We start from the raw sequence: 56103 nt of genomic DNA, 5'->3' as shown, positions 1-56103 counted from the left end.
ACGTCGTTGCTTCCCCGGCCGAAGTAGTCATGCAGGGTCTTGTACTCCTGGAAGAGTTCGTCGTACGCTGCCACGTTTTCCGGGATGGGGGTGTACACCTCGCCCGGCTCCGCTCCCATGGCGGCGGCGGCCGCCCGGATGTCAGCGTACTTCCCGGCGGCGACGGCGGCGTGGATGGCGGACCCGAGCGCCGGGCCCTGCTCCGAGCCGATGGTGGACAGCTGCAGCCCGGTGGCGTCCGCGTAGATCTGCATCAGGAGCTTGTTCTTGAGCAGCCCGCCGGCAACGATGAATTCCTTCACCGGGACGCCGGCGTTCCGGAAAGCGTCCACGATGGTGCGGGTACCGAAGGCGGTGGCTTCGAGCAGGGCGCGGTAGTTATCTTCGGGCTTGGTGGCGAGGGTCTGGCCCACCACAATGCCGGAGAGCTCATGGTCCACCAGGACGGAGCGGTTGCCGGAGTGCCAGTCCAGGGCGATCAGGCCGTGCTCCCCGATGGCCTGGGATGAGGCGAGCTCGGTGAGGTATTCGTGGATCCCCAGGCCCGCGGCCTCGGCGGCCTGGTGGTACGCGGGCGGCACGCCGTACTTGGTGAACCAGCCGAAGATATCGCCGACGCCGGACTGGCCGGCCTCGTAGCCCCAGAGGCCCTCCACGATGCCGCCGTCCACCACGCCGCACATGCCCGGGACTTCGTGGAGCTCGGTGCCGTTCATGACGTGGCAGGTGGAGGTGCCCATGATCGCCACCAGCTGGCCGGGGTCCACCGCCCTTGCTGCCGGGGCAGTGACGTGTGCATCCACGTTGCCCACTGCAACGGCGATCCCTTCCGGCAACCCCGTCCACGCGGCCGCTTCGGCCGTGAGGTATCCGGCGGCGTCGCCCAGCCGGCCGATGGTGTGCTCGAGCTTGCTGCTGACGAAGTCCTTGAACTGCGGGTTCAGGGCGGCCAGGAAGTCCTCGGACGGGTAGCGCCCGTCCTGGTAGATCCCCTTGTAGCCGGCCGTGCAGGCGTTGCGGACATACCGGCCGCAGAGCTGCCATACGATCCAGTCGGCCGCTTCCACCCAGTGGTCCATCTCGGCGTACGCTTCGGGGTCCTCCTCCAGCAGCTGCAGGCCCTTGGCGAACTCCCATTCAGAGGAAATCAGCCCACCGTACCGGGGCAGCCACTCCTCCCCGCGCTCGGCGGCCAGCTGGTTGATCCGGTCTGCCTGCGGCTGCGCCGCATGGTGGCGCCAGAGCTTGACATAAGCGTGCGGCCGGTCCGCAAAGCCGGGCAGTTCGTTCAGCGGGGTACCGTCGGCCTTCACCGGCACCATGGTGCAGGCGGTAAAGTCCGTGGCAATTCCGACGACGGCGGCCGGGTCGATCCCCGCGTCCGCGACGGCGGCGGGAACGGCATTCCGCAGGACATCCCGGTAGTCGTTCGGCACCTGCAGCGCCCATTCGCCCGGAAGCCGGACGCTTGCCCCGCCCCCTGCCGCGTCCCGGGGCAGGGCATCGGTAACCACTGCATGCGGGTAGTCGAACACGCCGCTGCCGAGCTCCTTGCCGTCCCGCACCCGCACTACGACGGCACGGCCGGAAAGGGTCCCGTAGTCCACGCCGATGACAAAGACGTCCGAGCCGTCCACTGCGTTCATAAGAATGTTCCTCCAATAGCTGCCGCAACATCGCGGCCTGGTCTTAATTGTGAGCGCTAACAAGAACCAAGTCAACAGCTCGACAGCCATCTGCCGCAGTTTCCCTGCAGCCCATGGATGCGTGGGCTGCAGAATGGGTAGGACAGGAGGCAGGGACAGACCTCAACGGACAGGGGAACCACATGCACAACCCCCGGCACCCGGTGCCCACGGGGAGCGGCGCCCCGGTCTGGCTGGCAGGTCCCCTTGCAACCGGACCTGCCTGGGCCGCGCACGTGGCGTCGGGCGGCCAGTCCCCGGCGGTCCTGATCGTCCTGGCCCTGGCTGCGCTGCTCGGGATGGCCGCGTCCATGGTCGGGCCCCGGCAGCTCCCGGCCTGGGCAATCCTACTGGCGGCCGGACTTGCCCAGCAGCTCCTGCACCTGGCCTTCGCCGCCTTCTCGATCTCTTCCGGCGTCCCGCTGCCGGGGCACGGGCATGATGCGGGAGCTCCGCCGGCCGAACCCGGCTCCCAGGACGCTGCGGCCCCGCATTCGCTGCACCTGATGCTGTACGCGCACACGGCCGCCGCGCTGGTAACCATGGCCGTTGTCACGCAGTGGAGCAAGATGGGGAGGTTGAGCCTGCTCTTCCAGGAACGGCGGAAGGAACGCGCCGGAAAGGACTGAAAACCCCGGCGGCAGGGCCCGGTCAGGAGGCGGCAGCGCCCGTCAGGAGGAGAGCGTTCCCCTGACGATGCTGACGCTGGAGTGCGCGGGGTTGCCGTCAACGGGTTCGTCCGAGACGTCCACAATGGGATAGTCGGCGAGCTCCAGTCCCTCGGGCACCTGGAACGTCCCCGAGTCCGCGTTCATCACGCCCAGGCTCACCAGCCGCGAAAGATCGGGAGCGATCAGCCACACTTCCTGGTAGCCCTGCGCCTCGTCCTTGTCGAGGGTGACTTCCAGGGTTCGTGCCCCGCCCGCCGTTTCAACCACCCGCGCCGATCCTGTGGCTGAGTATTCTGCGAGCGGCGTCAGCTGGGCTTCCGCGAGCGGCTGTGGCTGCGCCGGGCGGTTGAGCGCCCAGATCCCGCCCACGGCAACCAGGACCGCTGCCGCGGCGGCGGCCATCCAGGTTCCGGTGCGCTGCCACCAGGCGGGGTTCTTTCGCGGGTAGATGCGGGCGTGGGGAGCGTCCGACGGCGGGACAGGGCCCTGCTGTCCAGCGTCCCGAACTGCACGTCGCGGGTCGGCATCCTGCCGGCCGGCACTTTGATCGGCCTCCCGAGGGGCGGCGGACTGCAGATCGCCGGCAACCGGCCGTTCCGCATGGGGCAGGGCGGCGTGCCGTTCGCTGTCACGCCGGGCGGCACTCAGCGGATCCTCCCGAACCGACGGTGACAGGCCAAGTTCGCGGTGAATGCCGGCCCATACCTGCGGACCGGGGACGGACAGGCTGCTGGTGTCCGGCGCAGTTTTCACGGCGTCCACGGTGCGGCGCAGCGCCGCATAGTCCGAGGCGCAGGAAGGGCAAACCCTCAGGTGCTCCCTGCTGGCCTCGTCCTCCCAGTCGCCATACAGGGCAAGGAGGCTCAACTCTTCCGGATCAAGGTGCGGCATGGTCAACCTCCAATCTTTTCCTCAGGTGCGTCAGGCTGCGGCGGATATGGCTCTTGACCGTACCAAGGGGCAGGTCCAGTTTCCGCGAAATCTGCTCGTGCGTCAGGTCTTCGTAAAAGGCGAGTTTCATGATGGAGCCCTGGGGTTCGCCCAACCTGTCCAGTTCCCCGTCCAGCAACAGCCGGTCCGCCAGCGCCTCGGCGGCCTCGGTTCCCGGACCTGCTTCATCGGCCATCCCGGCACCCACTGCCGCCACGGCCTTGCGCGCTTCCCGTGCGGACGCGGAGTGCATGTCCGAGATGACGTTCCGGGTGATGCCCACGATCCAGGCCGGGAGCCGTGCCACCTGCGGATTGAACGTGCCCCGGGAGCGCCAGACCCGGATGAAGACTTCCTGGGTTACGTCGTCGGCAGCCGCACGGTCCGCCAGCGAGCGCAGGGCCAGGGTGTGGACCAACGGCCCAAATTCACGGTAGGCGGTAGCCAGTGCCTGCTCATCCCCCGCGAGGAAGGAATCGGTCAGCCCGTCTTCCCATCCACGGGAAGGCTGCCCAGGAAGTGTCACGAGGGACTCCTTCCCGGCATCGGTGGCGAGAATCACGGCTGGCTCACCGCTCATTCAAGGACCGCGGTGACAATCACATTGTCGCTGTAGTCCATCCGCTCGTCCAGCCACCTCCCGCCGCAGGTCACCACTTTCAGTTCGTGCGGCCCGGACCTGCGGAACAGTGCCTCGCCGTCAAAGCTGTCCTTGGCCATCAATTCGACCTTGACCACCCGGTAGTTCAGGGCGGGAGCACCATCACGCCCCACGCGGATGGCTGTTCCTGCGGCCAGCGATTTCAGCTGCGAAAACGGTGCATTGTCCGACTTTGTGTCGATGTGGCCTGCGATCACGGCAGTGCCGGCCGTTGCTCCGGGGGCAGGGCCAAACCGGTACCAGGCGGCCTGGTCGAACGCGTCCGGGATCTCCATGGCACCTTCGTCCGACACTCCCCCGGGCACCACGGGGAAGTCGATCGACGTTCCGGCGACGGTAAGGGACGTTGGGACGGGCTCTTGTGGCGCCGCGGCCGGTGGTGTGGCGGGCCGGACCGGGACGACTGGCGCCGCCGCTTCCGGCGATACAGCGGGAGCGGTGGTGGCGGGAGGCGCAGGCGGGGAGGTTGTTCCGTCCACTGTGGGAGCCGGACTGGAGGTGGCCGCGGGGCTGGAAGCTGCGGCCGAAGGTTGCGGCGGGGTGGGACCGGCAGGGGCACAGGCGGGAAGAAGCAGCGCGGCCGCCGCGAGGAAGGCAGCACCCGCAAAATCGAAAGAACGACGGCGGGACTTTCCTGCCGTCGTCGTACCTCTGTTCATCTCGCTGGCCTTTCCCGCATCACCGGACGATTGCTGGTTCTCGATGGATGATGGCCGGCCGCCCGGATTGCCCCGGGCAGCCGGCCTGCTCCTGCAGTTCGTAAAAACTGCTGTTACTGCTTTTTCTTGTTACCGCTGCTTGCGCAGTCCGCCCAGTGCCCGGGCTGCACCCATGCCGCCGAACAGGAGGGCGATCGCGATGGCGCCGAAGCCGAGGGCGATGGCGGCCGGTTCTACCGCTGCCGTCTTGGCAGAGCCGTCAAGGGCGCCCGGTACTGAACCCGGAGCGGAGTGCAGGCCTTCGATGGTCTGGACCGCCAGCTGCAGGTTCTTGTCCGTCAGGCTGCCCCACGCGTAGACGATGGTGTGCGTACCCTCGGCAACGGTGACATCGGCCGGGCCGATCACCGGGGCCGTGGTGCCGGCGGCGGCAACTGCTGCCGGGATGGTTCCGGGATCCAGGGTGAGGGTCTGCTCGTTGGGGTTGGCCAGGTTGCTGATGACGGCGGTGCCGCCGGCCAGGACATCAACGGCGGGGGCAGCTGCGGTATGGCGGACGGTCAGCTTGCCCTTGCCCGCTTCGATCTGCGACACGTTATTGGTGAAGAGGTTGGCGGTGGGCTTTCCTGCGGCGTCCAGGTTGGCGACGGCGGTGTAGTTTCCGTTGGCGGCCAGGGTTACGCTGACGGGCCCGATGACGGCGGCGGAAGCGTCGGCGGCATCCGAGGCCGTGATGGCCAGGTCATAGGCTCCGGCCGGCAGGGCGAGCGGTCCGGCCAGGGTGCCCGGGGTGAAGTCGTCCAGGGTGCGTTCGCCGTTGACCCAGACGTCCACGGTCAGTCCGGGGACGCCATGCAGCACGGAGAGCTGGGCGTCTCCTTCGGCTGCCTGGGCGGGGCCGGCGAGAGCGATTGCAGCCGCAATTGCCGCTGCACCGGCACCTGCTGTGAAGATCGTGTTGCGCATGTCCTTCTCCTTGATCGGCCCGGCTGGCGGGCGTTTTTTGCTTACACCTCTACTACTGGCGCAGGCCCGGAGTTGGATGCAGATTCATGGAAAATTCTTTGCGCGGATTTTTGCGGTGCGCCGCTGCGGTCCCTTATCCGGCGGCGGCCGGCGGCGCGGTGCTGGCCCGGAGGACCAGTTCCGGGGTGACAACGGTGGAGCTGACGGCTGCCCCGGCTTCGATCTCCTTCAGCATGATGTCCATGCAGCGCCGGCCGAGCTCCTCGAAGTCCTGGCGGACGGTGGTGAGGGGCGGGGTGAAGTACCCCGATTCCGGCTGGTCATCGAAGCCCACGACGGAGACGTCGCCGGGCACCCGGACGCCCGCTTCGGCAAACGCCCGCAGCAGGCCCAGTGCCATCTGGTCATTACCCACGAAAACCGCCGTGGCGTTGCGCCGGGCCGCCAGCGTGCGGCCGATGTCGTAGCCGCTGCCGGCGCTCCAGTCGCCTTCCGCCAGGAGCCCGTCAGGGAGCCCGGCCTCCCCGAGGGCCTCCCGCCACCCTTCAGCGCGCTCGCCGGCGTCCGTCCAGTCCGGCGGCCCGGAGACGTGGCCGATCTGCCGGTGCCCCAGGCCGATGAGATGCTCGACGGCGAGCCTGGCGCCGTGGCGCTGGTCCACCATTGCCCCGCTGACGTTGCTGTTGCCGAGGGACCCCACCGCAACCACGGGAACTGAAAGCTCCATTTCGTCCAGGGCCAGCAGGGTGTCCGAGTGCGGCACCAGCACCACGATCCCGTCCACGGCCTGGTCCATAAAGTGGCTGACGGCGTCCGAAATTGCGTCGCGGCTGACTTCACGCAGCGCGGCGATGCTGACAAAGTAGCCGGCGTCGCGGGCGGCCTGCTCCACGCCCAGGAGCGTGTTGGCCGGGCCGTACTGGGCCAGCTCGCTGGCCAGCACACCGATGGTCTGCGAGCGCCGGGTTACAAGGCTGCGGGCAGCGGTGTTCCGCCGGTACCCCAGCTCCGCAATGGCCGCCTCCACCTTTTCGCGGGTGGCCTTGCTGACGTTGGGATGGTTGTTGACCACCCGGGAGACCGTCTGATGGGACACGCCGGCAACGTCCGCCACGTCTTCCAGACGCGGCATCCTGCCCTTGCTGCTTTTTGCCATGTGCCTATTGTGGGCGGGGAGGACGCCCACGGCACAACCGGGGGGCCGTCCCGGGCTTGTTCGCGGATCGGGACCTTGAAGGTTCTGAACCGCGAACAAGCCCGGGAGCAGCGGGCGGGCCTAGGCTCGGTGCATGACGGTGAACCTCTCCTATCCGTTCAGGGGCCGGTGGCTGGTGCAGAACTCCCCCGCGAACCGGGTGCCCAGCCACGGCACGCACCTGTTCGGCACGGCCTATTCCATAGACTTCACGCCGGTCGACGGCAGCGGACGCTCTGCGCCGTTCAGCCTGCTGTCGGCCTTCCGGCCCGAGCGGCCGGAGAAGTTCATCGGGTTCGGGCGGCCTGTGATCGCTCCGGTGGCAGGGACGGTGAGGACGGTCCATGACGGCGAAACGGATCACGGGAGCTTCCGTGGCTTTCCGTCGATCGGCTACGCAGCCACCCAGGCCGGCAGGGTGCGCAGAGGCTGGGTTGGCCTGGCGGGCAATCACGTGGTCCTCGAAAGCAACGGGGTGTTCATCGCCCTGTGCCACCTCAAGCGCGGGAGCATCTGCGTACAACCGGGCCAGGCGGTTGTACCCGGCGATCCGGTGGGGACCTGTGGCAACTCCGGCAACAGCACCGAGCCGCACCTTCACCTGCAGGCGATGGACTCCCCCGACCCGGCAGTGGCCGCCCCGGTTCCCATCATGTTCCCGGACGGGCTGCCGCCGAACGGCACAGTCATCCTGGCGTAGCAGCAGCGGGGTGACGCAACCAGCCCCGCGTTTAAGAAGATCCATGAATTTGCATCCACAGAGGACAGTCCGCCGGTAGTAGAGGTGTCAGCACAAACACAGCCCGTCCCCGGGCGTCCCTCTGAGGAGTTTGAAATGCGCAAAACACCCATCGCCGCCGGAGCACTGTCGCTCGCAGCCGCACTGACCTTCGCGGCTCCAGCCCAGGCCGGAGGCTGGCACCACCACGGTGAGGACCCAGCCAAGCTCTCGGTCCTGCACGGTGTACCCGGCCTGACCGTGGACGTATGGGTCAACGGCAACCTCACCCTGAACGACTTCAAACCCGGAAGCCTGGCCGGTCCCCTGGAACTTGCAGCCGGCGACTACAAAATCGCCATCACCGGCTCTGACGCCCGCAACGCGGACAATCCGGTGATCGGACCCGTTACCGTTGAACTCGACAACGGCGGAGATTACACTGCGGTGGCCCACCTCGACGCCGGCGGTGCCCCAACAGCCACACTCTTCACCAACGACACCAAGGCTCCCCGCAACGACAATAAAGGCAAGCTGACGGTCAGGCACGTAGCCGCAGCCCCCGCCGTCGACGTCCTGGCCCGTGGAACCGCAGTGATCGAAGGGCTCAGCAATCCTGACGAGGCGACCCTGAAGCTGAAGGCCGGCACCATCTCAGCCTCCGTTGCCGCCGCCGGGACAACCGCCCCCGTGATCGGGCCGGCCGACTTCACCGTCGAGGGCGGCAAAAACACGATCATTTATGCCTGGGGCAGCCTGGCTGACGGCACCTTGGCCGCTGCAGTACAGGTTGTTGACTCCGGGAAGAAGTGGCGCGGCGGCCACTGACATCCACTTGTAACGGCGTTCGCAGCAAACGACGGCGCCACCACATCGCATGTGCAGCGGGGTCACCTTACGGGTGGCTCCGCTGTCTTGTCTTGGCCAAACAGGGAGTGCGTGTTCACGGGCTCGGCATGGGCTGAGGGTCCCTTATGGGTGCCGTCGTCGCAGACGGTCCGCTGGAGCGATATTCCGAACGACCGCATTCTTGAGTTCAGCCAGAGTCAAGGATGCCAGGGGCGGCGCCTTGTTTCCGCCCAGGCGCTCGGAACCACCCGGTAGCGCACATGCGTCACCAGGCGGATGCCGCTTACTTCCGTCGGTTCAAGCGTGAGGTTTCCGACGCCGTCCAGCAGCCCCTCGCCGTGCCCGGAAAACCACAGCAGGCCAGAGGCTAAATGCCTCTGGCCTGCTTAAACGGTGGGCCCTGTGGGGCTCGAACCCACGACCCACGGATTAAAAGTCCGATGCTCTACCAACTGAGCTAAAGGCCCCTGCCGGCTGGTTGGAACACGCTGTGTCCGCCCGTCCGGCCCAATCCATTTCTGGACGTTAATACTCTAACCCATGGTTCCGGCGTCTCCGCACACAACCCGGGCGCCGCCGTCGGACATGGAAGAGGGCCCTCGGATGCTCGATTTCCATTGCGGCACAGGAGTAGCGTGGGGGCATGAGTGAGCAAGCAGGATCCAGTCCTTACGGCGGCGCGAACCGGCACCACAAGCCCAAACCCTTCGCTCCCATCGACTTCGAGCCGTTCGCGGGCGGCGCCGATCCCGCCCGCGTCTCTGAAGCCGCCCACCTTGCCGCCCAGGCGCTGGTCCGCCATGGCCGGGACAGCGACGATCCCGTGGTTACCGAGCGGCTGGTGAAGCTCGCCGACGAGCAGGGCCTTGAAGCCATCGCGGAGATGTGGGCCGAAAGTCCCGCCCGTTCACTTCCCGGTGCGCTGTGGCGGCTTTATGCCCTGCGTGCCGCCACCGTCCAGGACCCGCAGCGCATCTCCGTGTACTTCCGTGCGGGCAAGGACACCGCCCAGGTCTCCAACGTGGTGGCAGGTGCAGCCGAGCCTCCCGGTGCGGACGAGATGATCGCCATGGCCGATGCCATCCTGTCCGGGGCGTTCGACGGCGAGTTCGACGTCGCACTGGAACGTTCCGCCGCTTTCTGCCGCGTGGTAGCCCTGGGCCAGGCAACCATCGCCGATGGCGCCGAGCACGCCAACGAGGCGCACGCCAGCAGGCTGACCCGCAATTCGCACCAGCTGGTCAAAACAGCCGAAGACCTGGAACACGCCGCCAACGCATGGCGTCTGGGCGAACTGGACTGACCCGTCCCCCGCAGTGGCCCACCTGTCAAGATTGACTTGCGGGCGGCAACGTAGAAAACTGAAACCGGTGCCGAACCGCGAAACCCCCGGGCTTCAACACTCAGCCGCCTAGAGCGGCCTACCGCCGAGAGGCGTATCCGGTTCGGCACCATTTTTCTGCCCGTTTCCTGTCAGCCGTTTTTCCGCGGGCCCTTTTCAGCCGTGCAGTTACGGACCGGTAGAGTTAGCGTCAGTTGCCTGCCGGGGTCAAGTCACACGGCGGCAATCCCCGCCCTGTACTTTCCCCGGAGACCGGTAATTACTGTGAAGCTGCGCCTTTTTCCCCAGGAGCCCGCCGGGCTGAACCTCCTCTCTGAGATGGCACAGCAGATTGTGCTGGCCGGCGCCACCCTCGCGGAAATCCTGGGAGTCCCCGCGGCGGAACACGGCAAACTCGTTGAGGACATGCACAACCACGAGGCCAAGTCCGCGGAACTGCATTTCGCCCTCCTGACCCACATGCGCACCAGCTTCGTGAACCCGCTCCCCCGGGAGGACATGTACGCCCTCTCCCGCTACCTCAACGAAGCCATGGAGAAGTTGGACGCCGCCGCGGAGCTGGTGGCCCTGTACAAGCTGGAGCGGCTGCCCAAGCGGGCGGCGGACCAGCTGGAGATCATCAGCCGGCAGGCCGAACTGACCGTGGATGCCATGCGCCGGCTGAACAACCTCGATGACCTTGAGGATTACTGGATCGAAATCCTGCGCCTGGCCAAACGCGCCGAGCGGACGCACCGGGTGTGGGTGGCGGACATGATCAAGGACATGAAGTGGGCGCAGTACTCGCGCAACCGGGACATCGCCAACCAGCTGGTGGAGGTCACCAAGGACATGCGGCGGATCGCCACCCAGGTGGGCAGCATCATCGTCAAGGAATCCTAGGGTGACGCCAGTCATCTTCGGCGTGGTGGTCCTGCTGGCCGCCGGGTTTGCATTCCTGAACGGCTTCCGCGACGTCTCCACCTCGGTTGCGGTGGCCACCCGTACCCGTGCGCTGACTCCCAGCGTCGCGGTACTGCTGGCCGCCTTCTTCAACTTCATTGGTGCACTGCTGAGTGCCACCCTGGCCGTGGCCGTCAGCCAGCACTGGATCACCCTGCCGCCGGGGACGGACGGCCTCAGCATCGTGGTGGCCGGACTGGCGAGCGCCTTCGCTTGGGGGCTGCTGATGTGGTGGCGCGGCATTCCCGCATCCTCCACCCATGCGCTGGTGGGCGGCCTGGCCGGTGCCGGTCTGGCGAGCCTGGCGGTGGGCGGCACCGGAGTGGGCGGAGTGGATCAGTCGCTGCTGTTCCAGGTGGTCCTCCCGCTGGTCCTGTCCCCCCTGGTGGCCTACAGCGGAGCATTCATGCTGGTCTACCCCGCCACCTGGGCGGCGCGCCACACGCAGCCCAACGTGGTCAACCAGCGGTTCCGCCGCAGCCAGGCCATCGCGGCGGGGGCCGTCGCCTTCGGCCACGGCCTGCAGGACGGCCAGCGGGTCAGCGCGGTCCTGCTGCTTTCCCTGCTGGCCGCAGGCTATTCCGACGGCGGCACCATCCCCATGTGGGTGGCCCTGCTTTCCGCGGTGATGATTACGGCGGGGACGCTGTTCGGCGGCTGGCGGATATCCCACACCATCGGATACAAGATCACCCGCATCGATCCGCTGCGGGGCTCTGTGGCGCAAATCTTCAGCGCCGTAATACTGTTCCTGGGCGCCATCGGGCTGCACTGGCCGCTGTCCACCACGCATACGGTCACCTCGGCCGTCCTGGGTGCGGGCGAGAACCAGCACTTTTCGGTCACCAACCGGAAGCTGGTGATCCAGATCGTGGGCCTCTGGGTCCTGACACCGGCCGCCACGGCTGCCCTGGCCTTCGTCCTGGCACTGGCGCTTTCCCCGATCGGCGGCTGACCCCCAAAACCCTGTACAGCCGTACGCCGGTGACGTAGATTCGGATGAAGCCCCCTCCGCACTGTCGCCGGGGACTGCCGCCCGCCGCCGCGTGCAGGGCCACGGGCGTTAGCCGCTGCAGGATGCCGGCGGCCCGGATGCACATCGCGGAAATGAGCAGGCATCATGTCTACCTCGAATCCCCGGCACCCCCAGCCACGGCCGCTCCAATGCGGGACCTGCGGAACGGAACACCGGCTCACCATCCACGCCATCATGGCCTTGGGAGCCGTGGGCGGGGACCTGGTCACCGTCTCCTACACCTGCAATGACTGCAACCTGTTCCAGGAGCACCTTGCCTACGCCGCCGATGTTGCGGCGGCACTGCACCAGGTGCGCTGGATGGCGAAAGTGATCGTTTTCGGGGACGACTACATCCACTGCGGCTTTCCCATGGAGGAAGCCGAGTTCGAGATCGAACGGCTCTGCTACCGGAGCAGCACCAGCGGAAGCGGGCTCAGCGCCGTGTGCCTGCCCACCAGGGTGCTGCGCTGCCGCTGCGGGTTCCAGCTGGAAGTCCCGGAATAGCACGGCCGCCATAAGCACAAAAACGCCGCTGCCAACCCTCAGGCGGCAGCGGCGTTTCCAGCGGTGTTTATCCGAGGCGGATGTTTATCCGAAACGGCCGGAGACGTAGTCCTCAGTGGCCTTCTGGCTCGGGTTGCTGAAGATGGTGTGGGTATCCCCCACCTCGATCAGCTTGCCCGGCTTGCCGGTGCCGGCGATGTTGAAGAACGCGGTCCGGTCCGAAACGCGGGCAGCCTGCTGCATGTTGTGCGTCACGATCACCACGGTGTACTGGTCCTTGAGCTCGTTGATGAGGTCCTCAATGGCCAGGGTGGAGATGGGGTCCAGGGCGGAGCACGGCTCGTCCATGAGGATCACCTGCGGCTCCACCGCGATGGCGCGGGCGATGCAGAGGCGCTGCTGCTGGCCGCCGGACAGCCCCGAACCGGGCTTCTCCAGGCGGTCCTTGACCTCGTTCCACAGGTTGGCGCCCTTCAGCGAGCGTTCCACCAGGACATCCGCCTCGCCCTTGGAGATCTTCTTGTTGTTCAGCTTGACGCCGGCCAGCACGTTGTCCCGGATGGACATGGTGGGGAACGGGTTGGGGCGCTGGAACACCATGCCGATCTGCGAGCGCACGGTGACCGGGTCCACGCCGGGGCCGTACAGGTTGTCGCCGTCGAGCAGGACCTCGCCCTCCACCCGGGCGCCGGGAAGGACCTCGTGCATGCGGTTCAGGGTCCGCAGGAACGTGGACTTGCCGCAGCCGGACGGGCCGATGAAGGCGGTGACGGACTTGGCCTCGATGTTGATGGTGACGTCCTCCACGGCGAGGAAATCGCCGTAGTACACGTTCAGGTCCTTGACGTCGATGCGCTTAGACATGGTGTTCCTTCACTAACTGGGTATGAATTGAAGTCTAGGATCCGGCGGGGTGTACCGGAAGGGCGGTGCGGCGGTCAGCGGCCGGTCTTGGGGGCGAAGACCCTGGCGATCAGCCGGGCCCCCAGGTTGAGGATCATCACCAGGATGATCAGCACCAGGGCGGCGCCCCAGGCCCGCTGGGAGGACGGGTCCGGGTTGGCCGGCGAGGTGGGGTTCAGGATCTGGGTGTAGATGAACGTGGGGAGCGAGGCCATCCACCCGCCAAAGACGTTGGAGTTGATGCTGGTGGCAAAGCCCGCCGTGACCAGGATGGGAGCCGTCTCGCCGATGACCCGGGCGATGGCCAGGGTGACGCCGGATGCGATGCCGGAGATCGCCGTCGGGATGACCACCTTGACGATGGTGCGCCACTTGCGCACACCTAGGGCGTACGCAGCCTCGCGCAGCTCGTTGGGGACAATCTTCAGCATCTCCTCGCTGGACCTCACCACCACGGGGATCATCAGCACTGAGAGGGCGACGGCGGCCACGGCACCGGTCTTGGTGCCCGGGCCCACCACGGCGAAGAAGAAGGCCGCGGCGAACAGGCCGGCAACGATGGAGGGGATGCCGGTCATCACGTCCACGAAGAAGGTGATGGCCCGGGCAAGGCGGCCGTCGTTGCCGTACTCCACCAGGTAGATGGCCGTGAGCAGGCCCACCGGGACGGAGATGAGGGTGGCCAGCAGGGTGATCTGCACGGTGCCCAGGAGGGCGTGATAAATGCCGCCCAGCACAGGGGTACCGTTCTCCACTGCCCGGTTGTCGAACACGCCGGTGACGCCGTTCATGGAGGTGGTGAGGAACCCGGGGTTCAGGAGGCCTGGCACGCCGTTGACGAGGACGGTCCAGATGACCGAAATCAGCGGAAGCAGTGCCACCAGGAAGGATCCCACCACCAGGCAGGTGGCCAGTTTGTCCTTCGCCTTGCGGGAACCCTCAACCACGGCGCTCCAGGACACCAGGCCGACGGCGAACAGCAGTGCCGAGACGATCCCCCAGCCGAAGGCATTGAAGCCCACGAGCGCCAGGATGGCCGCGCCCACAATGAGCGAGGCGGCCAGGACCACGTAGGGGGCGTACTTGGGCAGCTGGCCCTTGGTGAGTGCCGAGCGCTTGCTGCGCACCGGGGTAAGCGTGGAGGTCATTTAGTTGGCTCCCGAGAATTCTTTGTGCCGGGTGATGATCCAGCGCGCGATCATGTTCACGGCCAGGGTGATGACGAACAGGACCAGGCCGGCGGCGATCAGCGTGCTGACCTTGAGACCGCTTGCCTCCGGGAAGTTCAGGGCGATTTCCGCGGCGATGGTCTGGTTGCCGGACTGGATCAGGCTGGCGGTCAGCGCGCCGGAGGAGAGCACCAGGGCCACGGCCATGGTCTCGCCGAGCGCACGGCCCAGGCCCAGCATGACGGCGCTGATGATCCCTGGCCGGGCGAAGGGCAGGACGGACATTTTGATCATTTCCCAGCGCGTGGCACCGAGGGCAAGCGCGGCTTCCTCGTGCAGTTTGGGGGTCTGCAGGAAGATCTCGCGGGACAGGGAGGTGATGATGGGCAGCACCATAACGGACAGGACGATGCCGGCCGTCAGGATGGTCTTGCCGGTGGCGGAGGCAGGTCCCTGGAAAATGGGCAGCCAGGCCATGTTCGCGGCGAGCCAGTTGTAGGCCGGGGAGATTTCCTTGGCCAGGAAAGCGGCACCCCAGGCGCCGTAGATCACGGACGGGATGGCGGCGAGCAGGTCCACCACGTAGCCCAGTCCTGCCGCCAGGCGGCGGGGGGCGAAGTGCGAGATGAACAGGGCCACACCAATGGAGATCGGCGTTGCGATCACCAGTGCGATGGCAGCTGCAATGAGCGTGCCGATCACGATGGGCCAGATGTAGGCGAAGAAGCCTTCCCCGCCCTGGATCTCGGCGGCCGGGGCTGTGAGCGCAGGGATTGCCTGGACCACCAGGAAGAGCGCGACGCCGAAGAGGACGGCGAGGATGAGGCAACCGGCGGCCAGTGCTGCGCCGGAAAATATCTTGTCCCCGGCGCGGGCGGCGCCCTGGTTACTGGTCAAGGGGGTGGCGGTCATTCGACGGCCCTTCGATCGTTTACTGACACTGGAAGATGTTGCGGTCAAACCGAAGTTCCCCGCACTGCCTTGTGGCAGGCGGGGAACCCGGGTTTGGTGCAGTGATTAGGACTTGACCTTGATGGAATCGATGGCCTTGGCGGCCTTCTCAGCCAGCTCGGAAGAGAGCGGAGCGGACTTGGCGGAATCCGCGGCGGCCTGCTGGCCTTCCTCGGAGACTACGTAGTTCTCGAAGGCCTTGACCAGGTCAACGGTTTCCTGGCTGTCGTAGGTGGAGCAGACGACGTGGAAGGACACCAGCACGATGGGGTAAGCGCCCTCGTTGGTGGTCTTGCGGTCCAGCTTGATGGACAGGTCGTTGGCGGAGCGGCCTTCAACCGGGGTGCCTGCGTCAACAGCCTTCGCTGCGGCTTCGGCGGAGATTTCGGTGAAGGATTCGCCGACCTTGATCTGCGCAACACCGAGGGTTCCGCCCACTGCGGAGTCGTCCGCGTAGGTGATGGCGCCGGGGGTGTCGGTGACGGTCTTGACCACGCCGGAGGTTCCCTTGGCGTTCTCGCCCTGCAGGGATGCAGGCCAAACGCCGGAGGCCTTGTCCGTCCAGACCTCGGGTGCAGCGGCAGCCAGGTAGTCGGTGAAGTTGGTGGTGGTGCCCGAGTCATCGGAGCGGTTCACCGGGGTGACCTTGAGGTCCGGCAGGTTCACGCCTTCGTTGAGGGCGGCGATGGCGGGATCGTTCCAGTTGGCGATCTCGCCGCGGAAGATCTTGGCAACGGTGGCGGCGTCAAGCTTCAGTTCGGTGATGCCGGGCAGGTTGAAGGCGACGGCGATCGGCGAGATGTAGACCGGGATGTTCAGTGCGCCGTCAGGACCGCAGACGGTCTGGGACGTGGCGTACTCGTCGTCCTTCAGGTAAGCGTCGGAGCCGCCGAACTGGGCGGATCCGTCCAGGAGGGCCTTGCGGCCTGCACCGGAACCGTCCGGGGAGTACTGCACAGTGGCGCCGGGGTTGGCGGCGGCGAACTCTGTCTTCCAGGCGTCCATTGCCGCGCCCTGCGCGGAGGAGCCGATGCCGGTGAGCGTGCCGGTGACCTTGGGGCCGCCAGCAGTCTGGGTGCCGCCGGGCGCGGTATTGGTGGCGTTGTCTGAACCGCAGGAGGTGAGCGCGAGTGCGCCGGCTGCGATAACAGCGATAGCCGCGTGGCGGCCGAAGCGGAGTGCCTTCACTAGATGTACCCCTTCCAGGGTTATTCAGGTGCGGGACAGGGACGGAGAACCCTGCAGCGCGATGCGTACGTTTTGTACCTTCATCGAAGTTAGGGGCCGCAGGTAAAGGGATGCCCTGCCCAAGGTGAACGGAACATTAACGACCGCGGGATATTGGCTTACAAATGCCGGGTCACCATTGCGCGGATCACATCTGCGGCCGTAGTGGGCCAGCCGCAAAATAAACGTCACAGGCAGCAAATAGACTGGACGGCATGGCTCCCGCAGCAGGACTTTCAGCAGGCAGGCGTTTCCTGCGCGGCCGTATCCGCACCGGACTGATCCGGAGCCGGAACTCGCTTGTTCCGGCCATCCAGATGACCGTGTGTGCGGTGGGTGCCTACGCCTTCGCCGAATACGTCTTGGGCCACTCGGGGCCGCTCTTCGCGGCCACCTCGTCGCTGATTGCGCTGGGGTTTTCCCGGGAACCGCGGCTGCGGCGCGTGGTGGAGGTGGGCCTGGGCTGCACCATCGGCATCGCGGTGGGTGACCTGCTCCTGCACTGGCTGGGCAGCGGAATCTGGCAGGCCGCCGTCGTCCTTCTGTTCTCCATCCTGCTGGCCCGCTTCCTGGACAGCGGCAACATCTTCACCACGCAGCTGGGCCTGCAGTCCCTGCTGGTGGTGCTGCTCCCGGCCCCCGCCGGCGGGCCCTTCACCCGGAGCATCGACGCCGTCATCGGCGGGCTGTTTGCCCTGCTGGTGACAATCCTGGTCCCCAAGGATCCCCGCAGGGAGCCCCGGAAGGACGTGCAGAAGCTCCTCCATGAGCTGGCGGAGGTGCTCCGTGAGTGCGCGGAGGCCTTGGCTGACAGCGATTCGACGCGGGCCTGGCATGCGCTGGTGCGGGGCAGGAACTGCCAGCCCCTGGTGGACGCGATGCGGCATTCGCTGCGGGCGTCGGGTGAGGTGGCCAGGCTCGCGCCCGCCTACCGCCGGCACCGTGAGGAACTGGACCAGCTGAAGCAGTCGCTCGATTTCATCGACCTGGCGCTCAGGAACAGCCGCGTTTTTGCTCGCCGCCTCACCAGCGCCATCAACCACGCCGCCCTCTCCGACGAAGCCACCGCGAACATTGCGGAGGTGCTGCAGGAGACCGCTGCCGCGATTGACGAATTGTCGCTGGGCCTCGCGGAAACGCACGACGGCGTCCGCCGCGCCCACCTGCGCACGGCCCGGCGGGACCTGAGTGAGATTGCGCTGCGGCTGCACCCGAGGCTGCTGGAGGTGCAGCGGTTGGAAGGCGAAACCGTGGTGATGCTGTACCGGCCGCTGATGGTGGACCTGCTGGAGGCCACCGGCATGGACGCCCGCGAGGCCCGCGACGTGCTGCCGGCGCTTTAGTTCCCGGCGGTTGGGGACGAATCTGCGGTCAAGCCCGCTGGAACCCCGTCGTTCGGGTAGCGAAGCCCCAGCTGTTGCCGTGCTTCGTCCAGCAGCTGCATCACCTGCACCGTTTCGGTCCACGGCATCAGCGGACTCTCCTGCAGGCCGGCGCGGATGCACCGGGCGGTTTCGCGCAGTTCGTGGATGAAGCCTTCGGTGTCCTCGGGGAATTCCTCGATCCTGGTGCGGCCATCGCGCCCGCAGATTTCCACGGTCCTTGGGTTGTAGAGCGGGGCTCCTGTCCTGATCCAGCCCGCCGTTCCACTGAGGGTGACCATGCCCGGACCGGCGGCCTGGATCGATGAGATCAGCTGGGCTGCGGCGCCCTCCGGGTACTCAAGGGAGAGGGTGGTCTGCACGTCCACGCCGTCCTGGTTCAGGTGCCCTTTGGCCTTGAGCGCGGCGGGAAATCCGAGGGCCGCCACCGCCCAGGTCAGCGGATACACCGCGAGATCCAGCAGCGCGCCGCCGCCGGCAGCCGGATCCCACAGCCTGTCCGTCGGATCGTAAACAGCGGGGAACCCGAGATCCGCCTGCACCCAGCGGACCGCCCCGATCTCACCCTCGCGGATAAGCTGCAGGACGCGGCGGGTTGCCGGCAGGAAGCGGGTCCAGACTGCCTCCATCAGGAACAGCCCGCGTTCGCCGGCCAGCCGGACCAGCTCCCGGGCCTCGCGGGCGTTGATGGTGAGCGGCTTTTCGCACAGCACATGCTTGCCGGCGTTGAGGGCTGCACGGGCAACCTCGAAGTGCTGGGCGTGCGGCGTGGCGATGTACACCACGTCCACCATGGGGTCGGCAAACAACTGCCGGTGGCCGGTTGCGGCCGGTGTGTCGTGGTAGCTCAGGGCAAAGCCGTGCTGCTCGGCGAAGGCGCGGGCGGAATCCTCGCTCCGGGAACTCACGGCATGCAGTTCCGCGTCCTCAAGGCAAGCAAGGTCTCGGGTGACCCGGTGGGCGATCCTTCCCGTGGCAACAACACCCCACCGCAGGACGCGCTTGGCGTTGCCGGCGGTGTTTTCTCCTGGCGCCCCCATCAGGCGGAGTCCCGGACCACGAGGGACGTGGGAATCTGCGTTACACGGTCGGCGTCTTTCCCCTCAATCAGGTTCACCAGGATCTCGGCCATTTTCTTTCCCATCTCAATAATCGGGTGATGGACCGTGGTCAGCTGGGGATTGACGGATGTGGCGAACGAATCGTCATCGAACCCCACCACCGCGACGTCGTCGGGAATCCGCAGCCCGCGTTCCTGCAGCACCGTGTAGGCACCTGCGGCCATCTGGTCATTGGCGACAAAGAGCCCGTCCACCGCCCGCCCGCTGCCCAGCAGCCGCCGCATCGCTTTCGCTCCTGATGCAAGGGTGAAATCCCCGTACTCCACCAGGGAGTCATCCAGTCCGGCCTCCGCCATGGCCTTTCTCCAGCCGCTGACGCGGTCGATGCCCGGCGGCATGTCCTGGGGCCCGGCGATGGTGGCAATGTTGGTCCGCCCACGCTTGACCAGCAGCCGGGTTGCTCCCGCGGCTGCGGCCTCGTTGTCCACGTCCACGTAGTAGCTGGCACTCTCGCCCAGCGGCCTGCCAGCGAAAACCATGGGGATGTAGTCACTCAGGTGCGTCCAGGACTTGTCCCCCGCATGGTGTGACACCACCAGGGCACCTGCCACATTGCCGCCCAGCAGGAACGCCCTGGTCTTTTCCGGCTTGGCTTCGGAGGCAATCACCATGTTCAGCGTGTAGTCCGTGTCCGCCAGGTACAGGGCCACGCCCTGCACCACGGACGCGAAGAACGGGTCCGCGAACACCTTGGACGTGGACTCCGGCACAATGAGCGTCACCGAATTGGGCCGCCTGCTGGCCAGGGAACGCGCCGCCCGGTTGGGCGTGTAGTTCACTGCGAGAATGGCCTGCCGCACCTTGGCCGCTATCTCTTCATCGACGCTCGGCACGTCATTAACCACCCGCGAGACAGTGGCGCGGGAGACGCCGGCCAGCGCTGCCACCATTTCAAGGGTGGGCGTTGGCCGGCTTCCGCTCGGGTCTGGCTTCACAATCTTCGCTCCGTGATCTAGCTGGCACAGTGATCTAGCTGGCACTGGGCCGGGGATTTCAGTTTAGGCGGGCAGGGATGCAGCGAGCCGGGAGGCGTTCCGCTTCGCGGCGGCAATCAGTTCCGCGTAGGCCTTGCCGCTGTCCTTGACCGTTCTTTCGAAAGTGCCGTAATCGACGCGGACAATACCGAAGCGCTTCCCGTAGCCCCACGACCATTCGAAGTTGTCCAGCAGTGACCAGACGAAGTAGCCGCGGACATCCGCGCCCTGGTCTATTGCTTCGCCGACGGCGGCCACGTGCTCCAGGATGAACCCGGTCCGTTCTTCATCGTGAACGACGCCGTCGGGGCTGACAGTGTCATCGTACGCGGCGCCGTTTTCGGTGATGTACAACGGCGGCAAGGACGGGTACTCCTCCCCCAGCCGCACCAGCAGGGTGCGCAGCCCGCCCGGGTTCACTTCCCAGCCCATTGCTGTCCGCGGCAGCCCGCGGCTGGGAAACGCGATGTCCTCGGAACCGATCCAGGGTGAGGCGGAGGGCCGTTCGGCGCCGCCGGAGTGGCCGTCGCTTCCGGCGTCGTCGGCGTGGCCGCTGATGAGGTCGTCGTGGTAGTGGTTCACTCCCAGGAAATCCAGCGGCGCACTGATGGTTTCCAGGTCCCCCGGAAGAATGACGTCCTGCAATCCGAATGGTGCCAGATCACGGAGGGTGTCTTCCGGGTAGCTTCCCCGCAGGAGGGGGTCAAGGAAGATCCTGTTCTGCAGCGAATCGAACCGGCGTGCGGCGTCGAGGTCCACCGGATCCGTGCTGTCCCGCGGGATGGAATTGCTCAGGTTGAGGGTGATCCCCAGCTGCTGGGCTCCCCGGCTGCGCAGCGCATTTACCGCCAGCCCGTGGGCCAGGTGCTGGTGGTGCACGGCGGCGATGGCCGCCGCCGGGTCCTGCCGGCCGGGAGCGTGGACGCCGGACCCGTAGCCCAGGAGTGAAGAGCAGAACGGCTCGTTGAACGTGGTCCAGTGGCGGACCCTGTCCCCCAGTGCCGAGTAGACGTCGTTTGCATACTCCACGAACCGGTAGGCGGTGTCCCTGTTGGCCCAGCCGCCCTTTTCTTCAAGCGCCTGGGGCAGGTCCCAGTGGTAAAGGGTAAGCCACGGCAGGATGTCCGCTTCGAGGAGCTCATCCACCAGCCGGGAGTAGAAATCCAGGCCCTCGTGGTTGACGGCCCTGTCCCCCGGCCGCACCCGGGCCCAGCTGGTGGAAAACCGGTAGGAGTCCAGTCCCAGCTCCTTCATCAGCCGGACGTCCTGGGGCATCCGGTGGTAGTGGTCCACTGCCTGCTCAAGGTTGTCGCCGTGTGCAATGGCGCCCGGAACCCTCGCAAAGTGGTCCCACACGGAATCTTCCTTGCCGCCTTCGCGGCCGGCGCCCTCGATCTGTGCGGCCGCCGTCGCCGATCCCCACAGGAAGCCCTCGGGCCATTGCCTTGCGTACGTTGGGTGCTGCATTAGCCCTTCACTGCTCCTTGCATGATTCCTGAGATGAGTTGTTTGCCGGCCAGTACAAAGAGCACCAGCAGCGGGAGGGTTGCCAGCACCGCTCCGGCGAGGACCACGGAGTAGTCCACGTAGCGGGCCGACTGCAGTTGGCTGAGCGCCGTCTGCAAGGTGGGGTTGCCGGCGTCGAGCACCAGCAGCGGCCAGAGGAAATCGGTCCAGGCCGTCATGAAAGTAAAGAGCCCCAGAATGGCCATGGCGGGCCGGGCGGCCGGGATGGCCACGTGCCGGAAAGTGGAAATCATGCTGGCGCCGTCCATCCTGGCGGACTCGATGAGTTCGTCCGGGATCACGTCCACCAGGTACTGCCGCATGAAGAAGACGCCGAACGCCGTGACCAGCGTGGGCACCACCACGGCGCCGATCTCGCCGGTCCATCCCAGGGTGCGCATCACCATGAAGAGCGGGATGATGCCCAGCTGGGTGGGGATGGCCATGGTGGCCACGACCATCAGCATGAGCCCGTTGCGGCCCTTGAAGCGCAGTTTGGCAAAGGCGTACCCGGCAAGGGTGGAGAACCCGACCACCGAGACGGTGATGATGCAGGAAATCAGGACGCTGTTGCCCAGCGCGAGCCAGAAGGGGATGGTGTCGAAGACCTCACCCACATTGGTCCAGAAGTTTCCGCCCGGCAGCAGGGGCGGCCAGGTTTCACCGAGGGCCTCGTTGGAACGGCTGCCGATCACCGCGGACCACCAGAGGGGGTAGGCCGAGGACAGCAGGAACGCCAGGAGCAGGCCGTAGGTCAGGAATCCGGGCTTTTCCCCGGAGCCGAAAATGCGTTTGCGGAGGGTGGAACGGGCAGGCGCGGGCGCGGGTCTGCCGGCGGTGCTGGATCCGGCGGGCGCTGTCCCCTCGATGGTGCTCATCGCTTGGTCCTTTCGGCACGTTTCCGGGCAGCCCTGGAGGGCTTGGCGGCGTCGGCGGTGGCGATGCGCCGGGAGATGAGGTAGTTGATGACGCCGAACAGCACGATGATCAGGAAAAGCAGCCAGGCGATGGTGGATGCCTTGCCGAAGTTCTGGCGCTGGAAGGCCATTTCCCAGAGGTACAGGACCGTGGTCTGGAACTGCCGCTGGGAGCCGCCGGCTGTGGCGGGATCGAACAGGCGCGGTTCGGTGAAGATCTGCAGGCCCCCGATGGTGGACGTGATGACCACAAAGACCATGGTGGGACGGATGCTGGGCAGGGTGATGCTGAAAAACCGGCGGACGGCTCCGGCGCCGTCCAGGGCGGCGGACTCGTAGAGGTCGCGGGGAACGGCCTGCATTGCGGCCAGCAGGATCAGGGCGTTGTAGCCGGTCCAGCGCCAGTTAACCATGGTGGCAATGGCGATGTGGCTGGGCAGCGTTTCGCTCTTCCACATCACGGGGTCCAGGCCGAAGTTGCCCAGCACGTTGTTGATCAGGCCGTACTGCTCGCCGAACATGTTGGTGAAGATCATGGCCACGGCCACGGGCGTCACGATGTATGGCAGGAGGACGCTCATCCGCCAGAACGTCCTGGCCCGGATGTTCTGGTCGAGCATGGCGGCCAGGAAGAGCGCGACGGCGAGCTGCGGGATGGCGGAGAGCAGGAAGATGCTCACGGTGTTGAACAGGGAGTTCCAGAAGAAGCGGTCCTGCAGGACCTCCGTAAAGTTTTGCAGGCCCACGAAATCGCCCTGGCCCTTGAGCAGGTGCCAGTCGAAGAGGCTCACCACGAAGGTGTAGATCAGGGGGAAGAGTCCCACCAGGGCGAAGAGGATGAAGAACGGGGCGATGTAGAGGTAGGGCGATGCTTTGACGTCGAAGACGTTGAGGCGCTGCCTGAAGGTGGGTTTCGGTTTGATGGCCGCGGGTTTCGCGGGGCGGTTCAGGGTGGTTGTCATGGGCTTTTGCCCTCCATCGGGGGGCCTCCCGTCGGGGAGGCCCCACAGCGGGTGGTGCTAGTTCTTTACGACCAGGTCGTTGAGGAGGGTCAGTGCTTCTGACCAGGCCTTGTCAGCGTCGGCGGTGCCGGCGTCGAGCATTTTCAGCGCGGGGCCGAACACGTTCTCCTGGATGACGGAATCATCGGGTCCCTTGAACTGGGCCACCACACCTTTGGCGCGGTTGGCAAGGATGACGCCGGTGGGGGCGTTGTTGAAGAGCACGTTGGGGGTGGCGTCCGCTACGAGCTTCTCCTGTGCCTTGAGGGTGCTGGGGAAGTTGTTGGCGGCGGCCGACTGCTTGACCTGCTGCTCTGGTGCGGTCAGCCAGGCGGCGAGCTTCGCAGCTTCTGCCGGATGTTCGGAGGTCTTGGGCACGGAGAGGAAAGCGCCGCCCCAGTTGGAGGCCCCGCCGGGGAAGACGTCGGCGAAGTCCCAGCCGCTGTCCGTGCCGCCGCCCGCTGATTCCAGCTGACCCTTGATGGTGCCGAGCATCCAGCCCGGGCAGACGAAGGTGGCAAAGGAGCCGTCAGTGAACGCCTTGCCGTTGCCCCAGTCCCATTGGGTCTGGTTGGCGGACAGTCCTGCGGCGGTACCGGCGGCCAGCAGCCCGAACTTGTCCTTCATCTCCGCGTTGCCGTCGACGTTAAGGTCGCCGTCCTTGGTGTAGTAGCCCTCTTCCATCTGGTTCACCATCGAGTTCCAGACGAAGCCGGACTGGTCGTACCAGGCCTTGCCGGTGGCCGCCTTGTACTGTTCGCCGAGCTTGAAGTAGGTCTCCCAGGTGGCGTCCTCGCCGCCGAAGAGCTTGGCGACGGATTCGCGGTCCTTGGGCAGGCCGGCAGCCTCAAACAGTTTCCCGTTGTAGCAAAGGCCCTGCGGTCCAATGTCTGTTCCGTACCCGATGACGCGGCCGTCCGGATCGGTGCCCTGCTTGAACTTCCAGTCCACCCAGTTGTCCTTGATGTCAGCTGCGCCGTGCTCGTTCAGGTCCACGAACTGGTCCGAGACTTTCATGATGGATCCCAGCCAGCCCTCCTCGATGGCGACGACGTCGCTCAGGCCGGAGCCGGCCGCGAGCTTGGTGAAGGCGTCGGTGCGGGCATTGGCTCCGCGGTCGATGTTGGTGGCCTTGATCTTGATTCCGGGGTTGGCCTGCTCGTATTCACCGTAAAGATCGTCGTAGCCGAACGTTCCGAAGGTGGTGACCGTGAGTTCCACGGGATTATCTGCGCTTGCTGCCTGTTCTGAACTGCCGCTGCAGCCGGTGGCCATCAGGGCCAGGGCTGCTGCGCCCGCGATGGCGGCCGCTGTATGTCGACGTGCGAATTTCAAGGTCACTCCTTTGTGGGGGAACTACCGGCGCTGAGAGAGCGCTCTCTGGCAAGTTCCTCAACTGTAAGCGTGGCGCAGATCACTGTCAAGAGAGCGCTCTCTGAACATCGCCGGAGCACCCCGGATCGGGAGTGGCCGGGCCTACAGCCGGGTGATTGAGCCTGTCGAAACGCCGGGCGCTGGATTGTCGGTGGCCGCCGCTAGGGTTGAACGCATGGCAACAAAGACTTCCCGGGCTTCCAAAGCGCCCGCCTACAAATGCGCCGAATGCGGCTGGACCACCGTCAAATGGGTGGGGCGCTGCGGCGAGTGCCAGGCGTGGGGCACCGTAGAGGAAACGGGCACGGCTGTTGCGCGTACGACGGCGGCCACAACGGTCCTTGAGCCGGCCCGCCGGATTGCCGAGGTTGACGCCACCACGGCGGCTTTCCTGCCCACGGGGGTGGATGAACTGGACCGTGTGCTCGGCGGCGGCCTGGTGCCGGGCGCGGTCATCCTGCTGGCGGGTGAGCCGGGTGTCGGCAAGTCCACCCTCCTGCTGGATGTCGCGGCGAAGTTCGCCCGGACGGCGCAGGACGTGCTGTACGTGACGGGCGAGGAATCCGCGGCGCAGGTGAAGCTGCGGGCGGAGCGGATCGACGCCGTCGCGGAATCCCTGTACCTCTCCGCCGAGACGGACCTGGGCCAGGCGCTGGGACAGGTGGAGAAGATCGAGCCGCGGCTCCTGATCGTGGACTCGGTCCAGACCCTGAGCAGCGCGGACGTGGACGGCAGTGCCGGCGGTGTCTCCCAGGTCCGCGAAGTGGCGGCCTCCATCATCGCCGCGGCAAAGCGCCGGAACATGACCACCCTGCTGGTGGGCCACGTGACCAAGGACGGGTCCATCGCCGGGCCCCGGCTGCTGGAGCACCTGGTGGATGTGGTGTGCCAGTTCGAAGGCGAACGGCACTCGCGGCTGCGGCTGCTCCGTGCGGTCAAGAACCGGTATGGACCCACCGACGACGTGGGCTGCTTCGACCTGAACGAAAACGGCATCGAAGGGCTCGCGGATCCCAGCGGACTGTTCGTCAGCCGCACCAAGGATCCGGTCTCCGGCACCTGCATCACCGTGACCATGGAAGGCCGCAGGCCGTTGCTCGCGGAGGTGCAGTCGCTGCTGGCCGAGAGCCCCAACTCGCAGCCGCGCCGTGCAACCAGCGGCCTGGACAGTTCCCGGGTCTCGATGCTCCTGGCGGTGCTGCAGCAGCGTGCCGGAACCCTGCTGCACAAGGACGATTCCTATGTGGCCACCGTGGGCGGCGTGAAGCTGAGTGAACCTGCCACGGACCTGGCGGTTGCCCTTGCCGTGGCTTCAGCCAAGGCGCGCAAACCCCTGCCCATCCGGCTGATTGCCTTCGGCGAGGTGGGGCTCGCGGGTGAGGTCCGGCCGGTGCCCGGCATCAACCAGCGCATCCAGGAAGCCCACCGGCTGGGGTTCACCCACGCAGTGGTCCCGGCAAGCCATGCCGGGCCGGGACCCATACCCGCCGGGTTCTCCGTGCGGGAAGTGGAGCACCTGACGGAGGCGCTGAGTTTGCTGATCGGGTAACTCCCGCCAATGATGGCGGGCACGTAACGCCTAAGGGTGCCGCGGAAGCTGGTCCGGATCGTCCCGGTGGGCGTTGAAGAGCCAGCCGGACACATCGCTGCGGAGCACCAGCAGCGGGCCGCCGGTGGCGCTGACGTTTCCGGTGGGCACGTAGTACCCGCGCCCGTTTCCTGGACCGCCCGCAGCACGGTCCAGGGCATCGAGCAGGTGCCGCGGAAGGTGGCCCTGCGGGCCAAGGCTGCGAAGCTCATCAAGTTCTTCCGGCGTCAGCCGGCCCAAAACCTCAGCAATGTTGGCCATGACGGGTCCCTTCGAGGAAAGTGCCTGAAGGAATAACCTAAAGCAGGGCCGTGAACTGCCGGTTAACGCTGGACGGCGAATTTGCTACTTGTTGAATGCGGCTGGAAATGGAGGACACATGCCGGTCCGAAGCGCAGGAATCCTCCTGTACAGGCTGGGCACAACGCCCGGGGCCGCCGCCGGCCAACAGCCAGGCAACGCATCCGATGTTCCCGGGGCACTGCAGGTGTGGATCGCCCACATGGGCGGGCCATTCTGGGCCCGCAAGGACGCGCACGCCTGGTCCATTCCGAAAGGCGAGTACACCGAGGACGAGGATCCGCTCGCGGCCGCCCTGCGGGAATTCGCCGAGGAAATGGGAACTCCCGCACCTGCTGCTGACTACGAACACCTGGGCGAATTCCGCCAGCCCTCCGGCAAGATCATCACCGTTTATGCGGCCGATCAGGACTTCCAGCCGGAACGGATTGCCAGCAACACTTTTCCCCTCGAGTGGCCCAAGGGGTCAGGCAGGATCCAGGAGTACCCGGAGATCGATGACGCCCGCTGGTTCCCACTGCCGGAGGCAAGGCTCAAGCTGGTCAAGGGCCAGATTCCGGTCCTCGACGCCCTCGCCGAGCACGTCCGCGCGAAGTCCTGATAAGCGAATCTCCAGTACGCCAAGTCCCAGTCAAGGGGCCTGCACCGGAAGCTGCCCGCCACAGCCCAGGACACAGGAAGGCCGGGAATCCGCTGGGATTCCCGGCCTTCGTGTCCGCGCCAGACGTTGCATGCCGTCAGGCAGCTGCGTGGATTCGACCTGCCATCGTGTTGGCTGACGCAACCTTGACCACGGTCACATCGTCTCCGGAGCACACCATGGTCCTGCCCGCGCCGTCGTCCCGGATCATCCAAAAGACACTGCGGTCCGCGGCGATCATGTCGATGATTCCGGACATTGGGCCGCCGCCGTCGCTGTGGACCTCGACGTGGTCCTTGCGGCAGAGCCTGGACCAGTCAGGAATGGGCGGTGCGGCGTTTACCGTTCCCCGGCGGGCTGGTTTGTGGATGTACATGGTGCCTCTCCAAAGGGCTCTCTGCTAGAAGTTTCCGCCGTCGGCCTTGACCGCAAGCACCGGCCGGTCCGCCTGCATCAGGATGCGCTGGGCGTGGCTGCCCAGGATGAACTTCCCCACCTGGGTGCGGTGCCGGAGGCCTATCACGATCAGGGATGCATTGGCTTCCCGGGCCACATCCAGGAACTCGTCGGCGAGGTCATGCTGGTACGGCGGCTGGATGACGCTCGCCTGGACACCGGCCTCGGTGGCCCGGCGGGCGGCCTGCTCCAGCAGCTCTTCGGGTGCCACCGACTTGTCCACCAGTGCGCCTTCCCGGGCGGAGTTGACGATCAGGAGATCCTCATTCCGCAGGCGGGCTTCGGCGATGCCGGCCTTGAGGGCGGCTTCTCCCGCGGGTGTTGGAACGAATCCGACGACGATGCTCATACTTTCTCCTTGATGTCCGGCCGGGCTGCGGATGCAGTAGCGGGTAGCTTGCGCTTGGCGATGGAGGTGCGGATAAACGGCAGCACTGCCACCAGGACAAAAACGACCAGCAGTGTGGCCGAAATGGGACGGCCGAAGAAGCCCAGCGGGTCACCGCCAAAGACCAGCAGGGAACGCCGCATGGAGCTCTCGAGAAGCTCGCCCAGCACAAAGGCGAGCACCAGGGGGCCCGGTTCGAAGCCGAACTTCTTCATGAGGTAGCCGATGATGCCGAAGACCACCACGAGCGTGACATCGAACATGCTGTTGTTGATGGTGTAGGCGCCGAGCAGCGTGATCAGAGCAGTGACGGGGGCCAGGATGGCTGCGCGGACGCGCAGGATCCTGACGAAGATTCCCACAAGCGGCAGGCTCATGATCAGCAGGAGGATGTTGCCGATGTACATCGAGTTCACAACGCCCCAGAACAGCTCCGGGTTCTGCTCCACCAGCTGCGGGCCGGGGGTCACACCCTGGATGAGCAGCGCACCGAACATCAGTGCCATGGTGGCGTTGGCCGGAATGCCAAGCGTCAGCAGCGGAATGAACGACGACGTGGCGGCAGCGTTGTTGGCCGTCTCCGGGCCGGCGACGCCTTCCGGCGCTCCCTTGCCGAACCGTTCGGGCTGCTTGGCCCGCTTCTTCTCCATGGCATAGGAGGCCATGGAGGCGATGGTGGCGCCACCGCCCGGGAGGATGCCCAGGAAGAAGCCGAGGACGGATCCGCGGCCGATGGAGCCGGACGCCTGCTTGAGGTCCTTCCGGGAAGGCCAGACGTTGGCCACTTTCGACGGCGCCTTGGCGGCCCGGTGCCGTTCCTCCAGGTTGTAGAGGATTTCACCAAGGCCGAAGATGCCCATGGCAATCGGCACGAAGTCGATGCCGTCGGCCAGCTGCAGGCTGCCGAAGGTGAACCGGCTTTCCCCGGTGAAGATGTCCCGGCCCACCGTCGCGAGCAGGAGGCCGAGGGCGGCGGCAATGAGCGCCTTGGCTTTCGCGCCGCTGCTGATGGTTGCCACCAGGAGGATGCCCAGCAGCGCAAGGGCGGTGTACTCCGGCGGGCCGAAATCCAGCGCGAAGCTGGCAACGATGGGCGCCAGGAACGTCAGGCCGATGATGGCTGCCGTGCCGCCGACGAAGGAACCGATGGATGCAAGTCCCAAAGCGGTGCCGGCCTTCCCCTGCCGGGCCATCTGGTAGCCGTCAAAAACCGTGACGACGGAGGACGCTTCGCCGGGAAGCCGGAGGAGTACGGAGGTGATGGTGCCGCCGTACTGGGCGCCGTAGAAAATGCCGGCCAGCATAATGATGGCGGTGACGGGTTCCACGTTGTAGGTCAGGGGCAGCAGGATGGCAATGGTTGCCGCGGGCCCCAGTCCGGGCAGTACGCCGATCAGCATGCCGATGACGACGCCGATCAGGCAGTAGAGGAGGTTGGTCGGCTCCAGGACAACCGCAAATCCGTTGATAACGGGATTCAGAAAATCCACGGGGGTCTCCTAGAAGAGGTGGGGGATGGAAGTGCCGAGCGCCAGGACAAAGATGCCGTAGAACGCCGCGACGACGATGGCGCTGACCAGCAGGGTGGAGCGCCAGGTCTCGCCGCCCAGGAAGCGCATCCAGATGATGCACAGGACCAGCGCCGGGATCTCGAAACCGATGAGCGGCATGAGTGCCACCATGGCTGCCAGTGTCACCAGGCCTGTGAGGGGGGCCAGTGACATGCGCGTGAACTTTTCGGCATCCCGGTTGTGCCGGCCCAGGATCAGCTGGAAAAGGCCCAGTGCCACCATGACGCAGCTGATGATGAAGGGCCAAAGGCCCGGCTGCGGGCTGGCCGGGGTGCCCAGTCCCATGGCGACGGACAGGATGATGGCACCGATCCCGACGCCGAGGACCACCAGGGAGGATGCCATGCTGGCGAGCGCACCGGCCGCCGGCGGCTTTTCCTCTTCCCATTGGGCTGCCAGTTGCTCCGGCGTCAGTTCATCAAGGACGTCGCCCGGGACGTCGTCATGAGCGTGGGCGGTGCCCCCGCCGGAGGGAGCAGCCATGCTGCTTCCTCCGGCGGGTACTGCGGGGGTTCCTTTCACAGGAATCACTTATTTCCGCTCAGGCTGATGTCGTACTTCTCCACCAGCTCCTTGTACTTCGCTGCGTAGCCCTTCCATTCGGTGACTACTTCCTCGCCGGAGATCTCCTTTGGCGTCAGCATGTTCTTCTTGTTGAACTCCTTGTAGGCCTCGGACTTGAAGGTCTCCTGGAATGCCGAGTACAGCTTGTCCTTGACGTCCTGCGGGGTGCCCTTGGGGGCGGCGACCGCCCGGTACTGCGCCACCGGAACGTCGTATCCGGCTTCCTTGGCGGTGGGGGTGTCGGGCAGGAAGCTGTTGCGCTCCTCCGAGAAGACCAGCAGCGGGGATACCTTGCCGGCCTCGATCTGTGGCATGGCCTCGCCCAGCTGGATGGTGGCGAGTTCCACCTGGTTGCCCAGGACGGCCGTCAACGCCGGCTTGCCGCTGTCGAACGGGATGTCCGTGCCGGTGACGCTGGCCTGCTTGAAGAGCACGGTCTGCGCCAGCTGGCTTCCGGTGCCAACGCCGGTGGTGCCGAAGGTGACGTTGCGGCCGGCGTCGGTGACGTCCTTGAAGGATTTGAAGCCGGACTCCGGGCTGGCCACCAGGACGTAGTCGTCCTGGGACAGGCCGGCAATGATGTCCAGATCGTCGATGTTGACCGCTTCGTCGGCGGAGACTGCCAGCGGCGTGATGGTGATCAGGGACGCGGTCAGCAGGACCAGTTCCTGTCCGTCGGCAGGCTTGCCGGCAACTTCCTTGGTAGCGAGGGCTCCGTTGGCGCCGGGCTTGTTGACCACGGGCATCGGCTTGCCGAGCGTCTTCGAGGCTCCCTCGGCAAGGGCACGGGCGATCAGGTCGGTGCTGCCGCCGGCTGCCTGGCCGACCGTGAGGTTGACCGGCCCGGAGGGGTACTCGGCCGTGGTGGACTGGCCGCCGGCGACGTTACCGCAGGCAGTCATGGCCAGCAGCGTGATGGCCGATGCCGCGCCGAGGACCGAGCGGCGGGTGGGGAAGTGCTTCATTGGGACTCCTCATAAAAGCTCCGGGATGCTCCCGGACGGTGCTGTGAACCGAATCACTTCGGGTTGCTGGATCGAGTTTAGGGACGCGTTATGATGCCTGTCTAAGCCCAAATCAGCATCAAGTGATACCCGGAAGGCATCATGTTTACGTTTGACCAGCTGGCGGGATTTATTGCCGTCGCAGAGGAGCTCCACTTTGGCCGCGCCGCCGAGCGGCTCAACATGACCCAGCCCCCTCTCAGCCGGCAGATCCAGAAACTGGAAAAAATCATCGGAGCGGAACTCCTTGAGCGGGACAACAGGCGGGTGGAGCTCACCTCGGCAGGGGAGACGTTCCTTGAGGAAGCGCGCCGGCTGATGGCGCTGGCGGAGCGTGCCCCGGTCACGGCCCGCCGCATCGCGTCCGGACGCTCGGGCGTCCTGCGGATCGGCTTCACGGCAGCAAGCGGTTTCAGCATCCTGGGCCCTCTGCTGGAAGAGATCTCGGGCATCATGCCGGACGTGGACATCGACCTGCAGGAGTTGGTGACGCGCGAGCAGCTCAACGGCCTGCTGACCGGCGAACTCGACCTTGGCTTCGCGCGCCCTCCCTTTGACAGCGAAACCTTTGATTCGCACTTGCTCTACCGCGAGTCCATGGTGCTCGCGGTTCCCTCAAGCCATCCCCTGACGCTGCTGGGACGGGACCTCACCGCCGAGGATTTCAAGGACGAGCCCCTGATCATGCACTCCCCCACCCAGGCGCGCTATTTCTATGACCTGGTGGTCCGCATGCTCCCCATCCAGCATGCCAATGTGGTCCACACGGTCAGCCAGATCCTCACGATGGTCTCGCTCGTTGCGGCAAAACGCGGGCTGGCCTTCGTGCCCCATTCGGCTACCCTCCTGGGCATCAAAGGCGTGGAATTCCTGCCGTTGGAAGCAGGGAGGGAGGAACAGGTGGAGCTGCACGCGCTCTGGAACCGCAGGATCACCAACCCGGCACTGGCCCGCCTCCTGCGCGACCTCGAGTTTGCCATGGAGTAGACGGCACATGGATCATGCACCGAAGGTATCAATACATACAAAAATGCACTTAGACAGGCATTACGTCCTCTGCCTAACCTGAACAGGAATCCACCACCAGCCGCCCTCCCGGCGCTCACACAGAGGACAACATCGTGGCAAAGTACACCCCGCAGGAACTGGCAAACACCCTGAAAGACGGCCTGCTGTCGTTCCCGGTGACGTCCTTTGACAGCCACCTGCAGTTCGACGAGGAAAATTACCGCAAGCACCTTGCCTGGCAGGCGAGCTTCCCGGTGGCAGGCCTGTTCGCAGCCGGCGGCACCGGCGAAGGCTTCTCCCTCACCCCCGCCGAATCCGCCCACGTGGTGCGCACCGCCGTCGAAGAAGTCGGCAACCAGGTGCCGGTACTTGCATCAGCCGGCGGATCAACAGCACAGGCAATTGAGAATGCCAAGGCTGCAGAAGCAGCAGGCGCTGACGGCCTCCTGCTCCTCCCGCCGTACCTGACCGAAGCCGACCAGGGCGGCCTGATCGACCACGTCAGCGCCATCTGCAGCGCCACCTCGCTGGGTGTCATCATCTACAACCGCGCCAACGCCATCTACAAGGACACCACTGTTGCCACCCTCGCGGACCGGCACGAAAACCTCATCGGCTTCAAGGACGGTGTTGGCGACCTCGAACACGACGCCCGCGTTTACGCCAAGCTTGGCGACCGCCTCTTCTACCTGGGCGGCCTTCCCACCGCGGAAACCTTCGCCCTCCCCCTGCTGCAGCTGGGCATGAGCACCTACTCCAGCGCGATGTACAACTTCGTCCCGCAGTTCGCGCTGGACTTCTACCAGGATGTCCGCAACAACGACCGCGTGGCCGTCAACAAGAAGCTGAACGACTTCGTGATCCCCTACCTGGACATCCGCGACCGCGTGAAGGGCTACGCTGTCTCCATCGTCAAGGGCGGCCTGGACGCCATCGGCCGCTCCGCCGGCCCGGTCCGCCCCCCTCTGCAGAACATGGCGGAGCAGGACCTGGCGGACCTCAAGGCGCTTATCGCCCGCGTATCCTGACCCTGATCCACCGCTTCCCAGGAGGAACCATCGTGACCCTCACCGGACACTCCCTGATCGCCGGACAGACCGTCGTCGGCGACGGCAAGACAGCCTTCGGCTTCAACCCGGCCACCAATGAACAGCTCGATCCCGCGTACTCCCTGATCACCGAGGACCAGCTGAAGCTGGCCACTGCCGCGGCAGCTGACGCGTACCCGTCCTTCTCCACACTGGACCCGGAAACCCACGCCGGGTTCCTCGAGGCCATTGCGGACAACATCGAGGCCATCGGCGAGGAACTGATCGTCCGCGCAGGCCAGGAAACCGGGCTGCCCGCCGCCCGCCTGCAGGGTGAGCGTGCGCGCACCACCGGCCAGCTGCGGCTCTTCGCCAACGTGGTCCGCCAGGGCGACTTCCGCGGCGTCCGCGTGGACCCCGCCATCCCGGACCGCAGCCCGCTGCCCCGGGCAGACATCCGCCAGCGCCAGATCCCGCTCGGCCCCGTCGCGGTATTCGGCGCCAGCAACTTCCCGCTCGCCTTCTCCACCGCCGGCGGCGACACCGCCTCGGCCCTCGCCGCAGGCTGCCCCGTCGTCTTCAAAGCCCACAACGCCCACCCCGGCACCGGCGAACTCGTCGGCCAGGCCGTGGCCAAAGCCGTCAAAGACTTCGGCCTGCACCCCGGCGTGTTCTCCCTCATCTACGGCCCCGGCGCCAGCATCGGCCAGGCCCTCGTCGCCGACCCCAACATCAAGGCCGTCGGCTTCACCGGCTCCCAGGCCGCCGGCAACGCCCTGATGAAAACCGCGGCAGCCCGCCGCGAACCCATCCCGGTCTACGCCGAAATGTCCTCCCTGAACCCCGTCTTCGTCTTCGAAGGCGCCCTCAAAGGCTCCGCCGAAGACATCGACGCCCTCGCACAGCAGTACGTCACCGCCGTCACCGGCAGCTCCGGGCAGCTCTGCACCTCCCCTGGCCTGCTGTTCGCCCCCGAAGGCGAACTGGGCGACAAACTCGCCGCCGCCGTCGGCCGCGCCGTCTCCGCCTGCTCCGGACAGACCATGCTCACAGCGGGCATCGCCGGGTCCTGGAACGCCGGGGCAGAAGCTTTGGGCAGCGCCGACGGCGTGAACCTGATCGGAAAGGGCGCCGCCGGTGCCACCGAAAACGCCCCGGCACCCACCATCTTTGGCACCCAGGTCCGCGACTTCGTCACCAACCACGTCCTGCACGAGGAAATCTTCGGCGCCGCGTCCCTGGTCATCCGCTACGGCAGCACCAACGAACTCCTCGACGCCATCAAACGCCTCGAAGGCCAGCTCACCGCATCGCTGCAGCTCACCGAAGAGGACTACCCCACCGCGGCGCCCCTGATCCCGGCACTCGAGCAGAAAGTGGGCCGCATCATCGTCAACGGCTGGCCCACCGGCGTCGAAGTCGGCCACGCCATGGTCCACGGCGGTCCGTTCCCCGCCACCTCCGACTCCCGCACCACCTCCGTCGGCTCCCTCGCGATCAACCGCTTCCTGCGGCCGGTCGCCTACCAGAACATCCCCCAGGAACTCCTCCCGGCACCCCTGCAGGACACCAACCCCTGGCACCTGAACCGCAGGATCGATGGGGTTGTGGAAGCCGCCGAAGCACAGAAAGCAGGAATTAACGCATGACCTCCCAGCCAAGCATTGCCCGGGTCGAAGTTGTCCCGGTTGCCGGGCACGACAGCATGCTGATGAACCTCAGCGGCGCGCACGGCCCGTTCTTCACCCGCAATGTTGTGATCATCACCGATTCGGACGGCAGGACCGGCCTGGGTGAAGTTCCCGGCGGCGAAAAGATCCGCACCACCATCGAGGAAGCCGGCGCCCTGATCACCGGAAAGCCGGTGGCCCGCTACCGCTCGCTTTTGCGTGAAATTGCTGCCGAGTTCGCTGACCGCGACGCCGGCGGCCGTGGCCTCCAGACCTTTGACCTGCGTACCACGGTCCATGCCGTCACCGCCGTCGAATCCGCGTTGCTGGACCTGCACGGGCAGTACCTCGGAGTTCCCGTGGCTGAACTGCTCGGCGACGGCCAGCAGCGCAGCTCCGTCCCGATGCTCGGCTACCTCTTCTTCGTGGGCGACCACAAGCGGACGGACCTGCCCTACCTCGTGGAGGATGCACCCGCGGACCGCTGGGAGGAACTCCGCCGGCAGGAAGCCATGACGCCCGAAGCTGTGGTGGCCCTGGCAGAGGCCGCCCAGGAACGCTACGGGTTCAGCGACTTCAAGCTCAAGGGCGGCGTGCTGTCCGGCGACGACGAAGTGGACGTGGTCACGGCCCTCGCCGAGCGCTTCCCCGAGGCAAGGGTGACCCTCGACCCCAACGGCGGCTGGCTCCTGGACGAGGCAATCCGGCTGGGCAAGCGGATGCAGGGCGTTGTGGCCTACGCGGAAGACCCCTGCGGTGCAGAAGGCCGCTTCTCCGGCCGGGAAGTCATGGCGGAGTTCCGCAGGGCCACGGGCCTGAAGACGGCCACCAACATGATTGCCACGGACTGGCGGGAGATGTCGCACGCGATCCGCAGCAACGCCGTGGACATCCCCCTGGCTGACCCGCACTTCTGGACCATGCACGGCTCGGTGCGGGTGGCGCAGATGTGCCACGAGTTCGGCCTCACCTGGGGCTCGCACTCGAACAACCACTTTGACATCTCGCTGGCCATGTTCACCCATACCGGTGCCGCGGCTCCGGGTGAAATCACCGCCCTGGACACGCACTGGATCTGGCAGGACGGCCAGGGCCTCACCAAGGAACCGCTGCAGATCAAGGACGGGGCCATCGAGGTTCCGGCCGCCCCGGGCCTCGGCGTTGAGCTGGACCGCAATGCCCTGGACAAGGCACACCAGCTGTATCTGGAACAGGGCCTGAATGCCCGCGACGACAGCATCGGCATGCAGTACTACATCGAGGGCTGGTCCTTCGACCCGAAGCGGCCCTGCCTGGTCCGTTAGCAGCCTCCGGCTGCACTTTCGGTAAAGTAGTGGGGTCCGCTGTGGCGTGCCCCACTACTTTCCTGTGCCCCCGCATTGGGCCCCGCAGCCGGCCTGCGTTATCTATCCAAAGGAAATACATTCAATGAAGTCTGCAGACAATGCTGTCTCGGACGTGGCGACAGCCACGAAGAAGTTCTTCAAACGCGTTCTGCCCATCATGCTGGTCATGCTGGTCTGCAACCAGCTGAACCGGTCCAACATCGGCTATGCCCAGGACCACCTCCAGGCGGATGTGGGCATCGGCGCCGCCGCCTACGGGTTCGGCGCTGGCCTGTTCTTCATCGCCTATGCCATCTTTGAACTCCCCAGCAACGTGATGATGGAAAAGTACGGCGCCAAGGTCTGGCTGACCCGCATCATGATCAGCTGGGGCATCGTCTCGTTCCTGATGGCGTTCGTGCAGAACGAAACCATGTTCTACGTCCTGCGCTTCCTGCTGGGTGCCGCGGAGGCGGGCTTCTTCCCCGCCGTCATCTTCTACTTTGCCCGCTGGGTTCCGGCGGGCCAGCGCGGCAAGGCCACCGCGATCTTCATCGCGGGCTCCTCCATCGCCGCGGCAATTTCCGGCCCCATCGCCGGCATGCTGCTCAGCCTCCACGGCGCGCTGGGGCTGCGCGGCTGGCAGTGGCTCTTCGGCTTCGAAGGCGCCCTCTCCGTGGTGGTGGGCATGGCCGTGTTCTTTGTCCTGGACGCCCGCATCAAGGACGCCAAGTGGCTCTCCCCCGCCGAGAAGGACGCCCTGTCCCAGGCCATCAGGGATGAGGACGCACAGCACACCACGGCCGGCGGCGCCAAGATCAACCGCTGGAAGATGCTGCTCAACCCGCAGATCCTGCTGCTGTGCGGCATCTACTTCTCGGTGCAGCTGTCCATCTACGCCAACACGTTCTGGCTCCCCAGCATCATCAAGCAGATCCCCGGCACCACGGACCTGACCGTGGGGTTCCTGTCCTCCATCCCGTGGGTCTGCGCCGTCTTCGCCATGTACTTCGCCGCTAAACTGCAGGACAAGGCCAAGTCCAAGCGCCCGCTGCTGGTGGTTGCCCTGCTGGTGGCAGCCGTCGGCACGTTCGCCGCCGCCATCGCATCTCCGGTCATGGCCCTGGTCTTCCTGGCCATCGCGGCCATGGGTTTCAAGAGCGCCTCGCCACTGTTCTGGACCATCCCGCAGTCCGGCCTGCACCCGATGATCCTCGCCCCGGCCATCGCCATCATCAATTCGCTGGGAAACCTGGGCGGCTTTGTGGCCCCCTTCGGCTTCGGCATCATCAAGGAGCAGACCGGCAGCGTTATCCCCGGCCTGTTCGCGCTGGCCGCCGCCTCCACCATCGCTGCCGGGCTGGTGTACTTCCTGAAAGAGCGCCGAACCGATGGCGCTCCCGGGCAGGTTGAGGAAGCCGCCGCGCAGGAGCCGGTCGGCAGCCGCGCATAAGGGGACTGCACGACGGCGGCGCCAGGCGCCACTGGGGTATTGATCGCCACGGCTGACGAACCTCCGCAACAAGGACCTCAGGGCGGGCCGCGCAAGAATTGTTCAACAATCTCTTGCGCGGCCCGCCCTTCGGTCGTTAAGCTGGCAAAAGACCCTGTGACTGCAGTCACTGAACCCCCTTTGTGCCCGGCAGGAGCCCGCCATGACCATCCCCGCAAACCCGCCCGCCGCCGTCGTGCGTCCGGAGAACCCGGCCGCGTTGTCCCCCGCCCAGGCGCGGGCCCTCTTCCGGGCTGGCCTGGTGACGCCCACGTCAGGGTGGAGTGCAGGCTACACGCAGGCCAACCTGATGATCGTTCCGAAGGCGCAGGCCTTCGACGTGCTGCTGTTCGCGCAGCGGAACCCCAAGCCGTGCCCCGTCCTGGGGGTGCTCGATGCCGGCGAGACGAGCAGTGCGCTGCTCGCCGGCGGTGACATCCGGACTGACGTGCCGAAGTACGCCGTCTACGAAAACGGCGTGAAGGTGGACGAGCCAACGGACATCACGGAGTACTGGCGGGATGACCTGGTCACCTTCATCGTGGGCTGCAGCTTCACGTTCGAGGCCGCGCTGCAGGAGGGCGGCATCCGCATCGCCCACATCGACCAGGGCGTCAACGTCCCGATGTACCGGACCTCCGTCCGCTGCGAACCGGCCGGCGCCCTGGCCGGGCCGCTGGTAGTGTCCATGCGGCCTGTTCCGGCCTCGCAGGTGGCCGACGCCGTCCGCATCACGTCGCGCTACCCCGCCGTCCATGGCGCCCCGGTCCACGTGGGCAATCCGTCCGAGATTGGCATTGCGGACCTGTCCCGTCCCGACTTCGGCGATCCCGTCCGGATTCCGGAGGGGCACATTCCGGTGTTCTGGGCATGCGGGGTGACCCCGCAGGCAATGGTGATGGAATCCCGGCCGGCACTGGCCATCGGGCACGCGCCGGGGCACATGCTGATTACGGACGCCCGGGACAGCTCCTACCTCGTGCCCTAGGCACTGCTGCAGAAGTCAGGCAGCTTAGGCAGGGTCCACGGCGGCCGGCCCGGCCGGAACAGCGCCGATATGGACCAGCAGCTCATGCTCAGCGGTGTCCAGGTAGCGCCGGAGCTCGGCGGCTGCCTCTTCGCGCTGGCCGGCACGGATTTGCTGCACCAGGGCGACGTTCCGGTCCACGTAGTGGCTGTGGAAGTCAGGCGTGGTGGCCATCGCATGGAAGACCAGGCGCATTTCCGCGAGCACCTTTTCCATCAGCTCGGACAGTGATGCGCTGCCGGACAGGGCCACCAGGGCCTTGTGCAGCTCCTGGTTGGCGTCGGCCATCTCGGGCACCGAGTTGGCAGCCTTGGCCGCCTGCGCCCTGGCAACAATGGCCTCCAGGTGTTCCAGCGCCCCGGGCGGCATCTCGCCCCATTGGACGGCGGCCGGCTCGATCAGCCGGCGAACCCGGTAGATCTCCCGCACATCCTCAGCTCCGGGAGCGGCAACATAGACGCCCCGGTTGGGAATCCGCTGCACCATCGACTCCCCGGCCAGGACCGTAAAGGCCTCGCGCAGAGTATTCCGGGAAACGCCGAGGGCTTCAGAGAGCTTCTGCTCCGAGAGTTTGGTCCCCGGCGGAAGCTCACCGGCCGAAATGCGCGAGCGGAGCACGCTGGCCACCCACGCCCCCGTGTGGGCGTGGGCTGCCTGGGCGCCGTCGGCGATCCCCTGGAGTGCTGCGTTCATGGGCATCGTTCCAATCTATCGAAAGATTGGCCTTCCCCAGTTCAGGCGGCCGCTATGCGATCCGGCAAAGGACGTCACCGCGGCCGACGACGTTGCCGGGCTCCTGCGGGCCCCGCGCCAGGGTGCCGCTGCGGTGGGCGGGCACCACGGTTTCCATCTTCATCGCCTCCAGCACGGCCACCGGCTGGCCGGCCTCAACGTGTTCGCCATCCTCGGCCACCCATTTCACCAGGGAACCTGACATCGGTGAGGCGAGTTCGGCGTCGTCCTCTTCCTCGGCCGCCGCAGAGGAGTGGCCTGCGCCGCCGCCTCCGCTGAGCAGGGCTTCGTACAGCTTCGCCGGCAACCCGAGCTGCACGGCCTTGCCGTCCAGCTCCACCGTGAAGGTCCTGCGGGCGGCACCGGGCTGGGTGCGGGCTATCTCCGGAGAGGCCGCCAACTGCTCCGCGAATTCATTCTCGATCCAGGTGGTGTGCACGCCCAGTCCTTCCTCGGCCGTGAAAGCGGGATGGCGGACCACGGCACGGTGGAACGGCAGGACGGTGGGCAGCCCCACGATGCGCATCTCCTCGAGCGCGGCGGCGGCGCGGCGGAGCGCCTGCGGCCGGTCCTCGCCGTGGACGATGAGCTTGGCGAGCAGGGAATCGTATTCACCCGGGACCACGGAGCCGGACCGGACGCCGGAGTCGACGCGGATGCCGGCGCCGGTGGGCGGTTCAAAGGCCTCAATGGTGCCCGGGCCGGGGAGGAAGCCGCGGGCCGGGTCCTCGGCATTGAGCCGGAATTCGATGGCATGGCCGCGGGGCTCGGGGTCGGACGTGATGCCAAGGACGCCGCCGGCGGCGATGCGGAACTGCTCGCGGACCAGGTCCACGCCGGACGTTTCTTCGGTGACGGGATGCTCCACCTGCAGGCGGGTGTTCACCTCAAGGAAGGAGATGATCCCGTCCTTGCCCACCAGGAACTCGACGGTCCCGGCGCCGTGGTAGTCCGCTTCCCGGCAGATCGCCTTGGCGGATTCGTGGATCAGCGAGCGCTGCTCCACTGTGAGGAACGGTGCCGGGGCTTCCTCCACGAGCTTCTGGTTGCGGCGCTGCAGCGAGCAGTCGCGGGTTCCCAGGACCACCACGTTGCCGTGGGTATCGGCCAGGACCTGCGCTTCGACGTGCCGGGGCTGGTCCAGGAACCGCTCCACAAAGCACTCGCCGCGGCCGAACGCCACAGTGGATTCGCGGACCGCGGATTCGAACGCGTCTTCCACGTCCTCCATCCGCCGGGCCACCTTCAGTCCCCGGCCGCCGCCGCCGAACGCGGCCTTGATGGCCACCGGCAGGCCGTATTCCCGGGCGAAGGCCAGCACTTCCTCGGCATTGGCTACGGGTCCGTCGCTGCCGGGCACAAGCGGCGCGCCGGCCCGGACGGCGATCTCCCGGGCGGTCACCTTGTTGCCCAGGGCACGGATCGAATCGGGCGACGGACCCACCCACGCCAGGCCAGCATTGATGACGGCTTCGGCAAAGTCCGCATTCTCGGAGAGGAACCCGTAGCCGGGGTGGATGGCGTCCGCACCTGAGCGCTTGGCGGCGTCCAGGAGCTTGGCGATGTCCAGGTACGTTTCGGCGCTGGCGGTGCCGCCCAGAGCGTACGCCTCGTCAGCGAGCCGCACGTGCAGGCTGTCGGCGTCCGGGTCGGAGTAGACGGCGACGGACCCGAGCCCGGAGTCCGAGCACGCCCGGGCAATCCGCACTGCAATTTCGCCGCGGTTGGCAATCAGGACTTTTTTCATGGCTGGCTTCCTTCAAACGCGGTGGCGCCTACGGCTGATTCACGGGGGGTTTCCTGGCGGGCTGCTGCCTGGTCAACAACTTCCCGGTCAACAGGGTCCAGGGTGCGGGGGTCCACGATGGTGAACTCCACGTGGTGCCCGGGCGGCAACTGGGCAGCAAGGGGCAGGTCTTCGGGCACGACGACGGCAATCACCGGGTATCCGCCGGTCACCGGGTGGTCGGCCAGGAACAGGACCGGGTGTCCGTTGGGCGGCATCTGCAGCGCCCCGGCCACCGTTCCTTCACTGGGCATTTCGCCGTCCCGGGCGCGTGCCAGGGCGCGGCCCTCCTCCGGCGGGGCGAGCCGGACACCGATGCGGTTGGACTGCTCGGTGACCAGCCACTGCTGGCCAGTGAAGAGACCGATGGCTTCGGCGTCGAACCAGTCGTCACGGGGGCCGAGTGTCACGCGCAGGGTGGTGGTCGATGACCCGTCTTCCAGCATGCCGTCCTCCGGTATTCCCACCGGCCAGACTCCCGTAACCGGGGCAACGGGCAGGAAAGTCCCCGCCGCCAACGGGGCCGGTCCGATGCCGGACATCGAATCACTGGAACGGCTGCCCAGGACCGGGGGAACATCGAACCCGCCGCGCACGGCCAGGTAGCTCCGCACGCCGGCGCTGGGCGGACCGATGGTGAGCGTCTCGCCGTCGAGCAGGGCAAAGGGTGTATGCATGGCCGGGTGCCGCAGGAGCGTCCGGGATTCGTCGCGGATTTCAAGGACCGCCGGAGCACCGGCAACAGCCAGCACCTGGTCGCCATTTGCCTGCACGGTGAGGCCGCCGAGGAGGTTTTCGAGGACGGCGGCATCGGGTTCGTTGCCTGCCAGGCGGTTGGCCTGGCGGACGGAGCGCTGGTCGGCGGCGCCGGACACGGAGACACCGAGGTCCCCGAAACCGGGCCGCCCCAGGTCCTGGACCAGGGACTGCAGCCCCGGGGCCTGGACGGTGAGCCCGGAGCAGGATTCCGTGTTTTCTGGAGCAGCCGGCTTGGCCTCTTTAGCTGAGGGGGCTGCCACTGCTTCCCGCACCGCGACGTAGCGGACGGTATCGCCCGGGCGGACCAGTGCCGGGGACTCCCTGCCCAGGTCCCACATCACCGCGCTCGTGTGGCCGAGGAGCTGCCAGCCGCCCGGGGACTGACGCGGGTAGACGGCGGAGAATGCGCCGCCAAGCGCCACGGAGCCGGCGGGCACGGCGGTGCGGGGCGAGCTGCGGCGGGGCACGTTCAGCGAGTCGTTCTCGCCCATCAGGTAGGTGAAGCCGGGGGCAAAGCCGCCGAACGCCCCGGTCCATGCCTGCCCGGTGTGGGCGGCAATCACGCCGTCGGCACCCAGTCCGGTAAGCCGGCCCACTTCGGCGAGGTCTTCGCCGTCGTACACCACTTCGATGGTGACCTCGTTGCCGGTCCCGTGGTGGCGGGCCGTGAGGTCAAGGTTCGGAAGCAGTTCGCGGGCAGCGCCGGTGTGGAACCGGGAAGCAAACTTGACCAGCACGGTGGCTGCGCCCGCGATGGCATCGAGCTGGCCGGGCAGGGGTTCGGCCTCCAGCCGGTGGTGCAGGGCGAGCACCGATGCGAGGTCGGTCAGTTCCACGAGGACTGCACGGGGGCCTGCCCAGCGGAGGCCGGTGATGCTCATACAAAGCTCCGCACAGTGACGCCTGCGTCCTCAAGTCCGGTCCGCACGGCTCCGGCCATGGCAACCGCCCCCGGGGTGTCGCCGTGGACGCAGATGCTGTCCGCCTGGACCTGCAGCACGGACCCGTCGCGGGCAATAATGGTTCCCTCGGTGGCGAGCCGGACCATGTTGCCGGTGATGGCGTTGTGGTCGTGCAGTACGGCACCTTCCTCCCGGCGGGAGACGAGGGTTCCGTCGGGGTTGTAGGCGCGGTCCGCGAAGGCTTCGGAGAGCGAAGTGAGACCCCGCGCCTCTGCCTTCTTTCCGGCCACGGCTCCCGGCAGGAGCAGCAGTGGCAGGTCCGGGTTGAACGCATGAACGGCGTCCACCACGGCCTGGGCGTGGACCTCGTGGTGCACGATGGTGTTGTAGAGGGCGCCGTGGGGTTTGACGTACTTGACCTCGGCGCCGGCTGCGCGGGCAAGGGCCTGCAGCGCGCCGAGCTGGTACAGGACATCATCGGCAAGCTCGGTGGCGGAGCAGTCGAGGAACCGGCGGCCGAAGCCGGCAAGGTCACGGTAGCCCACGTGCGCGCCGATGGTAACGCCGGCGGCGACAGCATCCCGGCAGGTGCGGGCAATGGTGGAAGGATCGCCCGCGTGGAAGCCGCAGGCCACGTTGGCGCTGGTCACGTGGCGGAAGACGGCGGCATCGTCGCCCATGGTCCAGTTGCCGAAGGATTCCCCGACGTCGCTGTTCAGATCGATGAAAGGCATGTGACCCTCGTCTCAGGTTGGATTCTTCATCCATCATGCCTCAAGAACCAGGATTGTTCAACAATCTTTTTACCGCATTCTGGTTAAAGCAACGCGGGGTCACTTTCGGCCCAATCCGCACCTCGGATTGGGCCCGTAGTGACCCCGCCTTGCTGTGGCTACTCCCCGGTGATCACCAAGGCGACACTGTGCCCGCCGAAACCAAAGGCGTTCACCAGGCCGGCCCGGGGGTTTCCCGCCGGCAGGGCGTGCGCTTCCTCGGTGATGACGTTCAGGTCCACTTCGGGGTCCTGCGCCTCAACGTTCAGGGTGCCCGGAAGCTGGCCGGTGCGCAGGGCTTCAAGCACAACGACGGCGGCCAGCGCGCCGGCCCCGCCCAGCAGGTGGCCGGTGTGTCCCTTGGTGGAGGTGACGGGCACGTCCGCGCCGAAGATCGCGTTGATGGCCTGGCCTTCGAGCCGGTCCCCCACCGGGGTGGAGGTGGCGTGGGCGTGGACGAAGCCGATGTCCGCGGGCTGCATACCGGCCGATTCCAGGGCCTTCTGCATCACGCGCCGCTGCATGGCGGGGTCTGCCGCCACGATGTCGTTCGCGTCGGAGGTTACCGCGCCGCCGGCTACGGCTCCCAGCACCAAAGCGCCGCGGGCGCGGGCGTGCTCTTCGCTTTCCAGCACCACCACGCCGGCGCCTTCCGCGAGAACAAAGCCGTCCCGGCCGCCGTCGAACGGGCGCGAGGCCCGCTGTGGATCGTCGGAGCGGGTGGACAGTGCGCGGATCTGGGAGAAACCGGTGATCACCAGGTCGTTGACGGATGCGTCCACACCGCCTGCAATGACGACGTCGGCAGCACCGGAGCGGATCATCTCGGCTGCCTGGACAATCGCCTCGGCCCCGGACGCGCAGGCGCTGACGGGCGTGCGGGCGCCGCCGCGGGCGCCGAGGTCGATCGATACCCAGGCCGCGGGGCCGTTGACCATGAGCCGGGTCAGGGTATGGGGAGACACCTTGCGCGGCCCGGATTCCGCGAGGGTGCGGTCCTGTTCCAGGGTGGAGCCAAGGCCGCCGTACGCGGAGCCGATCACCACGGCGAAGCGTTCCGGGTCCACCTCAGGAGCACCGGCCTGCTTCCACGCTTCCCGCGCGGCAATGAGCGCGAGCTGGCCGCAGCGGTCCATCCGCTTGATCTCGCGGGTGCTCAGGTGCTCCGAAAGATCTGCGGGCGCCTGGCCGGCGATCTTGACGGGCAGCTGCTCAGCCCACTCCTCCTTCAGGGCGGCGATGCCGGACTGCCCGGCCAGGAGGGCCGTCCAGGTTTCGGCCACCGACGATCCGAGCGGGTTGATGGTCCCGGCACCGGTGACCAGCGCGCGTGGTTGTGATGCTGTCATGTCGCCCTACTTCGCGGGGTTGTGGGTGCCGATGGGCACCAGGGTGAGGTCCGGGTGGTTCTTTTCGATCCGCCGCAGTGCCCAGACGTCGTTGAACAGTGCGAGGTATTCGCCGTCTGACCGCAACAGCACCTCGGCGCCCGGCACGTTTGCCAGCGCCGGCATGGCATCCGCCGTCGAAATCCTGGCCAGTGAGTACGGCAGGCGCTCCAGGCGCATGGGGGCGCTGAAGTCGTGGGCCATGCGGTCCTCCACCACTTCGAACTGCATGGGGCCGACGGCGGCGAGCACCGGGGCCTGGTCTCCGCGGACGTCGGAGCGGAGCACCTGGATGACGCCCTCGTGCTCGAGCTGTTCGATGCCGCGGCGGAACTGCTTGAACTTGCTGGGGTCCTTGGAGCGCGCAACCTGGAAATGCTCGGGAGCGAACAACGGGATGGCGGGATACTCCACCGGTTCCTCCAGGAACAGGCTGTCGCCCACGCGCAGGGAGGAGGCGTTGACCAGGCCCACCACGTCGCCGGGGTAGGCCTCGTCGATCACTTCGCGTTCCCGGCCGAACACCTGCTGCGCGTATTTGGTGGCGAAGGACTTGCCGGTGCGGGTCTGGGTGACCACCATGCCGCGCTCGAAGACGCCGGAGCAGACGCGGATGAAGGCCACATGGTCGCGGTGGGCCTTGTTCATGCCGGCCTGGACCTTGAAGACAAAGCCGGAGAACGGCGACTCGACGGGCCTCGGCGTGCCGTCCACATCGGGGCGGGGCGCTGCGGGCGGGGCAAAGTCCACCAGCGCGTCCAGCAACTCCTTGACGCCGAAGTTGAGCGCGGCGGAGCTGAACAGGATGGGGGTCGCCTTGCCGGCGTGGAAGCTCTCGACGTCGAACTCCAGGTTCGATTCGATCACCAGGCCGGCCTCGTCCACGGCGTCCGACCAGTTGCTGCCCTGGCTTTCCGCCGCTTCCTCCGGGGTGAAGTATTCGGTGATGGCGATCTGCGCGCCGGCGTTGTTGCGCTGGAACCGGGCGAAGCGGTCATTGCGCAGGTCCCACACGCCGCGGAAATCGCCGGAGATGCCCACCGCCCAGGTCAGGGGCATGGGCTGCAGGCCGGTGCGCTCGGTGATTTCGTCCATCAGGGCCAGGGCGTCGAGCCCGGGGCGGTCCCACTTGTTGATGACGGTGATGATGGGAAGGTTGCGCTGCTTGCAGACCTCGAACAGCTTCATGGTCTGGGTTTCCAGGCCCTTGGCGGCGTCCACCAGCATCACGGCGCAGTCGACGGCGGCGAGCACGCGGTAGGTGTCTTCGGAGAAGTCGGCGTGGCCGGGGGTGTCCAGCAGGTTGATGACGGTGTCCCGGTAGGAGAACTGCAGGGCGGCCGAGCTGATGGAGATGCCGCGGTCCTTTTCCATCTGCATCCAGTCCGAGACGGTCTCCTTGCGGTTCGCCTTGCCGCTGGAGGCGCCGGCCGTGCCGATCACCTTGGCGTGCAGTGCAAGCGCCTCGGTCAGCGTGGACTTGCCGGCGTCAGGGTGCGAAATGACAGCAAAGGTCCGACGGCGGCCTGCCTCTTTGTGAATCGCCGAGATCCGGGCGGGGGTCAGGACATCTTGGGACACGGTGCTACTTTCGCTGCGGGTGGGACTGCCCGGGCGCCTTTCGGGCACTGCGCGCCGGGGCGCTGCGGCCCGGGGCCGGGAAACGGGCTGGCGGAAAGCCAAGTTCCAGTTTATCGCAGGGCGGCAAATCCCAGCGGTCCCGCTTAACGCCGCCGAAACCAGCAGTTCAAAGCCGCGAAATGAGTCCCCGCTACCGTGGCCGCATGATGACGCGTGGCAATGCCTTCCGCGGCAGTTGCACATCCTGCGGGGAAAGGAACTGATCAGCCGTGCACGGTATCTCTTTTTCGGGCAACCTCTTTTTTGATCCCCTTGCGGGCGGGCTGTCAGCACCCGGCGGTGGCGCCGGTGTGCGCGGAGGCGAACCCGTGGACGGTGCAGGCGGCAGGCCCCCGCGCCGCGGGACGCAGACGCTGGCTGAACAGAAGGCGCTCCGCGCCGCGTCCCTTGTGAAAGTCAGCAGGGACCTGGAACGGATGGTGCGGGAGCGCACACGCTCCCGGTGACGCTTCCTGGTGTTTATGGCCTGTAGCGGCATGATGGGTGCATGCGCAGTATCGAGTTGACGTTCGACGACGATACGGACGCCCGCATCAGGTCCGATTGGGCCAGGCTCGCCGGGGCGGACGTGTCCAGCCTTGCTGCCCACACGGCCCCCAGCAACCGCCCGCACATCACCCTCGCGGCGGGTGCCGGCCTGCAGCTGTCCGGCGAAAGCCAGGGGTTTCTGCAGATGCTGCCGGTTCCTGTTGAGTTTTCCGGTGTCCTCGTTTTTCCCGGCGGTCCGGGAAAGTACGTTCTCTCCCGGTCCATCGTGCTGACCCGGCAGCTTCTGGAACTGCACCGCCTCGTGCATGAGGCGGCGGCGGGAGCCGTGCCCCTCACGCGGCCCGATGCCTGGACACCGCACGTCACCCTCGCCCGCCGCGTCCCGCCTCACCTGCTCGGCAGGGCAGCGGAACTTCTGGACCTGAGGCTGGAGGGCGAATGCACCGACGCCAGGCTGTGGGACAGCGGCACCAAGACTGTCACGTCACTGGGAAGCCACCCCTAATTCCGGTCTTGGGCGTACCGGCCGGAACCTAAGGGGCGGGATCGTGAGGCTTTGTCGGCTTGTAGCCGGCGAGTTCGGCGCGGATGTCGCCTTCCTCGTGCCCGCCCTTTTTCTTGCCAATGGGCAGCGCTTTCAGCAGGGGGTGCACAACAGCCATGACGACGAGGCCCCAGGCCAGGCCGACGACGGCCGAGCACAGGGTGTTCACAAGCCAGGCCAGGAAGCCGCCAACTACGGCGATGCCGGCGAAGGGCTTCTCCAGGACATGGACCAGGTCGTAAGGGGCGTGCCAGCCAAGGTCGTGTGCACCCTGCAGCATGATGTGACCGCCCACCCACAGCATGGCGATCGTCCCCACAAACGTGATCCCGGCCAGAACGGCGGGCATCCCCTTGACGAGCAGCTCGCCAAAACGCTTGGAGCCGGCAGAGTCCTTGGTGGTCAGGTGGAGGCCGATGTCGTCCATCTTGACGATGAGGGCAACGGCACCGTAAACCAGCACCGTGATGACCAGTGCCACCACTACCAGGATGAGCGCGCGGACCCACAGGGATTCATCGGCCACCTCGTTCATCGAGATGACCATGATTTCGCAGGACAGGATGAAGTCGGTGGTGATGGCGCCCTTGACCACCTTGGCTTCCGCGCCCGGTCCGCGGTCCACCGCCGGTGCGTCCTCCTCGGCGGTGTGGTGGCCGCGGAGCTTGTGCCAGACCTTTTCGGCACCCTCGTAGCAGAGGTAGGTGCCGCCCAGCATCAGGATGAACGGGATGGCCCAGGGGACGAAGGCGCTCACCAGCAGCAGCGCCGGCAGGATGATGAGCAGCTTGTTCCGCAGTGAGCCCCAGAAGATCTTCTTGATCATGGGAAGTTCGCGGGACGGGTCCCTCCCGGACACGTACTGCGGTGTGACGGCGGCGTCGTCGATCACCACGCCGGCGGCCTTGGCGCCTGCCTTGGCGGCGCCGGCCGCGACGTCGTCCACCGAGGCTGCCGCGATGCGGGCCAGGGCTGCGACGTCGTCCAGCAGGGCGACGAGACCGCCGCTCACAGGAGGTCCCCGTGCTGCGCGACGGCGGACGGCTGGGCGGAGATGCGTCGGTTCAGGCGCGTGTTTGGCATGTTTGGAGTATATGACGGCGGGACTGCCGTGGGTGAGAGCAGGAGCGTTAACAGGGAGGGTGCCAGCGCCCGGGTGCACCCAACCTGGTTCTCCATCCGGAAGCAGGTCCAGGCCAAAGTGCCTTTCGGGCACCCGCCGCGGAACGCGCTTCCAGCGGCTTCCGCAACAGCCCCTAATGGGGCACTTTGGGGCTTGCCCGTGCGGAAGTTGGGGTTTCTTACCCCTATCATTGAGCTTGCGGGAAACAGAGCATTTTCAGATCCTGCCGGCCATCCAATAAAGCCGGCATTCTTGCGGGCGGCGGTCCGCACCTTTGAAGGGAACACCTATGGCGCGGAGCCCCGAAGAGTCACTCAGGGCAACTCTGGGCAGGGTGGCACCCGGAACCCCCCTCCGTGACGGCCTCGAGCGGATCCTGCGGGGGCGGACCGGCGCGCTGATCGTCCTGGGCTCGGACCGGACCATCGACTCCATCTGTTCCGGCGGGTTCGATATCGGCATCGACTTCTCCCCCACCCGCCTCCGCGAACTCGCCAAGATGGACGGCGCCATCATCTGCGACAAGGACGCCGGAAACATCCTCCGCGCCGCCGTCCAGCTTGTCCCGGACTCAAGCATCGAAACGCAGGAATCCGGTACCCGGCACCGCACCGCGGAACGCGTGGCCATCCAGACCGGCGTTCCCGTGATCTCGGTCAGCCAGTCCATGCAGATCATCGCCCTGTACGTGAACGGCCTGCGCCACGTGCTGGAAGGCTCGGAAAAGGTCCTGGCCCGGGCCAACCAGGCACTGGCAACCCTGGAACGCTACCGCTCCCGCCTGGACCAGGTCACCAGCTCACTCTCGGCCCTCGAGATCGAAGCAATGGTCACCGTACGGGACGTCGCTGTCACACTGCAGCGGCAGGAAATGGTCCGCCGCATCTCGGAGGAGATCTCCCAGTACGTCCTGGAACTCGGCGAGGATGGCCGCCTGCTCTCGCTGCAGCTTGACGAACTGACCGTGGGCCGCGGGCCGGGCAGCGACGTCATCATCCGCGACTATGCAAGCCCGGACGCCTCCGCCGAGGACATCGAAAAGGCCGTCAGCGAGCTGGTGAACCTCGGCCCCACCGAGCTGATCGACCTCGGAAAAATTTCCGGGATTGTTGGCTTCGCCGGCGGTGAAGCCAACCTCGATGCCGTGGTCCAGCCCCGCGGCTACCGCCTCCTGTCCGGCCTGAAGGCAGTACCCAAGGCCGTCGCCGACCGCCTGGTGGACCACTTCGGGGGGCTGCAGTTCCTGATGGCCGCCACCATCGACGACCTCATGACCGTGGACGGGATCGGCGACCAACGCGCCCGGACAGTCCGCGAAGGGCTGAGCCGCATGGCTGAGGCAAGCCTGCTGGACCGCTTCCTCTAGGCAGCCTTCGGGAGCCAGCCGGAGACTAGTTCAGCTGGAAAACAGCCTTGGGGCTGGCCTTCGAACCGAGCTTCGCGGTGAAGATGTAGTACGCCCCGCCGGTGCCGGGCTTGGACTCCACCGCCTGGCAGCCCTCCACCGTCCTGTTCCGGGACCACGGGAAGTTGGCCGTCTCGCTCGCGCCGGGTGCGATGGTCTTCACCAGGTCCTCGCTGGTGGCCTGGCAATCCCGCGACGAGAAGATCCGGTCCGGCCCGCTGGTCACCAGGAATTCCATCTGGGAGGTGCCGATGTTGACCTGGCACGGCATGGTGCCGCCGTTGGTCACCTTCAGTGTCAGCATGGGGTTTTCCTCCGGACCGTACGCGGCCTTGTCCGTGGAAGCGGAGACCGTAATCAGGTTCTGGTTGCACGTGGGCGTGGGGGAAGGAGTGGGTGTGGCGGGCGGTGCGGAGGCGGACGGTTCAGGCGTGGCGGTTGGCGACTCTGAAGCCGCAGGGCTGCCCGCGGGATCCGTGGACGAGGCCTGTTCGGACCCCGAAAACACTCCCGCCAGGGCGAACCCGCTGACCACCAGGGCGATGACCATCAGCAGCGCGCCGCCCGCAAACAGCCGGCGGCGGCGGTAAACGGCAGGGCTGGCCTTCCGGACGCTGCTGGAACCGGATGCCGATGCTTTGCCGCGCGCTGATGAATCCCCTTGCCTGCCCATCCTCCTAGGCTAGAGAAGCGCACCGGTTCTGCCTGGCCACCACGCCGCCGGGCCGCCATTGCTCTGGTCACATCCGCTTTTCAGGCTCCCGGAATACATCCATTACAGTGTTGGGATCGACACTAAGACTCCCCCTCCGGCCGCGCCCGCAACACTGCAGGGAAGTGGCGTGGAGCTTCAGCAGCTGCACAGCAGGATCACCGGCTGGTTCGCCGAAACCGCCCGGGACCTGCCCTGGCGCGAACCCGCATGCTCCGCGTGGGGCGTGCTGGTCAGCGAGATCATGCTGCAGCAGACGCCCGTGGTCCGCGTGCTGCCGGTCTGGCAGGAATGGCTCAAACGCTGGCCCACCCCCGCAGGCCTGGCAGGTGAACCTGCCGGTGAGGCGGTCCGCTCATGGGGCAGGCTGGGATATCCCCGCCGCGCCCTTCGCCTGCACGCGGCGGCAGTTGCCATCGTCCAGGATCATGGAGGGAAGGTCCCTGACACCTACGCGGAACTGCTGGCTCTTCCCGGCGTGGGAAGTTACACGGCCGCAGCCGTGGCGGCGTTCGCCTACGGCCGCCGCGAGACGGTGGTGGACACCAACATCCGCCGCGTCCACGCACGTCTGGTTTCCGGCGTCGCGCTTCCCGCCCCGGCGCTGACGGCAGCGGAGATGCGCCTTGCCGCCTCCCTTCTGCCGGACGACGACGGCACGTCCGTGCGCTGGAACGCCGCGGTCATGGAGCTGGGCGCCTTGGTATGCACCGCGCGTGCGCCCAAATGTTCCGCCTGCCCTGTGAGGGACTCCTGTGCGTGGCTCGCGGCAGGTGAGCCGCCGCCGTCGTACGTCCCCAAAAGCCAGGCCTGGCACGGCACTGACCGCCAGGTCCGCGGCGCCGTGATAGCCGTGCTGCGCCTGGCTGAAACCCCTGTGCCGGCCGAGATGTTCACCCATGAGCCCGCCGACCTGGGCTTTGCTCCCGAAGGAATCGGCGTGCCGCTGGCAGCCCTGCACCGGCTGAACCCGCCCCCCGAGCAGCTGGAACGTTCCCTGTCGGGGCTGCTCGCGGACGGACTCGCCGAAATGCACGACGGCGGATACCGGCTTCCTGCCTGACTCCACCAGGATTTGACGTGCAATTATGCCTGAGCTGGCATACTTCTTGGTGACCGGAGCCGGGGGGAAGCCATGAAAATCATCCTGTACATCGTGTGGGCGCTGTTCGTCGCCGCCGCCGTCTTTGCACTGATCCATGCGGCGCGGAAGACCAGGCGCCACGAGCAGCTCATGACGGGCTGGCCGAAGGCGCAGGCTACAGTGACCGGCAGCGTGGCTGGTTGGACAAGCGGCGGCGGCGGCTCCAGCCGGAACCGTCGCTTCTTCCCCACCTACCAGTTCACCGACACCCGTGGCACCCTGTTCATGGGCAGGTCCGAGATCTCCCTTGCCGCCCAGCCCGTTCCCGGTTCGCTCATTGAGGTGGCCTACAACCCCGCCGACCCGAATGAATCGCTGCAGGTTTCGTCGGCCCCGCGGACCACGCTCGGCTGCCTCATCCCGTTCTTTGCCGTCTTTGCCATCGCCCTGTTCTGGTTCATCGGCATCTTCCCGGTGGGCTGACGCGGCGCCCGGTCTCCTTTTGGCTGTCGACAGGCCTGCAGCCATAACAATGCCGGTACCAGTTTGGCCGCTCCGGGGAACACTTGCGCGGGCCGGTCCTACGCTGAAGTATGCGCAAGCCGGGGCTGCTTTTGGCATTGATGACGACGGCGGGACTCGCCTCCGGATGCGGGCCCGGCCCCGGCGCCGTCCCCTGCCCGGCCATCGCGCAGGCGACGGCTGTTTCCGTGACGGTCGCGGCAGAATACGCGCCGCAGGTTGGCGCTCTCCACCTCAAGGCATGCCAGGACGGCACCTGCAAGGAATCCGGCGTCGAGCTGCATCCCGGGAGCGCCTCAATTGACCAGGGCTGCACCCCGGACGGCGTCTGTTCCGCAACGGCTTCGCCGGACGGCACCAAAGTGGGGGTGCTGATGCTGGAGACGCTGACGGAATCGCCCATGACGGTAACTGCTTCCGGGACCGCCGCCGACGGGACGGCCCTGCCTGTCCGCACCCTTGATTTCCGGCCTCGCGGTGAGTACCCCTTCGGGGAGCAGTGCGGCAGGTTCGTCACTGCATCAGTGACCCTGGACGCCTCCGGCCTTAGCGAGCGGATCTGACCCGGGAAGGCTTGATTCAGAACAGTGCAGGTTGGCTAAAGGGATGTCCCGCTTCCCCCGCGGCACCGGCAGCCGCAGCTTCGGCATCCCAGTCCAGGCCCAGTTCGGCGAGCAGCTCCTCCACAGACATCTGCCCGTCCAGCACTTCAATTTCGGGGGAGTTGTCGTCAAGGTGGAGCCGTTCCATGGCATCGAGCTTATTCGCAGCTTTCCCCAAAGATGCCCTGAACACACCGCGATGTCGCGATTCGGCACTCGCGGAATAACCTACGGCTCGCCGAAGCCCGCCTGCACCAGCCCGCCCACGTAGTTCACGGCCCGTTCGGCGTCCACGCCCCACGCTTCAACATGCAGCAAGGACCCCTTGCCGGCAGCCAGCGTCATGAGCGATGTCATGGAAGTGCCGTCCACCCCGTTGATGGTGACCTCGGCGTCCAGCGAGGACAGCCCGCCGGCGATCTTCGCCGCCGGCCGCGCATGCATTCCGGCCTGGTTGATGAGTTCGAACTCGCCGGTGCAGGCCGGACCCTGGCCGGTGACCGAGCCCTCCTCCACTACCTGCTGCGGCGGAACGTCGGTACGCCGCGGCGGGCCGCCCGCTGTCTCCGCAGCGCGCCGGACCGCCTGGAGGTCCGCTCCGCCCTGCGCCGCGACGGCAGCTGCCACCAGCCCCTCCACCAGCGGCGCATCCGCCAGGACCACACCGGCCGGGCTGTCCGCGAACTCCAGGGCGGACTCCGCCGTCATGACCGCCGACCCCAGGTCCGTGAGGATCACGGCGCCGTCGCTGCCGGCGGCCTGGTCCAGGGCGGCCAGCACCTTCTCAAGGCTGGTGCCGATCCTGCCGTCGCTGGTGCCGCCGGCTGCGACGATCACGACGTCGGGCGCCATTTGGGCGGCGACTTCCACGGCGCCGTCGGCAATCTTTTCACTATGGGAGACCACCACAATGCTTACGGTCACGCAGCCGCCCCCACCGCAGCCCGAAGAATCAGTGCAGTGGACGCCGCCCCGGGGTCCCGGTGCCCGATGCTCCGCTCGCCCAGGTAACTGGCCCGGCCCTTCCGCGCCATCAGCGGATCGGTGGCCACAGCCCCGGCTTCAGCAGCCTCCGCCGCCGCCACCAGAACGGTCAGGACGTCAGGGCCGCCGTTCTCGGCCGCGGCCCGGGCAGCCTCGGCTGCGGGCGTCCAGGCATCCACCATCGTCTTGTCACCGGGCTCCGCCTTGCCCCTGGCCACGATCCCGTCCCGGGCAGCGGCCAGGGCGCCGGCCCAGGCTGCCGGTTCGATCTCCACTGAGTCACCCAGTGCCGTGGCCGCGCGGAGGAACGCCGTACCGTAAAGGGGCCCGGCCGCGCCGCCCACCTTGGACATCAGGGTCATCGCCGTCAGCTTCAGGGCCGCACCGGGTGTTTCCGGCGCGGCTTCGGCCAGCTTGTCCAGCACGGCCTGGAAGCCGCGGTCCATGTTCTCGCCATGGTCGGAGTCGCCGATTGCGCGGTCAAGCTCAATCAGTTCAACGCGGTGCTCGGCCATGGCCTGGGCGCACAGCGTCAGCCATTTGACTGCCCACACAACATCCAGCACCACGGCTACACGCCCCAGCGCAGCGCTGCGGTGTGCACGGGCGCGTCCCACAGTTCGGTCAGTTCATCGTCCAACCTGAGGACGGAGATGGAGCAGCCCTGCATCTCCAGGGCTGTGATGTAGTTCCCCACGAGTGAGCGTTCCACCACGGCTCCCCTGTCTGCCAGGATCTGCGCAGCCCGCCGGTAGACGATATACAGCTCGCTGAGCGGAGTGCCGCCCATCCCGTTGACGAAGAGCAGCACCTTGTCGCCCGGCTGGACTTTCAGGTCACCCAGGACCGGCTCAAGCAGGCGTTCGGTGATTCCGTCCGCATTTTCCATAGGGATGCGGTGCCGGCCCGGCTCCCCGTGGATTCCGATCCCGATCTCTATCTCATCCTCGCCAAGGTCAAAGCTGGGTGACCCGGCGTGGGGAACGGTGCAGGCAGAAAGGGCCACGCCCATCGTGCCGACGTTCGCATTGACGCGCTCACCGATGCCGGCCACGGATTCCAGGTCGTCGCCCCGTTCGGCGGCGGCGCCGGCAATCTTCTCCACCAGCAGTGTTCCGCCCACACCGCGGCGCCCTGCCGTGTACAGGGAATCCTCGACGGCGACGTCGTCGTTCACAAGGACGGTGCGGACACTGACGCCTTCCGCTTCGGCCAGTTCAGCCGCCGTCTCGAAGTTCAGCACGTCGCCGGTGTAGTTCTTGACGATATGCACGACGCCGGCGCCTGAGTTCACAGCGAGGGTTGCGGGAAGGATCTGGTCCGGCGTCGGTGAGGTGAACACCGCCCCCGGCACGGCGGCGTCGAGCATTCCCTGCCCCACGAAGCCTGCGTGCAGCGGCTCGTGGCCACTGCCCCCTCCGGAAACCAGCCCGACCTTCCGGTTCACCGGCGCGTCCTTGCGGGTGATGAACGTTGGGTCCGTGCTGACGGTGACCAGGCCTGCGTGCGCCAGGCCGAAGCCCTGGACAGATTCTTCGACGACAGACCGGGGATCGTTGATGAGCTTTTTCATGGCGGTGCTCCTGGCCGTGTTCCTGGAGGGTATCCCTTTGACCCTACTACCGGCACACCGCGCGACGGTAGATTTCCGCTGGTGGGAGGCAGACGCAGCAAAGGGACAGCCCCCAATGACTGTCCCTTTCCTGAGGCCCCCCATTCCCGGCCTCGAGTAGTTTATCCATCAACTCGAATAAAGCCAATGGCCGCCATATGTGACGCTGCTAGGTGTACTCAGCCAGTAGGTTGGTTGCACCTGCTGATGGGTGGTTTGCTTCCGAGGCTGCCGTGGGGCCGGTGGTTGTTGTAGAAGTCTAGCCATGGCTGCAGGGCCTCGGTGCGTGCCTGATTGGACATGAAGGGTTGGCGGTAGG

General features: G+C 66.6%; 57 protein-coding genes and 1 tRNA gene (1 of these 58 only partly in view). 22 read left to right on the top strand and 36 right to left on the bottom strand.

What is annotated here, in order from left to right:
• On the bottom strand, nt 1–1646 hold the 5' portion of the coding sequence (gene araB, locus DXK94_RS04355; protein WP_115524006.1) for a ribulokinase. Its footprint begins 97 nt before the window's first position; only the first 1646 of its 1743 coding nucleotides appear in the window; the start codon lies at nt 1644–1646; its stop codon lies beyond the left edge, outside the window.
• Between the two features lie 182 nt (nt 1647–1828).
• Between araB and DXK94_RS04350 the strand changes: the two genes are divergently transcribed.
• Nucleotides 1829–2314 carry a hypothetical protein gene (locus tag DXK94_RS04350; protein ID WP_115524005.1) on the top strand — a complete coding sequence of 162 codons (486 nt, stop codon included), beginning with the start codon at nt 1829–1831 and terminating at the stop codon, nt 2312–2314.
• 42 nt (nt 2315–2356) lie between these two features.
• Here DXK94_RS04350 and DXK94_RS04345 read toward each other — a convergent pair whose 3' ends face one another.
• The 5 genes from DXK94_RS04345 to DXK94_RS04325 form a co-directional block, all read right to left on the bottom strand.
• Nucleotides 2357–3247 (bottom strand): anti-sigma factor, encoded by an 891-nt coding sequence (locus DXK94_RS04345; RefSeq protein ID WP_115524004.1) that lies wholly within the window; start codon nt 3245–3247, stop codon nt 2357–2359.
• Entirely contained in the window at nt 3234–3812 is a 579-nt protein-coding gene (locus DXK94_RS04340) for an RNA polymerase sigma factor (protein WP_115524108.1), read from the bottom strand. The genes DXK94_RS04345 and DXK94_RS04340 overlap by 14 nt, the downstream gene beginning before the upstream one ends.
• Before the next feature lie 50 nt (nt 3813–3862).
• Nucleotides 3863–4606, bottom strand: coding sequence for a class F sortase (locus DXK94_RS04335; RefSeq protein ID WP_115524003.1), 744 nt, complete (start codon nt 4604–4606; stop codon nt 3863–3865).
• Between the two features lie 129 nt (nt 4607–4735).
• Complete coding sequence (locus DXK94_RS04330) at nt 4736–5572, bottom strand: DUF4397 domain-containing protein (protein WP_079596794.1); 837 nt, start codon at nt 5570–5572, stop codon at nt 4736–4738.
• A gap of 133 nt (nt 5573–5705) precedes the next feature.
• Nucleotides 5706–6728 carry a LacI family DNA-binding transcriptional regulator gene (locus tag DXK94_RS04325; protein WP_115524002.1) on the bottom strand — a complete coding sequence of 341 codons (1023 nt, stop codon included), beginning with the start codon at nt 6726–6728 and terminating at the stop codon, nt 5706–5708.
• Between the two features lie 133 nt (nt 6729–6861).
• Here DXK94_RS04325 and DXK94_RS04320 point away from each other — a divergent pair, with 133 nt between their 5' ends.
• Nucleotides 6862–7467 carry a M23 family metallopeptidase gene (locus DXK94_RS04320; protein ID WP_115524001.1) on the top strand — a complete coding sequence of 202 codons (606 nt, stop codon included), beginning with the start codon at nt 6862–6864 and terminating at the stop codon, nt 7465–7467.
• A 135-nt stretch (nt 7468–7602) separates the two neighbouring features.
• Entirely contained in the window at nt 7603–8313 is a 711-nt protein-coding gene (locus tag DXK94_RS04315; protein ID WP_115524000.1) for a DUF4397 domain-containing protein, read from the top strand.
• Between the two features lie 415 nt (nt 8314–8728).
• On the opposite strand, the gene DXK94_RS04305 is transcribed toward DXK94_RS04315, so the two are convergent.
• A tRNA-Lys gene (locus DXK94_RS04305) sits at nt 8729–8801 on the bottom strand.
• Nucleotides 8802–8977: 176 nt separating this feature from the next.
• Between DXK94_RS04305 and DXK94_RS04300 the strand changes: the two genes are divergently transcribed.
• From DXK94_RS04300 to DXK94_RS04285, 4 genes are all read left to right on the top strand, one after another.
• On the top strand, nt 8978–9637 hold the full coding sequence (locus tag DXK94_RS04300; RefSeq protein WP_115523998.1) for a hypothetical protein: 660 nt from the start codon (nt 8978–8980) through the stop codon (nt 9635–9637).
• A 303-nt stretch (nt 9638–9940) separates the two neighbouring features.
• Nucleotides 9941–10558 carry a DUF47 domain-containing protein gene (locus DXK94_RS04295; RefSeq protein WP_115523997.1) on the top strand — a complete coding sequence of 206 codons (618 nt, stop codon included), beginning with the start codon at nt 9941–9943 and terminating at the stop codon, nt 10556–10558.
• Between the two features lies 1 nt (nt 10559).
• On the top strand, nt 10560–11573 hold the full coding sequence (locus DXK94_RS04290) for an inorganic phosphate transporter (RefSeq protein ID WP_079596800.1): 1014 nt from the start codon (nt 10560–10562) through the stop codon (nt 11571–11573).
• 165 nt (nt 11574–11738) lie between these two features.
• Nucleotides 11739–12140, top strand: coding sequence for a hypothetical protein (locus tag DXK94_RS04285; protein ID WP_115523996.1), 402 nt, complete (start codon nt 11739–11741; stop codon nt 12138–12140).
• An 84-nt stretch (nt 12141–12224) separates the two neighbouring features.
• On the opposite strand, the gene pstB is transcribed toward DXK94_RS04285, so the two are convergent.
• From pstB to pstS, 4 genes are all read right to left on the bottom strand, one after another.
• Nucleotides 12225–13004: a phosphate ABC transporter ATP-binding protein PstB gene (gene pstB, locus DXK94_RS04280; RefSeq protein ID WP_079596802.1), complete on the bottom strand. Its 780-nt coding sequence runs from the start codon at nt 13002–13004 to the stop codon at nt 12225–12227.
• Between the two features lie 74 nt (nt 13005–13078).
• Nucleotides 13079–14191, bottom strand: coding sequence for a phosphate ABC transporter permease PstA (gene pstA, locus DXK94_RS04275; RefSeq protein WP_115523995.1), 1113 nt, complete (start codon nt 14189–14191; stop codon nt 13079–13081).
• On the bottom strand, nt 14192–15124 hold the full coding sequence (gene pstC, locus DXK94_RS04270) for a phosphate ABC transporter permease subunit PstC (protein ID WP_079596804.1): 933 nt from the start codon (nt 15122–15124) through the stop codon (nt 14192–14194).
• Nucleotides 15125–15229: 105 nt separating this feature from the next.
• Entirely contained in the window at nt 15230–16351 is a 1122-nt protein-coding gene (gene pstS / locus DXK94_RS04265) for a phosphate ABC transporter substrate-binding protein PstS (RefSeq protein ID WP_079596805.1), read from the bottom strand.
• Nucleotides 16352–16605: 254 nt separating this feature from the next.
• Here pstS and DXK94_RS04260 point away from each other — a divergent pair, with 254 nt between their 5' ends.
• Nucleotides 16606–17733 (top strand): aromatic acid exporter family protein, encoded by a 1128-nt coding sequence (locus DXK94_RS04260; RefSeq protein ID WP_079596806.1) that lies wholly within the window; start codon nt 16606–16608, stop codon nt 17731–17733.
• Here DXK94_RS04260 and DXK94_RS04255 read toward each other — a convergent pair.
• The 6 genes from DXK94_RS04255 to DXK94_RS04230 form a co-directional block, all read right to left on the bottom strand.
• Complete coding sequence (locus DXK94_RS04255; RefSeq protein ID WP_115523994.1) at nt 17730–18812, bottom strand: Gfo/Idh/MocA family protein; 1083 nt, start codon at nt 18810–18812, stop codon at nt 17730–17732. The genes DXK94_RS04260 and DXK94_RS04255 overlap by 4 nt on opposite strands.
• Nucleotides 18812–19828: a LacI family DNA-binding transcriptional regulator gene (locus DXK94_RS04250; RefSeq protein ID WP_115523993.1), complete on the bottom strand. Its 1017-nt coding sequence runs from the start codon at nt 19826–19828 to the stop codon at nt 18812–18814. The genes DXK94_RS04255 and DXK94_RS04250 overlap by 1 nt, the downstream gene beginning before the upstream one ends.
• A 63-nt stretch (nt 19829–19891) precedes the next feature.
• Nucleotides 19892–21334, bottom strand: a complete 1443-nt coding sequence (locus DXK94_RS04245; protein ID WP_115523992.1) for a GH1 family beta-glucosidase — start codon at nt 21332–21334, stop codon at nt 19892–19894.
• Nucleotides 21334–22251 carry a carbohydrate ABC transporter permease gene (locus tag DXK94_RS04240; protein WP_115523991.1) on the bottom strand — a complete coding sequence of 306 codons (918 nt, stop codon included), beginning with the start codon at nt 22249–22251 and terminating at the stop codon, nt 21334–21336. The genes DXK94_RS04245 and DXK94_RS04240 overlap by 1 nt, the downstream gene beginning before the upstream one ends.
• Complete coding sequence (locus DXK94_RS04235; protein ID WP_115523990.1) at nt 22248–23252, bottom strand: carbohydrate ABC transporter permease; 1005 nt, start codon at nt 23250–23252, stop codon at nt 22248–22250. Before DXK94_RS04235 ends, DXK94_RS04240 begins: the two co-directional genes overlap by 4 nt.
• 57 nt (nt 23253–23309) lie before the next feature.
• Entirely contained in the window at nt 23310–24566 is a 1257-nt protein-coding gene (locus tag DXK94_RS04230) for an ABC transporter substrate-binding protein (protein WP_395928245.1), read from the bottom strand.
• A gap of 274 nt (nt 24567–24840) precedes the next feature.
• On the opposite strand from DXK94_RS04230, the gene radA reads away from it, so the two are divergent.
• On the top strand, nt 24841–26214 hold the full coding sequence (radA, locus tag DXK94_RS04225) for a DNA repair protein RadA (protein WP_079596813.1): 1374 nt from the start codon (nt 24841–24843) through the stop codon (nt 26212–26214).
• A gap of 30 nt (nt 26215–26244) precedes the next feature.
• Here radA and DXK94_RS04220 read toward each other — a convergent pair whose 3' ends face one another.
• Nucleotides 26245–26514 (bottom strand): hypothetical protein, encoded by a 270-nt coding sequence (locus tag DXK94_RS04220; protein WP_115523988.1) that lies wholly within the window; start codon nt 26512–26514, stop codon nt 26245–26247.
• A 118-nt stretch (nt 26515–26632) separates the two neighbouring features.
• On the opposite strand from DXK94_RS04220, the gene DXK94_RS04215 reads away from it, so the two are divergent.
• Nucleotides 26633–27154: an NUDIX domain-containing protein gene (locus DXK94_RS04215; RefSeq protein WP_115523987.1), complete on the top strand. Its 522-nt coding sequence runs from the start codon at nt 26633–26635 to the stop codon at nt 27152–27154.
• Nucleotides 27155–27290: 136 nt separating this feature from the next.
• Here the strand turns inward: DXK94_RS04215 and DXK94_RS04210 are convergent, their stop codons facing one another.
• Genes DXK94_RS04210 through DXK94_RS04190 form a run of 5 tightly spaced genes read right to left on the bottom strand, consistent with a single transcriptional unit; the run spans nt 27291 to nt 31137 of the window.
• Nucleotides 27291–27569, bottom strand: coding sequence for a hypothetical protein (locus DXK94_RS04210; RefSeq protein ID WP_115523986.1), 279 nt, complete (start codon nt 27567–27569; stop codon nt 27291–27293).
• A gap of 24 nt (nt 27570–27593) precedes the next feature.
• Nucleotides 27594–27998, bottom strand: a complete 405-nt coding sequence (locus tag DXK94_RS04205; protein ID WP_115523985.1) for a universal stress protein — start codon at nt 27996–27998, stop codon at nt 27594–27596.
• On the bottom strand, nt 27995–29527 hold the full coding sequence (locus DXK94_RS04200) for a tripartite tricarboxylate transporter permease (RefSeq protein ID WP_115523984.1): 1533 nt from the start codon (nt 29525–29527) through the stop codon (nt 27995–27997). Before DXK94_RS04200 ends, DXK94_RS04205 begins: the two co-directional genes overlap by 4 nt.
• Nucleotides 29528–29536: 9 nt before the next feature.
• Nucleotides 29537–30091 carry a tripartite tricarboxylate transporter TctB family protein gene (locus tag DXK94_RS04195; RefSeq protein ID WP_115523983.1) on the bottom strand — a complete coding sequence of 185 codons (555 nt, stop codon included), beginning with the start codon at nt 30089–30091 and terminating at the stop codon, nt 29537–29539.
• A 44-nt stretch (nt 30092–30135) separates the two neighbouring features.
• Nucleotides 30136–31137: a tripartite tricarboxylate transporter substrate binding protein gene (locus DXK94_RS04190; protein ID WP_115523982.1), complete on the bottom strand. Its 1002-nt coding sequence runs from the start codon at nt 31135–31137 to the stop codon at nt 30136–30138.
• Between the two features lie 141 nt (nt 31138–31278).
• Between DXK94_RS04190 and DXK94_RS04185 the strand changes: the two genes are divergently transcribed.
• The 6 genes from DXK94_RS04185 (at nt 31279) to DXK94_RS04160 (ending at nt 38687) form a co-directional block, all read left to right on the top strand.
• Complete coding sequence (locus tag DXK94_RS04185) at nt 31279–32163, top strand: LysR family transcriptional regulator (RefSeq protein ID WP_079596821.1); 885 nt, start codon at nt 31279–31281, stop codon at nt 32161–32163.
• Between the two features lie 134 nt (nt 32164–32297).
• The gene (kdgD, locus tag DXK94_RS04180) at nt 32298–33212 is read left to right on the top strand and encodes a 5-dehydro-4-deoxyglucarate dehydratase (protein WP_115523981.1); all 915 of its coding nucleotides are present in this window, start codon (nt 32298–32300) and stop codon (nt 33210–33212) included.
• A gap of 32 nt (nt 33213–33244) precedes the next feature.
• Entirely contained in the window at nt 33245–34861 is a 1617-nt protein-coding gene (locus tag DXK94_RS04175) for an aldehyde dehydrogenase (NADP(+)) (protein WP_115523980.1), read from the top strand.
• Nucleotides 34858–36186, top strand: coding sequence for an enolase C-terminal domain-like protein (locus DXK94_RS04170; RefSeq protein WP_115523979.1), 1329 nt, complete (start codon nt 34858–34860; stop codon nt 36184–36186). Before DXK94_RS04175 ends, DXK94_RS04170 begins: the two co-directional genes overlap by 4 nt.
• 124 nt (nt 36187–36310) lie before the next feature.
• Nucleotides 36311–37660: an MFS transporter gene (locus DXK94_RS04165; RefSeq protein WP_115523978.1), complete on the top strand. Its 1350-nt coding sequence runs from the start codon at nt 36311–36313 to the stop codon at nt 37658–37660.
• A gap of 202 nt (nt 37661–37862) precedes the next feature.
• Entirely contained in the window at nt 37863–38687 is an 825-nt protein-coding gene (locus DXK94_RS04160; RefSeq protein ID WP_079596826.1) for a putative hydro-lyase, read from the top strand.
• Nucleotides 38688–38711: 24 nt separating this feature from the next.
• Here the strand turns inward: DXK94_RS04160 and DXK94_RS04155 are convergent, their stop codons facing one another.
• From DXK94_RS04155 to DXK94_RS04130, 6 genes are all read right to left on the bottom strand, one after another.
• Nucleotides 38712–39425 carry a GntR family transcriptional regulator gene (locus DXK94_RS04155; protein WP_079596827.1) on the bottom strand — a complete coding sequence of 238 codons (714 nt, stop codon included), beginning with the start codon at nt 39423–39425 and terminating at the stop codon, nt 38712–38714.
• Nucleotides 39426–39471: 46 nt separating this feature from the next.
• Entirely contained in the window at nt 39472–41205 is a 1734-nt protein-coding gene (locus tag DXK94_RS04150) for a biotin carboxylase N-terminal domain-containing protein (protein WP_115523977.1), read from the bottom strand.
• Nucleotides 41202–42884 carry a 5-oxoprolinase/urea amidolyase family protein gene (locus DXK94_RS04145; protein WP_115523976.1) on the bottom strand — a complete coding sequence of 561 codons (1683 nt, stop codon included), beginning with the start codon at nt 42882–42884 and terminating at the stop codon, nt 41202–41204. The genes DXK94_RS04150 and DXK94_RS04145 overlap by 4 nt, the downstream gene beginning before the upstream one ends.
• Nucleotides 42881–43639: a LamB/YcsF family protein gene (locus DXK94_RS04140; protein ID WP_115523975.1), complete on the bottom strand. Its 759-nt coding sequence runs from the start codon at nt 43637–43639 to the stop codon at nt 42881–42883. The genes DXK94_RS04145 and DXK94_RS04140 overlap by 4 nt, the downstream gene beginning before the upstream one ends.
• Before the next feature lie 158 nt (nt 43640–43797).
• Nucleotides 43798–45027 (bottom strand): beta-ketoacyl synthase, encoded by a 1230-nt coding sequence (locus DXK94_RS04135; RefSeq protein ID WP_115523974.1) that lies wholly within the window; start codon nt 45025–45027, stop codon nt 43798–43800.
• A 6-nt stretch (nt 45028–45033) separates the two neighbouring features.
• Complete coding sequence (locus tag DXK94_RS04130) at nt 45034–46647, bottom strand: peptide chain release factor 3 (RefSeq protein WP_079596832.1); 1614 nt, start codon at nt 46645–46647, stop codon at nt 45034–45036.
• A gap of 269 nt (nt 46648–46916) precedes the next feature.
• Between DXK94_RS04130 and DXK94_RS04125 the strand changes: the two genes are divergently transcribed.
• Together DXK94_RS04125 and DXK94_RS04120 are read left to right on the top strand one after the other, a co-directional pair.
• Nucleotides 46917–47153, top strand: a complete 237-nt coding sequence (locus DXK94_RS04125; protein WP_115523973.1) for a hypothetical protein — start codon at nt 46917–46919, stop codon at nt 47151–47153.
• Nucleotides 47154–47194: 41 nt separating this feature from the next.
• Nucleotides 47195–47701 carry a 2'-5' RNA ligase family protein gene (locus DXK94_RS04120; RefSeq protein ID WP_115523972.1) on the top strand — a complete coding sequence of 169 codons (507 nt, stop codon included), beginning with the start codon at nt 47195–47197 and terminating at the stop codon, nt 47699–47701.
• A 28-nt stretch (nt 47702–47729) separates the two neighbouring features.
• Here DXK94_RS04120 and DXK94_RS04115 read toward each other — a convergent pair whose 3' ends face one another.
• Nucleotides 47730–48752, bottom strand: a complete 1023-nt coding sequence (locus DXK94_RS04115) for a DUF808 domain-containing protein (protein ID WP_115523971.1) — start codon at nt 48750–48752, stop codon at nt 47730–47732.
• A gap of 400 nt (nt 48753–49152) precedes the next feature.
• Between DXK94_RS04115 and disA the strand changes: the two genes are divergently transcribed.
• Nucleotides 49153–50229, top strand: a complete 1077-nt coding sequence (disA, locus tag DXK94_RS04110) for a DNA integrity scanning diadenylate cyclase DisA (RefSeq protein ID WP_079596836.1) — start codon at nt 49153–49155, stop codon at nt 50227–50229.
• A 25-nt stretch (nt 50230–50254) separates the two neighbouring features.
• On the opposite strand, the gene DXK94_RS04105 is transcribed toward disA, so the two are convergent.
• A complete protein-coding gene (locus DXK94_RS04105; RefSeq protein ID WP_115523970.1) occupies nt 50255–50941 on the bottom strand; it encodes a hypothetical protein in 687 nt (228 codons plus the stop codon).
• Between the two features lie 283 nt (nt 50942–51224).
• On the opposite strand from DXK94_RS04105, the gene DXK94_RS04100 reads away from it, so the two are divergent.
• From DXK94_RS04100 to DXK94_RS04090, 3 genes are all read left to right on the top strand, one after another.
• Nucleotides 51225–52043 (top strand): A/G-specific adenine glycosylase, encoded by an 819-nt coding sequence (locus DXK94_RS04100; RefSeq protein ID WP_258868437.1) that lies wholly within the window; start codon nt 51225–51227, stop codon nt 52041–52043.
• Between the two features lie 72 nt (nt 52044–52115).
• Nucleotides 52116–52547 (top strand): DUF3592 domain-containing protein, encoded by a 432-nt coding sequence (locus DXK94_RS04095; RefSeq protein WP_115523969.1) that lies wholly within the window; start codon nt 52116–52118, stop codon nt 52545–52547.
• Nucleotides 52548–52657: 110 nt separating this feature from the next.
• Nucleotides 52658–53149 (top strand): hypothetical protein, encoded by a 492-nt coding sequence (locus DXK94_RS04090; protein WP_079596839.1) that lies wholly within the window; start codon nt 52658–52660, stop codon nt 53147–53149.
• 16 nt (nt 53150–53165) lie between these two features.
• Here DXK94_RS04090 and DXK94_RS21355 read toward each other — a convergent pair whose 3' ends face one another.
• The 5 genes from DXK94_RS21355 to DXK94_RS04070 all read right to left on the bottom strand — a co-directional run.
• On the bottom strand, nt 53166–53336 hold the full coding sequence (locus DXK94_RS21355) for a hypothetical protein (protein WP_176156831.1): 171 nt from the start codon (nt 53334–53336) through the stop codon (nt 53166–53168).
• An 80-nt stretch (nt 53337–53416) separates the two neighbouring features.
• The gene (dhaM, locus tag DXK94_RS04085; RefSeq protein ID WP_115523968.1) at nt 53417–54112 is read right to left on the bottom strand and encodes a dihydroxyacetone kinase phosphoryl donor subunit DhaM; all 696 of its coding nucleotides are present in this window, start codon (nt 54110–54112) and stop codon (nt 53417–53419) included.
• Complete coding sequence (dhaL, locus tag DXK94_RS04080; protein WP_115524106.1) at nt 54109–54741, bottom strand: dihydroxyacetone kinase subunit DhaL; 633 nt, start codon at nt 54739–54741, stop codon at nt 54109–54111. The genes dhaM and dhaL overlap by 4 nt, the downstream gene beginning before the upstream one ends.
• A 2-nt stretch (nt 54742–54743) precedes the next feature.
• Nucleotides 54744–55745 carry a dihydroxyacetone kinase subunit DhaK gene (gene dhaK, locus DXK94_RS04075; RefSeq protein ID WP_115523967.1) on the bottom strand — a complete coding sequence of 334 codons (1002 nt, stop codon included), beginning with the start codon at nt 55743–55745 and terminating at the stop codon, nt 54744–54746.
• Between the two features lie 218 nt (nt 55746–55963).
• A partial coding sequence (locus DXK94_RS04070; protein WP_147294354.1) for an integrase core domain-containing protein occupies nt 55964–56103 on the bottom strand: 140 nt, incomplete at its 5' end.

It is taken from the genome of Arthrobacter sp. RT-1 (assembly GCF_003367205.1).
Classification (GTDB): Bacteria; Actinomycetota; Actinomycetes; order Actinomycetales; family Micrococcaceae; genus Arthrobacter.
The sequence above is the reverse complement of the archived record's forward strand: the minus strand, read 5'-3'. Positions and strand labels throughout refer to the sequence as shown.

Coding starts and splice junctions, on each gene's coding strand:
- DXK94_RS04350 (WP_115524005.1), top strand. CDS start 1,829: ATGCACAACCCCCGGCACCCGGTGCCCACGGGGAGCGGCGCCCCGGTC.
- DXK94_RS04345 (WP_115524004.1), bottom strand. CDS start 3,247: ATGCCGCACCTTGATCCGGAAGAGTTGAGCCTCCTTGCCCTGTATGGC.
- DXK94_RS04335 (WP_115524003.1), bottom strand. CDS start 4,606: ATGAACAGAGGTACGACGACGGCAGGAAAGTCCCGCCGTCGTTCTTTC.
- DXK94_RS04330 (WP_079596794.1), bottom strand. CDS start 5,572: ATGCGCAACACGATCTTCACAGCAGGTGCCGGTGCAGCGGCAATTGCG.
- DXK94_RS04325 (WP_115524002.1), bottom strand. CDS start 6,728: ATGGCAAAAAGCAGCAAGGGCAGGATGCCGCGTCTGGAAGACGTGGCG.
- DXK94_RS04320 (WP_115524001.1), top strand. CDS start 6,862: ATGACGGTGAACCTCTCCTATCCGTTCAGGGGCCGGTGGCTGGTGCAG.
- DXK94_RS04315 (WP_115524000.1), top strand. CDS start 7,603: ATGCGCAAAACACCCATCGCCGCCGGAGCACTGTCGCTCGCAGCCGCA.
- DXK94_RS04300 (WP_115523998.1), top strand. CDS start 8,978: ATGAGTGAGCAAGCAGGATCCAGTCCTTACGGCGGCGCGAACCGGCAC.
- DXK94_RS04285 (WP_115523996.1), top strand. CDS start 11,739: ATGTCTACCTCGAATCCCCGGCACCCCCAGCCACGGCCGCTCCAATGC.
- pstB (WP_079596802.1), bottom strand. CDS start 13,004: ATGTCTAAGCGCATCGACGTCAAGGACCTGAACGTGTACTACGGCGAT.
- pstA (WP_115523995.1), bottom strand. CDS start 14,191: ATGACCTCCACGCTTACCCCGGTGCGCAGCAAGCGCTCGGCACTCACC.
- pstC (WP_079596804.1), bottom strand. CDS start 15,124: ATGACCGCCACCCCCTTGACCAGTAACCAGGGCGCCGCCCGCGCCGGG.
- DXK94_RS04260 (WP_079596806.1), top strand. CDS start 16,606: ATGGCTCCCGCAGCAGGACTTTCAGCAGGCAGGCGTTTCCTGCGCGGC.
- DXK94_RS04255 (WP_115523994.1), bottom strand. CDS start 18,812: ATGGGGGCGCCAGGAGAAAACACCGCCGGCAACGCCAAGCGCGTCCTG.
- DXK94_RS04245 (WP_115523992.1), bottom strand. CDS start 21,334: ATGCAGCACCCAACGTACGCAAGGCAATGGCCCGAGGGCTTCCTGTGG.
- DXK94_RS04240 (WP_115523991.1), bottom strand. CDS start 22,251: ATGAGCACCATCGAGGGGACAGCGCCCGCCGGATCCAGCACCGCCGGC.
- DXK94_RS04235 (WP_115523990.1), bottom strand. CDS start 23,252: ATGACAACCACCCTGAACCGCCCCGCGAAACCCGCGGCCATCAAACCG.
- DXK94_RS04230 (WP_395928245.1), bottom strand. CDS start 24,566: ATGGCCACCGGCTGCAGCGGCAGTTCAGAACAGGCAGCAAGCGCAGAT.
- radA (WP_079596813.1), top strand. CDS start 24,841: ATGGCAACAAAGACTTCCCGGGCTTCCAAAGCGCCCGCCTACAAATGC.
- DXK94_RS04220 (WP_115523988.1), bottom strand. CDS start 26,514: ATGGCCAACATTGCTGAGGTTTTGGGCCGGCTGACGCCGGAAGAACTT.
- DXK94_RS04215 (WP_115523987.1), top strand. CDS start 26,633: ATGCCGGTCCGAAGCGCAGGAATCCTCCTGTACAGGCTGGGCACAACG.
- DXK94_RS04210 (WP_115523986.1), bottom strand. CDS start 27,569: ATGTACATCCACAAACCAGCCCGCCGGGGAACGGTAAACGCCGCACCG.
- DXK94_RS04205 (WP_115523985.1), bottom strand. CDS start 27,998: ATGAGCATCGTCGTCGGATTCGTTCCAACACCCGCGGGAGAAGCCGCC.
- DXK94_RS04195 (WP_115523983.1), bottom strand. CDS start 30,091: ATGGCTGCTCCCTCCGGCGGGGGCACCGCCCACGCTCATGACGACGTC.
- DXK94_RS04190 (WP_115523982.1), bottom strand. CDS start 31,137: ATGAAGCACTTCCCCACCCGCCGCTCGGTCCTCGGCGCGGCATCGGCC.
- DXK94_RS04185 (WP_079596821.1), top strand. CDS start 31,279: ATGTTTACGTTTGACCAGCTGGCGGGATTTATTGCCGTCGCAGAGGAG.
- DXK94_RS04170 (WP_115523979.1), top strand. CDS start 34,858: ATGACCTCCCAGCCAAGCATTGCCCGGGTCGAAGTTGTCCCGGTTGCC.
- DXK94_RS04165 (WP_115523978.1), top strand. CDS start 36,311: ATGAAGTCTGCAGACAATGCTGTCTCGGACGTGGCGACAGCCACGAAG.
- DXK94_RS04160 (WP_079596826.1), top strand. CDS start 37,863: ATGACCATCCCCGCAAACCCGCCCGCCGCCGTCGTGCGTCCGGAGAAC.
- DXK94_RS04155 (WP_079596827.1), bottom strand. CDS start 39,425: ATGCCCATGAACGCAGCACTCCAGGGGATCGCCGACGGCGCCCAGGCA.
- DXK94_RS04150 (WP_115523977.1), bottom strand. CDS start 41,205: ATGAAAAAAGTCCTGATTGCCAACCGCGGCGAAATTGCAGTGCGGATT.
- DXK94_RS04145 (WP_115523976.1), bottom strand. CDS start 42,884: ATGAGCATCACCGGCCTCCGCTGGGCAGGCCCCCGTGCAGTCCTCGTG.
- DXK94_RS04140 (WP_115523975.1), bottom strand. CDS start 43,639: ATGCCTTTCATCGATCTGAACAGCGACGTCGGGGAATCCTTCGGCAAC.
- DXK94_RS04135 (WP_115523974.1), bottom strand. CDS start 45,027: ATGACAGCATCACAACCACGCGCGCTGGTCACCGGTGCCGGGACCATC.
- DXK94_RS04120 (WP_115523972.1), top strand. CDS start 47,195: ATGCGCAGTATCGAGTTGACGTTCGACGACGATACGGACGCCCGCATC.
- disA (WP_079596836.1), top strand. CDS start 49,153: ATGGCGCGGAGCCCCGAAGAGTCACTCAGGGCAACTCTGGGCAGGGTG.
- DXK94_RS04105 (WP_115523970.1), bottom strand. CDS start 50,941: ATGGGCAGGCAAGGGGATTCATCAGCGCGCGGCAAAGCATCGGCATCC.
- DXK94_RS04100 (WP_258868437.1), top strand. CDS start 51,225: ATGCTGCAGCAGACGCCCGTGGTCCGCGTGCTGCCGGTCTGGCAGGAA.
- DXK94_RS04095 (WP_115523969.1), top strand. CDS start 52,116: ATGAAAATCATCCTGTACATCGTGTGGGCGCTGTTCGTCGCCGCCGCC.
- DXK94_RS04090 (WP_079596839.1), top strand. CDS start 52,658: ATGCGCAAGCCGGGGCTGCTTTTGGCATTGATGACGACGGCGGGACTC.
- DXK94_RS21355 (WP_176156831.1), bottom strand. CDS start 53,336: ATGGAACGGCTCCACCTTGACGACAACTCCCCCGAAATTGAAGTGCTG.
- dhaK (WP_115523967.1), bottom strand. CDS start 55,745: ATGAAAAAGCTCATCAACGATCCCCGGTCTGTCGTCGAAGAATCTGTC.